This window comes from Erythrobacter sp. S43 (genome assembly GCF_057364955.1).
In genome coordinates this window covers 1,952,501-2,010,171 of the sequence record NZ_CP200285.1, presented here as the reverse complement: position 1 = coordinate 2,010,171, position 57,671 = coordinate 1,952,501, and the positions used below count along the sequence as shown (strand labels likewise).

Annotated in this window: 35 protein-coding genes, 3 tRNA genes and 3 rRNA genes (1 of these 41 cut by a window edge); 20 read left to right on the top strand and 21 right to left on the bottom strand. The window is 58.4% G+C overall.

Features of this window, described 5'->3' with window-relative positions:
• Positions 1–197: 197 nt before the first annotated feature.
• Together AC0V6K_RS09780 and AC0V6K_RS09775 are read left to right on the top strand one after the other, a co-directional pair.
• Positions 198–395: a YdcH family protein gene (locus AC0V6K_RS09780; protein ID WP_472621730.1), complete on the top strand. Its 198-nt coding sequence runs from the start codon at positions 198–200 to the stop codon at positions 393–395.
• Positions 396–516: 121 nt separating this feature from the next.
• Complete coding sequence (locus AC0V6K_RS09775) at positions 517–975, top strand: DUF1465 family protein (protein WP_472621728.1); 459 nt, start codon at positions 517–519, stop codon at positions 973–975.
• Here the strand turns inward: AC0V6K_RS09775 and glpK are convergent.
• The gene (gene glpK / locus AC0V6K_RS09770; RefSeq protein WP_472621726.1) at positions 961–2,430 is read right to left on the bottom strand and encodes a glycerol kinase GlpK; all 1,470 of its coding nucleotides are present in this window, start codon (positions 2,428–2,430) and stop codon (positions 961–963) included. The genes AC0V6K_RS09775 and glpK overlap by 15 nt on opposite strands.
• 59 nt (positions 2,431–2,489) lie before the next feature.
• Here glpK and AC0V6K_RS09765 point away from each other — a divergent pair, with 59 nt between their 5' ends.
• Together AC0V6K_RS09765 and AC0V6K_RS09760 are read left to right on the top strand one after the other, a co-directional pair.
• Positions 2,490–3,368, top strand: coding sequence for an MBL fold metallo-hydrolase (locus AC0V6K_RS09765; protein WP_472621724.1), 879 nt, complete (start codon positions 2,490–2,492; stop codon positions 3,366–3,368).
• On the top strand, positions 3,353–4,087 hold the full coding sequence (locus AC0V6K_RS09760; protein ID WP_472621722.1) for a DUF4230 domain-containing protein: 735 nt from the start codon (positions 3,353–3,355) through the stop codon (positions 4,085–4,087). The genes AC0V6K_RS09765 and AC0V6K_RS09760 overlap by 16 nt, the downstream gene beginning before the upstream one ends.
• 9 nt (positions 4,088–4,096) lie before the next feature.
• Here AC0V6K_RS09760 and AC0V6K_RS09755 read toward each other — a convergent pair whose 3' ends face one another.
• A complete protein-coding gene (locus AC0V6K_RS09755; RefSeq protein WP_472621720.1) occupies positions 4,097–4,540 on the bottom strand; it encodes a DUF1499 domain-containing protein in 444 nt (147 codons plus the stop codon).
• A gap of 31 nt (positions 4,541–4,571) precedes the next feature.
• The gene (locus tag AC0V6K_RS09750) at positions 4,572–6,176 is read right to left on the bottom strand and encodes a class I adenylate-forming enzyme family protein (RefSeq protein ID WP_472621718.1); all 1,605 of its coding nucleotides are present in this window, start codon (positions 6,174–6,176) and stop codon (positions 4,572–4,574) included.
• Positions 6,177–6,288: 112 nt separating this feature from the next.
• Between AC0V6K_RS09750 and nadA the strand changes: the two genes are divergently transcribed.
• Together nadA and AC0V6K_RS09740 are read left to right on the top strand one after the other, a co-directional pair.
• Positions 6,289–7,290, top strand: coding sequence for a quinolinate synthase NadA (gene nadA / locus AC0V6K_RS09745; RefSeq protein WP_472621716.1), 1,002 nt, complete (start codon positions 6,289–6,291; stop codon positions 7,288–7,290).
• Between the two features lie 10 nt (positions 7,291–7,300).
• Entirely contained in the window at positions 7,301–7,798 is a 498-nt protein-coding gene (locus AC0V6K_RS09740) for a hypothetical protein (RefSeq protein ID WP_472621714.1), read from the top strand.
• Here the strand turns inward: AC0V6K_RS09740 and AC0V6K_RS09735 are convergent.
• Entirely contained in the window at positions 7,795–8,730 is a 936-nt protein-coding gene (locus tag AC0V6K_RS09735; protein WP_472621712.1) for a DMT family transporter, read from the bottom strand. The two genes, AC0V6K_RS09740 and AC0V6K_RS09735, sit on opposite strands and share 4 nt — an antisense overlap.
• Before the next feature lie 79 nt (positions 8,731–8,809).
• On the opposite strand from AC0V6K_RS09735, the gene AC0V6K_RS09730 reads away from it, so the two are divergent.
• A complete protein-coding gene (locus tag AC0V6K_RS09730) occupies positions 8,810–9,922 on the top strand; it encodes an alkene reductase (protein WP_472621710.1) in 1,113 nt (370 codons plus the stop codon).
• A 20-nt stretch (positions 9,923–9,942) separates the two neighbouring features.
• On the opposite strand, the gene AC0V6K_RS09725 is transcribed toward AC0V6K_RS09730, so the two are convergent.
• Both AC0V6K_RS09725 and lipB read right to left on the bottom strand, forming a co-directional pair.
• Positions 9,943–10,173, bottom strand: coding sequence for a hypothetical protein (locus AC0V6K_RS09725; protein WP_472621708.1), 231 nt, complete (start codon positions 10,171–10,173; stop codon positions 9,943–9,945).
• Positions 10,170–10,859 (bottom strand): lipoyl(octanoyl) transferase LipB, encoded by a 690-nt coding sequence (gene lipB / locus AC0V6K_RS09720; RefSeq protein ID WP_472621706.1) that lies wholly within the window; start codon positions 10,857–10,859, stop codon positions 10,170–10,172. Before lipB ends, AC0V6K_RS09725 begins: the two co-directional genes overlap by 4 nt.
• A 74-nt stretch (positions 10,860–10,933) precedes the next feature.
• Here lipB and AC0V6K_RS09715 point away from each other — a divergent pair, with 74 nt between their 5' ends.
• A complete protein-coding gene (locus AC0V6K_RS09715; protein ID WP_472621704.1) occupies positions 10,934–11,752 on the top strand; it encodes a glycerophosphoryl diester phosphodiesterase membrane domain-containing protein in 819 nt (272 codons plus the stop codon).
• A 3-nt stretch (positions 11,753–11,755) separates the two neighbouring features.
• Here the strand turns inward: AC0V6K_RS09715 and AC0V6K_RS09710 are convergent, their stop codons facing one another.
• Positions 11,756–12,385 (bottom strand): class I SAM-dependent methyltransferase, encoded by a 630-nt coding sequence (locus AC0V6K_RS09710; protein ID WP_472621702.1) that lies wholly within the window; start codon positions 12,383–12,385, stop codon positions 11,756–11,758.
• Between the two features lie 103 nt (positions 12,386–12,488).
• Between AC0V6K_RS09710 and AC0V6K_RS09705 the strand changes: the two genes are divergently transcribed.
• Complete coding sequence (locus AC0V6K_RS09705; protein ID WP_472621700.1) at positions 12,489–13,814, top strand: MFS transporter; 1,326 nt, start codon at positions 12,489–12,491, stop codon at positions 13,812–13,814.
• A 4-nt stretch (positions 13,815–13,818) separates the two neighbouring features.
• Here the strand turns inward: AC0V6K_RS09705 and AC0V6K_RS09700 are convergent, their stop codons facing one another.
• Positions 13,819–14,163, bottom strand: a complete 345-nt coding sequence (locus AC0V6K_RS09700) for an arsenate reductase family protein (protein WP_472621698.1) — start codon at positions 14,161–14,163, stop codon at positions 13,819–13,821.
• Between the two features lie 177 nt (positions 14,164–14,340).
• Here AC0V6K_RS09700 and AC0V6K_RS09695 point away from each other — a divergent pair, with 177 nt between their 5' ends.
• Positions 14,341–16,515 carry a TonB-dependent receptor gene (locus tag AC0V6K_RS09695; protein WP_472621696.1) on the top strand — a complete coding sequence of 725 codons (2,175 nt, stop codon included), beginning with the start codon at positions 14,341–14,343 and terminating at the stop codon, positions 16,513–16,515.
• 3 nt (positions 16,516–16,518) lie between these two features.
• On the opposite strand, the gene AC0V6K_RS09690 is transcribed toward AC0V6K_RS09695, so the two are convergent.
• Positions 16,519–17,064 (bottom strand): (2Fe-2S)-binding protein, encoded by a 546-nt coding sequence (locus AC0V6K_RS09690; protein WP_472621694.1) that lies wholly within the window; start codon positions 17,062–17,064, stop codon positions 16,519–16,521.
• 86 nt (positions 17,065–17,150) lie between these two features.
• On the opposite strand from AC0V6K_RS09690, the gene AC0V6K_RS09685 reads away from it, so the two are divergent.
• The 9 genes from AC0V6K_RS09685 to AC0V6K_RS09645 all read left to right on the top strand — a co-directional run bounded on the left by AC0V6K_RS09685 (position 17,151) and on the right by AC0V6K_RS09645 (position 29,375).
• Complete coding sequence (locus tag AC0V6K_RS09685) at positions 17,151–18,578, top strand: MATE family efflux transporter (protein WP_486172620.1); 1,428 nt, start codon at positions 17,151–17,153, stop codon at positions 18,576–18,578.
• Between the two features lie 59 nt (positions 18,579–18,637).
• Positions 18,638–21,061, top strand: coding sequence for a chemotaxis protein CheA (locus AC0V6K_RS09680; protein WP_472621690.1), 2,424 nt, complete (start codon positions 18,638–18,640; stop codon positions 21,059–21,061).
• Entirely contained in the window at positions 21,058–21,510 is a 453-nt protein-coding gene (locus AC0V6K_RS09675; RefSeq protein ID WP_472621688.1) for a chemotaxis protein CheW, read from the top strand. The genes AC0V6K_RS09680 and AC0V6K_RS09675 overlap by 4 nt, the downstream gene beginning before the upstream one ends.
• A 54-nt stretch (positions 21,511–21,564) precedes the next feature.
• Entirely contained in the window at positions 21,565–21,930 is a 366-nt protein-coding gene (locus AC0V6K_RS09670; protein ID WP_472621686.1) for a response regulator, read from the top strand.
• Positions 21,931–21,995: 65 nt separating this feature from the next.
• Complete coding sequence (gene cheB, locus AC0V6K_RS09665) at positions 21,996–23,063, top strand: chemotaxis-specific protein-glutamate methyltransferase CheB (RefSeq protein ID WP_472621684.1); 1,068 nt, start codon at positions 21,996–21,998, stop codon at positions 23,061–23,063.
• A gap of 18 nt (positions 23,064–23,081) precedes the next feature.
• Positions 23,082–23,945 carry a CheR family methyltransferase gene (locus tag AC0V6K_RS09660; RefSeq protein ID WP_472621682.1) on the top strand — a complete coding sequence of 288 codons (864 nt, stop codon included), beginning with the start codon at positions 23,082–23,084 and terminating at the stop codon, positions 23,943–23,945.
• A 117-nt stretch (positions 23,946–24,062) separates the two neighbouring features.
• Positions 24,063–25,610: a putative bifunctional diguanylate cyclase/phosphodiesterase gene (locus tag AC0V6K_RS09655; RefSeq protein ID WP_472621680.1), complete on the top strand. Its 1,548-nt coding sequence runs from the start codon at positions 24,063–24,065 to the stop codon at positions 25,608–25,610.
• Positions 25,607–27,406, top strand: a complete 1,800-nt coding sequence (locus tag AC0V6K_RS09650; RefSeq protein WP_472621678.1) for a methyl-accepting chemotaxis protein — start codon at positions 25,607–25,609, stop codon at positions 27,404–27,406. Before AC0V6K_RS09655 ends, AC0V6K_RS09650 begins: the two co-directional genes overlap by 4 nt.
• Before the next feature lie 91 nt (positions 27,407–27,497).
• Positions 27,498–29,375 carry a methyl-accepting chemotaxis protein gene (locus tag AC0V6K_RS09645; protein WP_472621676.1) on the top strand — a complete coding sequence of 626 codons (1,878 nt, stop codon included), beginning with the start codon at positions 27,498–27,500 and terminating at the stop codon, positions 29,373–29,375.
• Here the strand turns inward: AC0V6K_RS09645 and AC0V6K_RS09640 are convergent.
• The 6 genes from AC0V6K_RS09640 to AC0V6K_RS09615 all read right to left on the bottom strand — a co-directional run bounded on the left by AC0V6K_RS09640 (position 29,372) and on the right by AC0V6K_RS09615 (position 51,782).
• Positions 29,372–31,444, bottom strand: coding sequence for a prolyl oligopeptidase family serine peptidase (locus AC0V6K_RS09640; RefSeq protein WP_472621674.1), 2,073 nt, complete (start codon positions 31,442–31,444; stop codon positions 29,372–29,374). The genes AC0V6K_RS09645 and AC0V6K_RS09640 overlap by 4 nt on opposite strands.
• A 158-nt stretch (positions 31,445–31,602) precedes the next feature.
• Positions 31,603–34,860 carry a PKD domain-containing protein gene (locus AC0V6K_RS09635; protein WP_486172619.1) on the bottom strand — a complete coding sequence of 1,086 codons (3,258 nt, stop codon included), beginning with the start codon at positions 34,858–34,860 and terminating at the stop codon, positions 31,603–31,605.
• A gap of 106 nt (positions 34,861–34,966) precedes the next feature.
• On the bottom strand, positions 34,967–35,638 hold the full coding sequence (locus AC0V6K_RS09630) for a response regulator (RefSeq protein ID WP_472621670.1): 672 nt from the start codon (positions 35,636–35,638) through the stop codon (positions 34,967–34,969).
• Positions 35,635–37,494 (bottom strand): sensor histidine kinase, encoded by a 1,860-nt coding sequence (locus AC0V6K_RS09625; protein ID WP_472621668.1) that lies wholly within the window; start codon positions 37,492–37,494, stop codon positions 35,635–35,637. The genes AC0V6K_RS09630 and AC0V6K_RS09625 overlap by 4 nt, the downstream gene beginning before the upstream one ends.
• 92 nt (positions 37,495–37,586) lie before the next feature.
• Positions 37,587–38,528, bottom strand: coding sequence for a hypothetical protein (locus AC0V6K_RS09620; protein WP_472621666.1), 942 nt, complete (start codon positions 38,526–38,528; stop codon positions 37,587–37,589).
• 375 nt (positions 38,529–38,903) lie between these two features.
• On the bottom strand, positions 38,904–51,782 hold the full coding sequence (locus AC0V6K_RS09615) for a hypothetical protein (RefSeq protein ID WP_472621664.1): 12,879 nt from the start codon (positions 51,780–51,782) through the stop codon (positions 38,904–38,906).
• 202 nt (positions 51,783–51,984) lie between these two features.
• On the opposite strand from AC0V6K_RS09615, the gene AC0V6K_RS09610 reads away from it, so the two are divergent.
• A complete protein-coding gene (locus AC0V6K_RS09610; RefSeq protein ID WP_472621662.1) occupies positions 51,985–53,562 on the top strand; it encodes a winged helix-turn-helix domain-containing protein in 1,578 nt (525 codons plus the stop codon).
• A gap of 227 nt (positions 53,563–53,789) precedes the next feature.
• Here the strand turns inward: AC0V6K_RS09610 and AC0V6K_RS09605 are convergent.
• The 6 genes from AC0V6K_RS09605 to AC0V6K_RS09580 all read right to left on the bottom strand — a co-directional run.
• Positions 53,790–53,866, bottom strand: a tRNA-Met gene (locus AC0V6K_RS09605).
• Positions 53,867–53,980: 114 nt separating this feature from the next.
• Positions 53,981–54,095, bottom strand: a 5S ribosomal RNA gene (gene rrf / locus AC0V6K_RS09600).
• A 136-nt stretch (positions 54,096–54,231) separates the two neighbouring features.
• A 23S ribosomal RNA gene (locus tag AC0V6K_RS09595) occupies positions 54,232–57,014 on the bottom strand.
• Between the two features lie 266 nt (positions 57,015–57,280).
• Positions 57,281–57,356 (bottom strand) — tRNA-Ala (locus tag AC0V6K_RS09590).
• Between the two features lie 18 nt (positions 57,357–57,374).
• A tRNA-Ile gene (locus AC0V6K_RS09585) sits at positions 57,375–57,451 on the bottom strand.
• Positions 57,452–57,641: 190 nt separating this feature from the next.
• Positions 57,642–57,671, bottom strand: a 16S ribosomal RNA gene (locus AC0V6K_RS09580) (it continues 1,459 nt past the right edge of the window).
• Together the 16S, 23S and 5S rRNA genes with 3 tRNA genes alongside form the textbook arrangement of a ribosomal RNA operon.

The following is a 57,671-nucleotide window of genomic DNA, read 5'->3' as shown; positions in this document are numbered from 1 at the left end:
GTCATGACGGCCGAGCCGCTGGGTCTGATAAAACCATAAGCACGCTAACTTGCAAAGCACTACCAATGCATGAATCGAGAGCTCCCGAGGAAGGCTTGCGGTGAATTGAGTTTCCAGGTGCCTTGAACAGGCGCGCAAATCGGGGGAAACACCCGTCCGCGACCTGCATTGGCAACTTAGGTGATTCGGAAACAGCCATGAATGAGCAAGAGCTGGAGAAGCGGCTGGCCCTGCTGAAATCCGAACACCGCGATCTCGACGCCGCGATCAGCGCGTTGACCGAAGCGGGATCAACCGATCAGCTGCAGATCGCACGCTTGAAGAAACGCAAATTGCGCTTGAAGGACCAGATCGCGATTATCGAAGATACCTTGTTGCCCGATATTATCGCGTAGATTTCCGGTCTTTTGACCCGCCAATTTGTACCACTGCGGGACACTTTGAACATTTAAAGCGGAAAGTAACCTTACCCTTCTGGCGGGGGCGGAATTGCGGGCGTAGCGGGGAAGAACTGCTATGTCCGACGCAACCAATCTCACTCGTCCGATTATCGAAGCGCTCTACAGCGAGGCACTGCTGCTCGCCGATGAAGTGCGTGCTGTATTTGCGCTGGGCACGAAAGAGCCAGCCGATGGTGACAGCACAATGGTACGACTGGCGCTCTCAACCGAAGGGCTGAAGACGACCACGCGCATGATGCATGTGCTGGCTTGGCTGTTGAACCAACGTGCTTATTTCTCGGGCGAGCTGTCAGAAAAGCAGGTGCGGCGCAGCAACACGCTTCCGGCTGATCGTCCGTCTGATCCGGAGCAGCTCGCACTGCTTGAGCCGCCGACATGCGACCTCATCTTCGAAACCGAGCGGATCCACAAACGGATCGCCCGTCTGGACGAAGCATGGCGTCAGCGTATTGAAGCAGAATCGCCCGTGCGCGCCTTCCAGGACCGTATCGGGCGCGAGCTAGGCGGCCGATAGAGCCTTGCGCCAGCGGGCCAAGCGGTCTTCGCGAACGGCATCATCCATTGAAGGCTCGAACCGAGCCAATTTGCCGCGCATGGCCTCGGCTGCTGCTTCAAGACTGTCGTAAAGCCCCGCGCCAGCAGCGGCCAGCATAGCCGTTCCGAGCGCGGTAGTTTCGATAAAGTCCGGGCGCTCCACAGCTACGCCAAGCACATCAGCCATGTCCTGCGCCATCCAATCATTCGCCGCCATACCGCCGTCAATGCGCAAGGTCTCCCAAGCCGTGCCATCTTTTGCGAAGGCTTCTGCAAGATCGTGAGTTTGGTGCGCCATGGCTTCCAGAGCGGCGCGGGCCAGCTGAGCTTTTCCGCTCGCGAAACTTAGGCCGGTGATCACACCGCGCGCATCGGCTCTCCAATGCGGCGCTCCCAAACCTGCGAGAGCCGGAACGATCGTCACACCGCCGCTATCGGGGATCGAGCGGGCCAGTTCCTCCGTCTGGCTTGCAACATCGACAATACCCAGAGAGTCGCGAAGCCATTGCACAAGGCTGCCCGCAACAAAAACCGAGCCCTCAATCGCATAGGTGCGCTTACCTCCAAGCTGCGTCAGCACGGTGCCGAGCAGACGGTTCTCCGATCGCGGAACTGTCGCGCCCTGATTGGTCAAAACAAATGCGCCGGTGCCGTATGTCGCTTTGGTCTCTCCCGGCGAAAGGCACGCCTGCCCGATGGTCGCTGACTGCTGATCACCCGCCAGACCGGTGATCGGGATGCGCCGACCGAACAAACCCTCGGCAGTTTGGCCGAGCTGACCCGACATATCGACGACTTCGGGCAAGGCAGCGTGCGGCACGCCGAACAAGTCGCACAGTCCCTCGTCAAACTGTGCGCCCGCCAATTCGAGCAACAATGTGCGGCTGGCATTGCTGGCGTCGGTCAGATGATCGCCGCCGGTCAGCTTGAACATCAGCCAGCTTTCAACCGTCCCAAAGGCCAGCGTACCGGCGTCCGCCGCGGCGCGGACTTCGGGCACATTGTCGAGCATCCAGCGCATTTTGGTGCCGGAAAAATAGGGGTCGAGCAACAGGCCGGTGCGGCTCTGTACCTCAGCCTCGTGTTCCGCAGCGCGCAGATCAGCGCAGAACGGCTCGGTCCGTCGATCCTGCCACACAATCGCTCGGGTCAGGGGTTCACCGGTTGTCTTGTCCCACGCCACCACTGTTTCACGCTGGTTGGTGATGCCGATTGCGGCAACCATAGCCGCGCCGCCTGCCTTCGGGATCACTTCGAGCGCGCATTCAAGCGTCTTGGCCCAGATTTCTGTCGCATCATGCTCAACCCAGCCGCTTTGCGGATAGTGTTGCGTCAGCTCTGCCTGCGCACTCGCCACCAGCACACCGTCGCTCGCAAACAACATAGCGCGGGTGGATGTAGTGCCTTCATCAAGAACAAGAATGTAGTCGCTCATGCAATCCCCCAATTCTCTTTGGCGTGACTTCTGCCGATCTCTCCACCATATGCAAGAGCATGGCAGGCATACCTCCCAAACCTTGGCCCACGGGCGAGGCCGAACAGCTTGAACCGCTGGTAAAGCGCGTACTCGCGCCCAATCCGTCGCCCTATACCTACACCGGTACGCAGACTTATGTGGTCGGACAGAGCGAAGGCCCCGACTGCGCAGTGATTGATCCCGGCCCTGATGATCCGGTACATATTGCGGCGATTATGGCGGCTGTCGGCGCTGCAAAAGTGATAGCGATCATGTGCACGCATACGCACCGCGATCACTCGCCCGCTGCCGCGCCGCTGGCACAACAAACGGGCGCCCCCATCGTCGGCTGCGCACCGCTCGTTCTGCAAGTGGATGGACCGCGTTCGGACGAGGCGTTTGATACGACATACGAACCCGACCGCGTGCTGGAAGATGGCGAGCAGATGCGCGGCACTGGCTGGACGCTGACCGCCGTGGCCACGCCAGGTCACACTTCAAACCACCTGTGTTTTGCGCTTGAGGAAAGCGGCGCGCTGTTCACGGGCGATCATGTCATGGGCTGGTCCACCAGCGTCGTCATCCCGCCCGATGGCGATATGGGAAACTACATGGCGAGCCTCGAGAAGCTGCAGGCGCGCGATGATGTGGTCTATCACTCGGCGCACGGAGCGGCGATCACCAAGCCAAAACAATTGGTGCGCGGGATGATCGGCCACCGTCGCCAGCGCGAGAACCAGATTGTCCGGTTGATGAACGAACGGGCGCGACCCGTGAGCGATTTCATACCGGATATGTACAAAGGCCTCGACGAGCGGCTGATAGGCGCAGCTGAAATGAGCGTGACCGCGCATTTGATCGATCTCGAGAAACGCGGAATGGCGATAGTGGAGGACGGTGTATGGCGAGTGATCTGAAACCGTCCGAGCGTCCTTTGCAGGTGGATGTGGCGCCCAAGGAAGCAGCACATGGTGACATCGCCGCCTCGGGCGAACGCGCCTTGCATGATGGTGGCATTCTCGGCTCTCGCGGGGAAAAGCTCCTGTTTGCGCTGCTCGTGGCGCTGCTTGCACTAGCTGCCTTCCTCGGCTGGCGCGCCTACGTCTATCAGGAAGAAGGCGATCCGGTTGCCAGCGCAATGCTGGCTTTTGAGAAGCAAAACTCGCTGATCGTGTTTTCCAGCCATTTCGAAGTCGTGGCCGAAAGCGAATACGAGCAATCGCTCGGCCCAGTCACACTCCGCAAGGTGAGGCAGGCCGCAATCATTCCTGCCGATGTAGACTACCGCCTCGATCTGTCGGCGATGGATGCCGAAGCCTTCGACTGGAACGATCAAACGCAGGTTCTCAGCGTTACTCTGCCCCAGCTGCAGACTTCGCGCCCCAACCTTGATGAAAGCAAGGCGCGGCTTTTCACCGAGGGGCTACTTAACACGGGCGGTTCGCAGCAGCTGCTGTCCGAACAAAACTCCGAAATCGCCGAGCGCAAGGCGCAGGAGTTTGCTAAAAACTCCGAAATCCTGAACCTCGCCCGCACTGCAGCAAAGGAAGCCGTGCGGCAAAATCTCGCAATCCCACTTCAGGTTGCTGGTTATGAGAATGCCAAGGTTTCGGTGACGTTTGAAAACGGCGAATAGCTAGCTGACCTATCCGCCCAAACCAGCGCGCAATTCCTCGACGCGTGCAGCGTTTACACCAGCGTCGGAATAGCCTGCGCGTGAAGCAGAACGGACGTGGACGCCGTCCTCTGCTTTCCGGAATTCGACATCATCGACGAAGCCAAAGATCGCCGACTGGAATTCTGAAGCGATGTATGTGTCATCTTGCTTGGTGACAGTGCCGCCCATTTTCTCGATTTGGGCAGCAAGTTTGTCCCAAGTTTCGGCAGACAGCATGGCAACCGTCTTTTCCGCATCGGTTCCATCTTCGCTGCTGACGCAATTGGGGGAACTGGGGCATGGAGCAAGCTGACCCTCTGCCAGCCCCAATGCCTCACCGCTCTGGGATGTCTTTCCGAGAATGAAGAAGAGCACAAAGCCTACCAACGCAAGAGCGACAACGCCCCGGAAAACCCATTTCACAATATTCATCAATTCGCCCTCTTAGGTGCCATTTGCAGTGTTAAAGCTCGCCCTTGGCAAAGCTCTCTGCCAGCTGGAACTTCTGGATTTTGCCCGATCCGGTAAGCGGGAACTCTTTCATCCAAACCCAATGCGCGGGCGTTTTCTGTGGTGACAGCCGCTCGCGCACAAATGCCTTGAGATCATCATCGGACGGGCGCGCAGCCCCTTCAGCCAGCCGCATGAAGCACGCGACGATCTCGCCCCATTTCTCATCAGGCACGCCGGCGACGGCGACCTCTGCAATGGATGGGTGTTCAAGCATCGCGGCCTCGATTTCTGCAGGGAAAAGGTTCTCTCCCCCTCGAATAATCATCTCTTTGACGCGACCCGTGATCTTCAGATAGCCGTTTGCCGCCATCGTGCCAAGATCACCTGTGTGCAGCCATCCTTCGGCATCGATGGTCTCGGCGGTGGCTTCGGGATTGTCGTTGTATCCCGCCATCTGGTTGTAGCCGCGCATGCAAATTTCGCCCTGCTCGCCCATTGCGCAAACCGAATTGTCACTTGGTGAGAGGATCGCGACCTCGATATGGGCGATGGGCTGGCCGATGGTTTCGATCAGCTCTTCGCCAGTATCATTCGGCCAGACGGCGGTGATACCCGGATAGGTCTCGGTCTGACCGTAAACGATCAGGATCGGCACGCCGAAGGCCGCCTGCGCGGCTTCATTGAGCGCAGGTGGCACCATTGCCCCACCTGCGACAACGTTCTCGACGCCAGAGACATCGGTGCCTGTGGCGTTCGCCGCCTCGATAATGGCGAAGATCATGGTCGGCACGCCGCCTAGGATTTCGGGCTTCTCGCGCTCGATCGCCTTGGCCACCGCGACTGGATCGAAAACTGAAACCAGCATCAAACACGCCCCGTGCGCCATCACGCCCAGAACGCAGACTGCGCTGCCCGCCGTGTGGAACAGCGGGAACGGGCACATCACTGTCTTGCCCGGCGCAAGGTTCCAGCGCACGAATACATCGCGGTTGCTCTGCACCAGGCCATGCTGATGGAGCAGCACGCCTTTGGGAAAGCCGGTCGTGCCAGAGGTGTACTGGATCATCACGATATCATCGGGCTTGGTCGGACGTAGCTCGCCATCGTGCTCACCCGCAAACAACTCGGCGTGGTCGGTGATGTCGATCACGTGGTCATGCGCAGGCAGGCCTGCCGCCGCTTCATCGACAATCGGGCGCAGCGCCGTACCACGCACATTGGGTTGGTAGTAGACTGCTCCCGAGCCCGATTGCTCGAGCACATAGCGCACCTCGCGCGCGATGAAGCTGGGATTGACCGTCACCAGCGTCAGGCCAGCCAGAGCCGCGCCATATTGGACCAGCACCCATTCCGGGCAATTGCCGCCCATGATCGCGATCCGCGTGCCCGCCGGATGCCGTGCCGCCAGCGCGCGCCCTGCGCGCTCTGCATCAGATAGTAGCTGAGCGTATGTCCATTCGCGGCCTATCGAACCATCGGCGAGCAGCTCTCGCAAAGCCATCGCATCGGGGCGCTCGGCGGCTTGCGCACGCAGTTCCGCTTCGATGGTGCGGTCCTTGTATTCGGTGTCGGTTTGGGCCGGAAAATGCGCTTGAGTCAGCTCTACCTGATACATCTGTCTCTCCCTCACCGCCTTGCTAGCACAATTGGCGCGAAAATCGCTCGAATTTTGGCGCATCAATCCCTATGTCATGCGCAACATAGTTAGCGTGATAAGGGGATCGCATATGAGCATCGAAACCAAAATCCCGACCGGCGACGACCTACTCGCGGAAATCAACCGCCTGCGCAAAGAGCGCAACGCCGTGATCCTCGCGCACTATTACCAAACGCCCGATATTCAGGACATTGCCGACTTTGTGGGCGACAGTCTGGAATTGTCACGCAAGGCGGCCGAGACCGACGCCGACGTGATCCTGTTCTGCGGCGTGAAATTTATGGCTGATACGGCGAAGATCCTCTCACCGGAAAAGACCGTAATTCTGCCCGATATGGATGCGGGTTGCAGCCTCGAAGACAGCTGCCCGCCGGAGAAGTTCAAGGCTTTCCGCGAAGCACACCCCGACCACATCGCGCTGACATACATCAACTGCTCGACCGAGGTGAAGGCGCTATCCGATGTGATCGTGACCTCATCGTCTGCCGAGACGATCCTCGCGCAGATCCCGCCCGAACAGAAGATCATCTTTGGCCCAGACCGTCACCTTGGCGGCTGGCTGTCGCGCAATTTTGACCGCGAGATGCTGCTGTGGCCCGGCGTGTGCATTGTGCACGAAGCGTTCAGTGAAACCGAATTGCTCAAGCTGAAAGAGCAGCACCCCGACGCGCCGGTGGCGGCGCACCCTGAATGCCCGCCCGCGATTATCGACCACGCCGATTATGTCGGCTCGACCAGCGGCATCCTGAAATTCGCCAAAGGCTTTGAAGGCGACACCCTGATCGTCGCAACCGAGCCGCACATCATGCACCAAATGGAAAAGGCGCTTCCCGAGAAGACCTTCATCGGCGCGCCGGGTGCAGACGGCAACTGCAACTGCAACATCTGCCCGTACATGGCGCTCAACACTATGGAAAAAATGTACACCGCCCTGCGCGACCTTGAACCACGCATCGAGATGGACGAAGAGCTACGCCTGAAAGCGAAAAAGAGCCTCGACCGTATGCTGGAAATGGCGAGCGGAACGGTTGGTATGGGTGATCTAGGACAGGTGCCGTTTTCGGCGGATTGAGAGCATACGAGTGGGCAGCTTTTGGACTGAAGGCTACACAGCCTCCGAGCTGGACGACGCCCAATCGAAGTATGACCTGACCTTCCCCCTTGATCTTATTGAACTGCTTCTCGACAGACGCCCGGCAGCAGCCCCGGACTGGCGATCGGATGACGCACAGATTGCCAAAGCCCTATCTTGGCCTCTTGAAGGCATCTTGTTTGATATAGAGCACAATTCGTTTTGGCTGCCCGAATGGGACGACAAGCCCGGAAGCGAGCTCGAACGAAAGGAAGTTGCCGAGCAAGCGATCACGTCGGCACCAGACCTGATCCCAGTCTTTTCGCACCGCTACCTACCCGCTGAACCGCAATTACCGGGCAACCCGATTTTCTCCGTCCACCAGACCGATATCATCTATTATGGCTGTAATCTTAGCGACTACTTCGCAAACGAAATAAGTGGCTGGACGTCACGACCTAGCGAAGAATACCGCAAGATCAAATTCTGGTCCGATCTTGCAGGCTAAACTTGCTTTTGCACCATTCCAGGCCCGGACTTGCGGGTTGTAACCCGCGCCACCACAAGCGCACTCCCCAACAATAGCATCCCCACCACGTCGAGCCCCGTCAGCACCTCGCCGAACACGCTGTAGCCGATCACCGCTGCCACTGCAGGTTGGGTTAACAGCGCGAGGCCGATGATCAGCGGCGGGAAGTGACCGAGCGAAAACACCAGCAATCCCTGCCCGATCAGTTGGCTGGTGACGAACAGGATCAGGATCGGCGTCCAGTCGGTCGGCCAGACCGGCTCGCCCAGCGCCAAGGCAAGCACCAGCAGAACGGGGCAAGCAAATACGCTCACCCACACCAGCAGGCTCCAAGAACCGAACTTGCCGCGCTCGCCTTGCAGAGTGAGCAGATACACGGCGTAAAGAAGCCCTGCTGTGATACAAAACAGGTCCCCCACAAAGGTCTCGGTCGAAATCTCAAGGCTGCGCCCGAGCAAAATCGCCGCCCCGCTCAGCGCGCAGACAATCGCCAGCCACTCAAGCCCGCGCGGCAGCATGCGCGCGATGATGAAGCCCCAGAACAGCAAGACAATCGATCCGGCATTGCCAAACAGGGTGGCGTTGCCCAGCCGCGTTTTCTCAATGCCGATATGCCAACTGGCAAGATCTCCGGCGAAGGCCAACGCACCGATCGCGACCAGAACCAGAGTCTTGCGCGGCATCCCGCCAATCCGTTGACCGGCAATGCGCGCAAAAAACATCAGGAACGGAAGCGCCAAAAACAGACGCCAGAACGCCGCGCTCACGGGGCCAGTATCGGCCTCGCGCACGAACCACGGGCCCAAAGCCAGTGCGAAATTTCCCGCAAGCAAAGCGGCGAGCAGCAGCCAGCCGCGCGGCGCAGCGATGCTCTTGGCAAGATTTCCTTCGTCGCCTTCCACCTTTTCCATGCTTGCGCACTAGCGCCGACATCTCCAAGTGGATAGCCAATTGAAACGTATTCCAGAGATCACAGAGAGGATTTCACACATGCACGACGTTTTGTTCCAGCCGCTGACTATGGGCGCGCTTGAGGCGAAGAACCGGATTTTCATGGCCCCGCTAACCCGTGGTCGCGCGGCAGAACCGATGTTCACGCCCAACGCGATGATGGGCACGTATTACCAGCAGCGCGCAGGAGCGGGCATGATCCTGACCGAAGCGACCGGTATCAGCGTCGAAGGGCTTGGTTGGCCGAGCGCACCCGGCATCTGGTCGGACGAACAAACCGAAGCATGGAAGCCGATTGTCAAAGGCGTGCATGATGCCGGCGGCATGATCGTGATGCAGCTTTGGCATATGGGGCGGATCGTTCACCCCTACTTCCTCGATGGTCAGCCGCCATTCTCGGCCAGCGCAACCAAAGCACCGGGCGCTGCACACACACCAGTCGGCAAGCAAGACTACGTCACCGCGCGCGAAATGACCAAAGAAGACATCGACCGCACCATCGGCGATTATCGCCGTGCTGCCGAGAATGCGAAGAAGGCTGGCTTTGACGGTGTGCAGCTCCATGGCGCGAATGGCTATCTGGTTGATCAATTCCTGCGCGACAAAACCAATCTGCGCACTGATGAATATGGCGGCTCGCCGGAAAACCGCACCCGCTTTATGCGCGAAGTGCTCGAGGCCATCATCGATGTGTGGGGCGCGGACCGCGTCGGCATCCGCCTTTCACCAAACGGCGACTCGCAGGGCACCGATGACAGCAATCCCGAAGCGACCTTCGGCGCGGCAGCCAAGGTCTGCGAAGAGCTTGGCCTCGCATTTGTCGAGCTACGCCAACCAGGTCCCGACGGCACATTCGGCCAGACCGACGTGCCCAAGCAAGATGCGATGATCCGCAGCCACTACACCGGCCCGCTGATCCTCAACTCGGACTATTCTGCACAGGAAGCGGACGACGATGTGTCGAGCGGTCGCTGCGAAGCTGTCAGCTTTGGCCGCCCCTATATCTCCAACCCCGATCTGGAAAAACGGATCGCGGCAGGCGCGCCGTTCAACCCGAACAAGGATGTGCCCAAGAGCTGGTACTTCCCGATTCCAGAGGGCTACATCGACTATCCAACTTTGGAAGAAGAACAGGCCGCCAGCGCAGCCTGATCAACAGAGAGCGGGCGGCGCTAGTCGTCGTCCGCTTCTGCAGCAGCGCGGGCGGCGGCTGCCTCTGCACCGCGGGCAGGCGGAGACTGCGACGTCAGTTCTTCGAGCGGCAGCATATCGTCGCTGATCGCGCCGCCCAGCACTTCGCCTTCGGCTTTGCCGCCTTGTTCCGCCTCTTCAGTTGAAGCGGTGTCTTCGCACGCGCTCACGAGCAGCGTGAAGGGAATAGCGGAAAGAGCGATACGGTTCATGCGCACGTCTTACGCCCCGATTTATCAAGCGCGTCAAGAAAATCATCGGCGCGCGCGATCAAAGCCTCATCCCATTGCGCTTGAGACACATCTTTGCCCAGCCGCGCTAAGCTAGTGACGCCAAATTCGTCTATCCCGCATGGCACAATCCCGGCAAAATGTGACAGGTCGGGATCAATATTGACCGAAAAGCCGTGCATCGTAACCCAGCGACGCACGCGTACGCCGATTGCACCGATCTTGGCCTCTCGCCCGTCAATATCCTTGGTCCAGATGCCCACGCGCCCTTCCGCGCGCCAGCTCTCAACACCGAAATCGGTCAGCGTGTCGATCACCCAGCCTTCAATCGCATGGACGAAGCAGCGCACATCCTTGCCACGCTTGTTGAGGTCCAGCATCAGATAGCCGACGCGCTGGCCGGGTCCGTGATAAGTGTATCGACCACCGCGCCCCGCCTCGACCACTTCGAAACGCGGATCGGTTAGTTCGGCGGGATCGGCGCTGGTTCCGGCAGTGTAAACCGGCGGATGTTCGAGCAGCCATATCTGTTCGCGCGCTTCGCCCGCCGCAATCGCGGCGTTGCGCACTTCCATCGCCTCCAGCGCCTGAGTGTAAGGCACGGGGCCGTCCGAGCGCAGCCATTCGGGCGCTTCGGGCAGGTGTAGATCAGGCGCAGTGCTTGCCATGACTTTCCCGTGGGGGCATTGAGCGCGCAGATCAAGGGGTGACGGTATCAATCCGCACCCGAGAAAGGGATCAAATGGCCGCCAGACTCGACACCGGAAAAGCATGGGCAGAAGCAACCCGGATGATGGGCGCTAACCGCGAACTGGTTTTGGCCGTCGCGGGCGTGTTCTTTTTCGTGCCTTTAATGATCATGCTGATGATGCTGTTTGGTGCCGATTTTGACTTCGGCCCAGCCGGATCGGAGCCCAATCCAGAGCAGATTTCCAAACAGGTCAACGCCCTGATCACGGACTACTGGTGGGCGATGCTGCTGGTCGCGCTTGGACAGATCGCAGGCGCGATTGCGATCCTTGCATTGCTAGGTGATCCGAAGAAGCCGACCGTTGGCGAGGTTATGAGCGTGGTTCCCAAGCTGATGCTGACCGCCATAGCCGCGCAGATCATCGCAACGCTGGCATCGCAGGCATTGCCTTCCTTGACCACGCTGCTCCCACCTTCAATTGGAGCGGCACTGAACTTGGTCGCGTTGGTAGTCTCGATCTATATTGCGGTTAAGTTCTCGCTGACTTCGGCGGTGATTGCGATCGAGAAACAGGCAAACCCGATCAAAGCGCTTTCCCGCTCATGGATGCTCACGCGCGGAAACAGCTTCCGAATTTTTGTCTTTTATTTCTTGCTGATAGTAACCGCGATTGTCGTGGGATTGGTCGTGGCGCTGCTCCTTGGCCTTGCCTTTTCGCTAATGGGTGAGCGGGTGCAAATGATTGGAACCGCAGTGATCCTTTCCGCGCTGATCGCCGGATTCTATGCGTTGGCCTATGCCGTTTCGGCAGCGATTTATCGCCAGCTTTCCGGGCCGACATCAGGCGAAGTCAGCGAGACGTTTGACTGACGCCTATTTGGCTTTCCAAGCCCAATAGAGTTTGCAGGGCAGGATATTCAGCCACTCGAACCCGGCATCAATCCGCTCGAAAAACGGCTTGGACACATCGCGCACCGCTGCGGTGAATTGATAAGCCAAGAAGCAGCCGCCCGGTTTCAGAACATTGTGTGTGCTTTCGGCGATGCTCTCCGCCACGCCCTCTGGCAGCGTTGAAAAAGGCAGGCCGGACAGCACGTAATCCGCGCCGCCTTCGATGCCGAGATCGGCAAGGATCTGCTCGACATTCTCGGCCGATCCCAAAACGGCAGTAAAGCGCTTATCGCGGATGGTTCGGTTGAGATGCTCGACATAAAGCGGGTTGGTGTCGATCGCGACAAACACCGCATCGCCGCGCATTTTGGAAAGGACCGGGCGGCAGAATGTCCCGATGCCTGGGCCATACTCCACGAACACTTCACACTTGCCCCAATTCACCGGTGCCAGCATCTGACGGATGGTGAAGCGTGAGGACGGGATGATCGAGCCAACCATGCGTGGGTGTTCGAGAAATCCACGGAAGAACACCGCCCAGTGAGCCGCGTAATCGCTCCAGCTTTCACGGGCGAAGGTGCGCTTTACGGCGGCGGAGATATTGCCTGTCATTGAATTGCTCCAGCATTGGGGACTGCATTAGAGAAGTAACACAGCTTAACGGGCAGGCGCTTGTGATTGCAAGAGCCCGCCGCCTGGCTTAGCGGGTTATCCCATGGCCACTTCCCCATCGCCTTCTTCCAGCAATGCAATCTCGCAAGGGCGCATGGCGTTGCTGTTCACCGTCATGCTAGTCACGGCGGCGGGCAACACGGCGATGCAATCGGTCATGCCTTCCATCGGCACTGCGCTGAAGGTCGATGATGTCTGGATCAGCCTTGCTTACAGTTGGTCGGCGCTGCTTTGGGTGATCTGCGCGCCAATCTGGGCGCGGCGATCAGACCGTCGCGGGCGCAAGGCGATGATGGCTTTGGGGCTGGTCGGCTTTGTAGTCTCGATGGCTTTATGCGGGCTGGTGCTGTGGGCGGGCCTTGCCGGATGGCTTGGCGCGGTGGCCACCCTGCTCACTTTCGCCGCCGCGCGCAGCCTCTATGGCTTATTCGGAAGCGCCGCGCCGCCCGCCGTGCAAGCCTATGTCGCCGCGCGAACGCCTCGGTCAGAGCGGACCAATGCGCTCTCTTTGATTGCCTCAAGCTTCGGACTTGGCACCGTCATCGGTCCGGTGCTCGCGCCGCTATTGGTCATTCCATATTTCGGGATTGGTTTGACGGGACCATTCCTTAGCTTCGCTTTGATCGGTCTGGTTGCTCTCGTCTTGCTGCGTCTGCGCCTGCCCGACGACGAGCCGCAATTTGCTGCACGCGGTCAGGCGGTGGCTTATTCTGGAGGTTCGGACGCGCCTGCAGACGATCCCGACGACGGCGACATTGCAGCCGAAGAACAGGCTCGTCTGCGCTGGTTCGAACCGCGCCTTCGCCCGTGGGTGATGGCGGGTCTGATCGGCGGTCACGCACAGGCGATGATTATGGGTATCACGGGCTTTCTGGTGCTCGACCGCTTGGGCCTGCGCAGCGATCCGGAACAAGGGGCTGTGTTGATCAGCCTAGTCCTCGTGTTCGGCGCGCTCGCTACGCTGCTGGCTCAGTGGGGATTGATCCCACGCTTTAATATCGGGCCACGCGCTGCGACCCTTTCCGGCGTGCTGGTCGCCGCTTTGGGCACATTGGTGCTCGGCGTCGCGGATGATATTTATCTGCTGTCGCTAGGCTTTGCGATTGCCTCGCTTGGCTTTGGCCTTTTTCGTCCGGGTACGACAGCTGGCACATCATTAGCCGTCTCGCGCGCGGAGCAAGGGCAGGCTTCAGGTATAGTCGCCTCGGTTGCTGGCGCGAGCTTCATTTACGCACCGGCGCTTGGCGTTTGGCTCTATAACCTTGATGACTGGCTCGGATTCGGCCTGATCATCGCGCTGTGCCTGACCGTGGCGCTGATCGGTTGGCGCGGACTGCAATCAGACCGTGCGCTCACCACCGACCGGTGATCCGTCAAAGGATATCGTGCACTTTGTCCTGCGGTCGGCACAGGGCGACGCCTTTGTCCGTTTCGACCAGCGGACGCTCGATAAGGATCGGTTCTGCCGCCATGGCGTCAAGCACCGCGTCTGCGCCTGCATCGGGTAAGCCGCGTTCCTTGGCATCGGTGCCGCGAATGCGCAGGCCGGCGTTCGGTGTGATGCACGCGTCGGCATAAAGCTGCGCTAACTTTTCACGCGACGGCGGTGATTTGAGGTATTCAACGACAGTCACCTCGACACCATCAGCCTCTTCAAGAATTGCCAACGTCTTGCGCGAGGTGCCGCATTTCGGGTTGTGCCAAATGGTCGCTTTCATCACCGAATCTCCGAATATCAATCGCACTATCCGCTAGCGAGTATGAGGCTCTTTAGCCACATTGAACGTTTATTGAGAATTTCTCGCAATTAAAGATTGCAGTTGCGAGTAAGTTGCAATAGCGACTCGTTCTAGCGACAGACTCGGACGATCCGATTGTCTTGAAAAGGAAACTCAATGAACATTCGCACCGCACGCACAGCGCTCCTCCTTGGCTGTGCTCTCATCACCACCCCTGCTCTGGCCGAAGAGGCAACGGAAGCCCCTCCGGGTGGTGGATTGGGAGGTGACGGTGAGATCGTGGTCACCGGCAAAGTGCTCTACAGCGATGAGTTGAACGCGGTGAAAACACCGACCCCTATTCTCGACGTTCCGCAGAGCCTGACAATTACGACGCAGGATGAGATCCTTCAGCGCGGGTTCGACAGCATCGCCCAAATCGTTGATTACACTCCGGGCGTGAACAACTCGCAAGGCGAAGGCCACCGAGATGCCGTAGTCTTCCGCGGCGTGCGCTCCACCGCCGATTTCTTCATTGATGGCGTGCGTGACGACGTTCAATATTATCGCGGGCTCTATAACCTTGAGCAGGTCGAAATCCTGCGCGGTCCCAACGCGCTCCTGTTCGGCCGTGGCGGCACGGGCGGTATCGTCAACCGCGTGACCAAAAAGGGTCAGGTTGGCGAGACATTCGGCGGCGGACAATTGGCGCTGGACACATTTGGCGCGTTCAGCATCCAAGGCGATCTAAACCTCGCCGCTGGCGACAATCTTGGCGTGCGTCTCAACGCCGCCTACGAAAGCCTCGACAATCATCGTGACTTTTATGACGGAGAGCGGATCGGCTTTAACCCGACCGTGCGGTTCGCGCTGAGCTCGGACACCATAGTCGATTTGTCTTATGAGTATGCCGATCACGAGCGGTTCATTGATCGCGGCATTCCAACCGGTGTCGATGGCCGACCCGTCGAAGCGTTTCAGGATATCACCTTCGGCGATGAACTGCTGAATTTCACTCAGCTCGAAGCGCACCTGCTGCGTGCAAACCTTCAGCAAAAGTTCTCGGACAACATCAAAGGCGTCTTCAGCGCGTTCTACGGCGACTATCACAAGGTCTATTCGAACTTCTACGCGTCAGGGTACAACCAGCTCGCGACGCCCGATGTTGTCACCACGGACGGTTACATCGACACCACGCAACGTCAGAACCTGATCCTCTCAGCCAGCCTGATCGGCGAGTTCCAGACCGGAAGCGTGGGGCACACGATCCTTGTCGGCGGCGAATACATCAACACAAACTCGGACCAGGATCGTTTCAATCCAGTCTGGGACCAGACCAATGACGACAACGAAATCTTTGCGATTGCGCGCCCGTTGAATTTCCGCGGCGGCGTGGGCATCAATGCGTCCGGTAACACCACCACCGTTGATCTGACGACTAACCTCAACGACTTCACGCAGGTCGGTATCGATGTGTTCTCGCTGTTTATTCAGGACGAGATTGAACTAACCGACTGGCTCAATGTCGTCATCGGCGCGCGCTATGACAGCTTCGATATCGAAGTGTTTAATGTGCCCGCAAGTGATTTGCGCACACGCCGCGATCAAGAATTCTCACCGCGCGGCGGCATCATCATCAAGCCGCAAGAGAATATCTCGATCTATGCGAGCTATTCGGAGAGCTTCCTGCCGCGTTCGGGAGAGCAGTTTGCCAATATCAACGGCAACAATGATGCGCTTGCGCCGAATACGTTCACAAATCTCGAAGCGGGCATTAAATGGGATTTCGATCAGGGCTTGAGCCTGACCGCAGCCGTGTTCGAAATCGAACAAAGCTCCCCCCAGCCCAACGACACCGATCCTGAAACCCTTGATGTGATCGACTCGCGCATTCGCGGGTTTGAGTTCCAGCTACAGGGCCAGATTGTCGAAAACTGGTTCATTTCGGCGGGCTACAGCTATCTTGATGGCGCGCAGGTGGATGCGCGTGGCAATGAAGGCTTGCGTCCACGCGAACTGCCGGAAAGCACATTCTCTGTCTGGAACAATGTCACGCTGACCGATCGCATCGGGCTTGGCCTTGGTCTGACCCATCAGGGCGAGACGTTCATCACCAACGGCCCGATCACCTATCAGGGCCTGAACGGTGATAGCGTGACGACCCGCGCCATCCTACCCGCTTACACCCGTGTCGATGCGGCGGCCTACTTTGACGTCAGCGACAATCTTCGCCTGCAGGTTAATATCGAGAACCTGACGGATACGCTGTATTTCCCCAATTCGCACAGCACACATCAGGCGACGGTTGGCGCGCCGATCAATGCACGTTTTGCGATTACGGGGCGGTTTTAGGGATTACTCGTCAGATGCCGGTTTGAGCGCGGGGACATTGTTCGCCGCGTCTTCCGGATCAATGCCGGGAGCGGGCGCGGCGCTTATGGCCTCGCGCCGCTGCGCCACGCGCCCTGCCCGCTCGATGGCACTGACTAGGCGCGGATAGACGCCGCAGCGGCACATATTTGTGACTGCCTCTTCGATGTCGGCGCGGCTCGGGGTCGGGTTGCGCTGGATCAGGGCCGAGGCGGCGATCACTATGCCGGGTGTGCAATATCCGCACTGGATCGCCTGCTCGGCCACCATCGCCTGCTGTACCGGGTGCGAGCGGTCTTTGCTGAGGCCCTCAATGGTGGTCACGATGCGTCCCTCGGCTTCGGCCAAGGTGATACGGCAGGACCGCAGAGCGGTGCCATCGACCAGCACCATGCAGGCGCCCACACAATCCCCGCCGCCGCAGCTTTTCGTGCCGGTCAGGTTTAACGCCTCACGCAGCGCATAGAGGAGCGGCATTTCAGGATCGAGGTCAAACTCGACGGGCCGATCATTGACTGTCATGCGCGGCATCAGCGCCCTTTCGTCTAAAACACGCAGTGGCACTACGCATGATGGCGCTCTGTCGCAAAAGCAATCCTGCGCGGGCGAAAAGATGTTTGACTTTGCCAAGCATTGCGGCGCGGGCTACTCGAAGCGCGAATGAGCGACACCCCTCCCCCACATCGGCGAAGCCTGCGGCTGCAAAGCTCGTCCAGGGCAGCATTGCCGGGCATCTGGTCGAGCAGACGCTGCCGATGATCATCGGTGTCGCAGCGATCATGTCTATCGGCCTTGTAGATGCCTACTTCATCGGCCAGTTGGGGCCAGAAGCGCTAGCAGCGATTTCATTTATCTTCCCGATCTCCGTCGCCCTGTCTTCGCTAGGCGTGGGAGTGATGGTCGGCATCAATTCAGTCGTCGCCCGCGCGTTGGGCGAAGGCGATGAGGAGAAAGCCGCACGCCGCTCAAATCTCGGCATTGTGTTTTCGGTTGTGTGCGGGATTGCGATGGGACTTGCGCTCTTCGCCCTGCTGGATCCCATCTTCGTGCTGATGAATGCGAGCGCGGAGACGCTGCCTTTGATCAAGCTCTATATGCAGCCCTTTGCGCTCGGATTTCCGCTCATCTTGACCATCATGGGACTAAACGGCGTGCTGCGCGGCCAAGGGGAAGCGCGGAAGACCAGCTATGTCTCGCTAACCTATGCGGCGGCCAACTGGGTGCTCGATCCGATCCTGATCACCGGCGCATTCGGGTTCGAAGGCTGGGGCATTACCGGCGCCGCTTACGCCACCATCATCGGCTGGATGTTCGGCGTGGTGGCGGCGGTGATCCTGGCCAAGAAATGCGCCATCCCACTCAACCTTTCGCTCATGTTCCGGGGCAAGATCATGGAGCCGATGATGGCAATCTTGCGGGTCGGATTGCCTGCCTCGGCCTCAAACGCAATTAATCCCATCGGGCTCTCCGTGCTGACTGCCGTTGTGGCTCTGGAAGGCGACGCAGCCGTTGCGGGGTTCGGCGCGGCCGGGCGGCTGCAGAGCTTTGCGGTTGTGCCTTTGCTCGCCCTGTCCGGGTCCATTGGGGCGATCGTTGGCCAGAATTGGGGAGCCAAAGAGTATAGCCGCGCCCGGCAGGCAGCCCTTTACGCTGGCGGCTTCTGCATAGTGTGGGGACTGGCTATCGCCGTCGCTATGATCGCAGGCGGGCAGCTGCTCGCTGGTTTCTTCACTGAAGACCCCGCCGTGATCGATGAGTTCAAACTCTATCTCAGTATTGCAGCTTGGGGATATGCCGGTTTCGGATTGCTGATCGTCGGCAACGGCATCATGAACGCGGTCGACCGGGCCAGCTTCGCCCTCGGCCAGTCGGTGCTTCGCGTCTTTGCTGTGATGCTGCCATTTGCGTGGTTGCTCCACGCCAGCTGGGGAAGTTCTGCCGTTTACGCCGCTGAGCTCGCTGCCAACCTTTTCGGCGCCATCACAGCAATTCTTCTGGTCCGCTACGTATTGTTCACGCGCGCACCGAAAGAAGGCCAGAGGTAAAAGTTCGTTAACCATCCTGCCGCATAGAAGCGCAAAGGTTTCTTTTGGGGTGACGCGATATGGATGACCTGCTGGCGGATTTCGTCGCAGAAACGCGGGAAATGCTGGAGGCAAGCGAGGGCGAGATTATCGCCTGGGAAGCCGATCCAAGCGACCGTACGCGCCTCGATTCCATCTTCCGCTTCGTGCACACGGTGAAGGGAAACTGCGGTTTCTTCGACTTCCCTCGCCTCGCAAACCTCAGCCACGTTGCCGAAGACGCGCTCGGTGATGTGCGCGCGGGACGCCGCAAAGCAGACCGCAATCTGGTCAACGCAGTTCTCGCTATTATCGACCGGATTGTGCAGATGGTCGATGCCATCGAAGCAGGCGAAGAATTCCCTGAGGGCGGTGACGAAGAACTGATCGCTGCGGTCAGCGCAGTTGCCGACGAAGCACTCCATGCCGAGCCAGCTCCAGCCATCGTACCAGCACACGAACCCGCCAGCGCACTGCTCGAAGGCGAACAAAACGAAACACAAACAACCAAGAAACCAGAGCCCAGCATGCAGGCCCAACGGAGCATTCGCCTGCCCGTTGACCTGCTTGACCGTGTGATGAGCGGCGTTTCAGACATGGTGCTGGCGCGGAATGATCTGGCTCACCGCCTGCGTGTCGCCGGCAACCAACCAACTATCGATGGTCCGTTTGAGCGTCTGACCTCCATTCTCACCGATGTCCGCGATGCAATTACGCGCATGCGGATGCAGCGGATCGAAACCGTGTTCAGCGTTCTTCCGCGCTTGACCCGAGACCTGTCTGCGGAGCTTGGCAAACAAGTGATGATCGATCTGGAAGGCGGCGACGTCGAGCTTGACCGCGAGATGATCGAAATGGTCCGCGATCCACTGACCCACATCATCCGCAACGCAATCGATCACGGGATGGAGACCCCATCGGAGCGACTTGCCGCGGGCAAGCGTGAAATTGGGTTGCTCTCGATCGCAGCACGCCAGTCAGGCAATACAATCTCGATAGTCGTCGGCGACGATGGTCGCGGGCTCGATGAAACCAAGATTGCCGAAAAGGCGATTGCCAGCGGTCTGATCACCTCGTCCGAACACGTTCAAGCGACCCGCGAACAATTGCTTGATCTGATTTTTGAGCCCGGCTTCTCAACCGCAGACGAAGTCAGCAGTGTTTCGGGACGCGGGGTGGGTCTTGATGTCGTTCGGGAAAACCTTGAGCGTGTCGGAGGGAAGATCAAGGTTTCCAGCGCTCCTGGCGCTGGCACGCTATTCACACTTCAGATCCCCCTCACGCTCAGCATCATTGCGGGCCTGACGGTTGAAGTGGGCAAGCAGCGTTTCGCAATCCCGCAAAGCTATGTCGAAGAGATCGTTCTCTCTTCGGCAAAATCGCTCGACTACGCGCAGGTTGGCGAAACCTCGCTGGTCACATTCCGTGGCAAGCGCACACCCTGTCTGATGCTCGGTCAAGTTCTTGCCCTTGATGATGCCACGTTAGCCACACGCGAACACACGCTGGTAATGCTACGTCTCGCAAGTGGCGACGTCTTTGCACTCGCGGTGGATAGCATCCACAATCACGGCGACATTGTCGTCAAACCCCTCGCGCCCGCGATCACAAGAAGCGGACACTATGCCGGTTCAACACTGCTGGACGACGGTCAGCCGATCCTATTGCTCGACGTCACAAATATCGCCGCCCAACATGATATCGTTTCCGAAACACGCAATCGACTGATTGGCGATGAAGAAGCTGGGTTGGACAAACAGCAGGGTGATGTCGCGCGCGTCATGCTGTTTACCGACTATGCTGACCGCAGATCTGCAGTGCGCATGGAATTGGTGCGCCGTATTGAGACCATTGCAGTCGATGCCATCGAAGAGACATCCGGCTCGGTGCGTGCTGTAATCGACGGGGCAATCCTGCCTCTTGTTGGTATGCCCGAGGGCGCTTGGCCAGCCGAGAAGCTACGCGTGCTGCGCCTAAGCGACAGCGAAAGCGAACTTCTCTTGGCCGTCCGCGAAATCGACGACGCCGCCGCATTGACCGACGCTCTCAAGCCGGTTTCCGAAGAACCCTTGCTAGAAGCCGTGACACTTATTGGCGGCCATCAGGTCGCGCTCATTGACGGACACGAGCTATTCGCCCGTCATGGTGAGGCGCCCCAACTGCTCGATCGTCCGCTTTGCCGCCTGCCGGACAGTGATTGGGCACGTACAATTCTTGGCCCGTTGGTGGAATCGGCGGGGTACAGCGTCGCTAGCGAAGAAAACGCAGGCGAAGATGCCATCTCGATTGTTTTCGAAGACATCTATGAGGTTGCAGAAGCTCTTGGCGAACCAATCCAAGGGCCAGTCATCCGCCTGCGCGACCACCCGGATGCGGGGGCGCAAGACAACACAATCTATCGTTATGATCGCGATGCGTTGGTGAACGCTCTGCGACAGGCCCGTTCGGGAGGATTCGGTCGATGAACGATCTCTTGGTCATGGCCCAGATCGCGGGTCGCCGTTGCGCGCTCAAGGCGCATGATGTTCAATCAGTGATTGAACTGGGCTCTATTACGCCGGTTCCACGCACACCGGATTTCATCGCCGGGATCACGGCTCTGCGCAGTCAGGCGCTCACCGTGATCGATTGTCGCTTGGCCTTGGGTTTTGATGCCGCGGGCTGGGAAACCGATCCACGGGCTGCCGCCATCTCTGTTGCCGGTCATTCTTACGCATTGATGGTTGATGCCATTGAAGACGTCACGACCAGTGCAGGCGAAGCAACTGATGTAACGGGCGGGTTTGGTGCGGAATGGTCGCGTGTTGCGACCGGAATGATAGAAACCGGTATTGGTCCGGCTCTTTTGCTCGATCTCGAAGCTTTAATCGCAGGACCGGAGGATGCTCGGGATGAGTTCAGAGCTGTCGCTTAATCCATTGGTTACCACCGTCGCCTATCACTCGACATCAAACGTACAGGGGTTTGCATGAAGACGTGTCTAATCGTCGATGATTCTCGCGTGATTCGCAGAGTGTCGCGGCACATTCTTGAAACGCTGGGTTTCGACGTCAGCGAAGCAGAGAACGGCCAAGAAGGGCTGGACGCGTGCGATGCCGCGATGCCTGACGTCGTGCTGCTCGATTGGAATATGCCTGTGATGACAGGCATCGAATTCATTGTGCAATTGCGCCAGCGTCCCGGTGGCGACAAACCAAAGGTTGTCTTCTGCACCACCGAAAACGACGTGGCTCACATTCGTGAAGCCATCCAAGCGGGTGCGGACGAATACGTTATGAAGCCGTTTGATCACGAAACTCTGCAGATCAAACTCCAACTCGTGGGCTTTGCGTGACAAAACCCCTTCGCCCTTCCGGTCAGCTTCTGCGGCGACGTCCAGTCACGGACGCGGCTGCTAAAATGGCAGCGGACGTAAAGAAGGTGCGCGTCATGATCGTCGATGATTCATTGACAGTCCGGACCATCTTCCGCCGCATGGTCGAAGGCGATCAGGTGATGGATGTAGCGGCCACCGCATCAAGTGCGGAACGCGCGATTGCGCAGCTCGCAACAATCGAAGTCGATGTGATTCTGCTGGACCTCGAAATGCCCGGAATGGGCGGACTAGAGGCTCTGCCAACGCTTCAAAAAGCAAGCGCCGGAGCGCAGATTCTTGTCGTCTCAACGTTGACCGACGACGGCGCAGAAGCGACCATGGCGGCCCTTTCGATGGGCGCCGCCGATACCATGCTGAAGCCTCGCCCAGGCGGCTTCAACGATGAGTATCGCAACCAGCTTCTCGACAAAATTCGCGCATTGGGCGGCTGCGACTTGGCGGAAGCCAAGGCGCGCGAAAGCGAAGCGAGCAAAGTACCGGTCGCTTCAGGTGAACCGGGACGCAAGCAACCGGAACTTGTCGCAATTGGGGCATCGACTGGCGGCATTCACTCCATCAATTTGATGCTGCGCAGTCTTCCGCCAGACTTTATGCAGCCGATCCTGATCACGCAGCACCTGCCGGCATCATTCGTCTCAGTATTTGCAAGACAGATTGAAATGGTCAGCGCCAAGCGGACTGTAATCGCGGAAGAAGGCACAGAGATCGAGCCTGGAACGATCGCCGTCGCTACCGGCCATGGCCATATGGTGATTACGCGGCAAGGTGGCAGGCTGATCGCTCGAAGTTCGGCAGAACCCGCACACAGCGGTTGTATGCCTTCGGTTGATCCAATGCTCAGCAGTGTCGCGGAGGCATGCAAAGGTCACGCGTTGGCCGTGATCCTTTCCGGTATGGGACGTGACGGCTTGCTCGGGGCACAAGACCTTGTCGCCGCAGGGGGAACCGTATTTGCGCAGGATGCTGAATCCAGTGCGGTGTGGGGAATGCCCGGTGCGGTCTCGAAGGCAGGATTGACCAGCATTGTCGCGCCACCCGAGGAACTAAGCACCGCAATCGCTGGCTTTGCAAAATTGCCGGCGAACGGCTGAACGGGTTGGTGAACACACGTGGAAACCAGCCAAGCCTCACACCAGATTATCGCTGACATTCTCACTGCTCATACCGGCCAACATCTGACCGAAAGCAGGCGCTGGCGAGTGGGTTCGGCGCTTTCTGGCGTGTTTCGGCGGCACGGTATCAGCAATGTTGATCAGCTTGTCTGCCTGCTCGCGCAGCCAGCGAATGAGCAAGGTAATGGCGATCTGACGCGCGAAGTTGTCGAAGCACTTCTCAACAACGAGACTTATTTCTATCGCGACAAGCCAACATTCGATCAACTGCCTGCAGATATTCTTCCCGAGCTGGCTAAGAGCCGTGCGAGTTCGCGGCGTCTGTCCATCTGGTGTGCGGGATGCTCAACAGGCCAGGAAGTCTACTCGTTGGCAATGATGTTCGCCGATCAGAAAGATCAGTGGAACGGCTGGACCATCGACATTCTGGGAACTGACGTTTCCGAAGGTGCGATCGAAACTGCGCAGCGGGGCCTTTACACTCAGTTCGAAGTGCAGCGTGGGCTTGGCGTTGCCCAGATGCTTCAGCACTTCGAAGAGACGCGACAAGGGTGGCAAATCGCCAGCTCCACGCGCGACCTTGTTCGTTTTCAGGTGCATAGCGTTCTATCTGAACCACCTGTACGGGGCGGGTTTGATCTCATTTTGTGCAGAAATGTACTGCTCTATTTTGAGCAGGCGACACGCCTTAACGTGTTCAGCCGCTTGCATTCAGCTTTGGCGCCGGACGGCTATTTGATGCTAGGCGCGGGAGAAACCGTTGTTGGTCAAACTGGCGCGTTCAAGCCATCGCTCGGCCGAACAAGCATATATCAGCCCGTCGCCCATGCATCTGTCCATCCGGTGAAAGTCTCGGCCTGACCGTTTGCGGGAGGTGCTACGTAGAATTCCTAGGTTTACCGTTAATTAGCCACTTATCTTTACGACCAGCCGACAGAAGACCGGCACAAAGTGCCGTCACGGAACAGGGGCGCATCGGTGAAGATTTTGGACGGTTCAATGCGCGTGACGCCAATTCGGCTGATCGTGCTCCCGCTTGCCCTTCTAACGCTTCTATCAGCTATCATTGTGGTGGTCGTCTATACCAGTGACCGTATCTCGCTGGTATCGCCCACGTCTCTCCTGATTGCCTGCCTCCTGATCTATGCCGGAACGCTGGTTCTGCTGGGCCGATATGGCTTTCTCAGCGTCCGCCAACTGGAATCGCTGGCCGCTACAGATACCCTGAGCACCCTTCCCAATCGCCGCGCCATGAACGTGGCCATCAACGATGCGGAAGAGCAGGGCCAAGAGGTAGCGATCGCCCTAATCGATCTCGACAGCTTCAAGCAGGTCAACGACCATTATGGCCATGCAACAGGCGATGATCTGATCCGCGAAAGCTCGAAAGTTCTCAGCGAGGTCTTCGAGCCGGAGGCATGCTGCTATCGTCTTGGCGGTGATGAGTTCGCCGCAGTCATGACTGGTCCCATTGCTGGCACCCTTCTCGAGGGGATGTGTCGATCCCTGCTCGAGCGCTTGAATGCACCGATTGAGGTCAACGGGCGGCATATCGGAGTGGGGGCGAGCATCGGTTTAGCCAGCTGCAAAGGTGGCGAGGCGCTTTCACCCTCTGAACTGCTGCGCCGCAGTGATGTTGCGATGTATATGTCCAAACGGGGCGGCAAAATGCGCTGCACTTGGTTTAACGAGACATTCGACCAACGCCGCGAAGCTGTCCGCGAGCTCGAAGATGAAATGCACCAGGCGCTCGAGCGAGAGGAATTCTCGGTCTCTTATCAACCGCTCGTCAGCACGGATTCTTCAGATATTGTCGCCGTTGAGGCGCTTGTTCGCTGGACTCGTAGCAATGGCGAGAGTGTTGGCCCGCACATCTTTATTCCAATTGCCGAGGAATCGGGGCTGATTAATCGGATCGGATTGTTCGTGCTTCGCCAAGCCGTGGAAGACGCCCTGCGTTGGCCGGGCATCACCCTATCCGTAAACATCTCCGCAGCTCAATTGCGCAATCCCGAATTTCCGATCCAATTGGGTGAAGTGCTAGAATCCAGCGGATTTCCGCCAGAGCGTCTTGAGCTCGAAATCACTGAAACCTGCCTTGTCCTTGATCCAGTCGTGGCTGAACGGACTCTAGACATTATCCGCGGATTTGGCGTCCGCGTGGCATTGGACGATTTCGGCACTGGCTACGCGTCAATCGGGTTCCTGCGTCAGTTCCGGTTTGAAAAGCTCAAACTGGATCGCTCACTGGTTGTCGACGCCGGTGAAGATGAAGGGAGCCGGGCGATGATGGCCTCCAGCATCACTGTCGCCCGTGCCCTAAAAATGGATGTGACAGCGGAGGGGGTCGAGACGGTTGAGCAAGCCGAACTCGTCCGAGCTGCGGGCTGCGACCAAATCCAGGGTTGGCTTTATTATCGCGCACTTCCCGCACCGGAAGTCGACGCACTCATCAAGGCTCAATTATCGGCTGCTGGGACCAACGGCACAGCTCCCAGTGAACAACGAAGTGGAACAGCGTCATGAGTGCGCTTCAGGATATCGCAATTGACCTCGCCGCCGAGCATGCCGCGCGCGACGGCGCAAACGAGCTTGTGGATGCGCAAGAGACCCCTTCACGGTTCGGCTGGTTCGAGCGGATGACAATCGGCGGAAAGATCCGCACTTTCTTCTTCGCGAACCTCGCATTTGCATTGGCCGCCGGAGTGTTCGTCATCTTTGGCTACCTCCAATTGGGTGACCGCGCAGACCGGATCGCCGTCAGCCACGATGTTTCAATTGCGGCAGAGCGACTTGTTACCGACTTGAGCGAAGCCCAACGTCACTCCGAAGCTTATTTCACGACCGAAGACGCAACCCGCTCCAGCGCGGCTTTGGCGCGTTTGCAAGCCGCATCAAACAAAGTCGATCCGCTTAAAGATGCCGTTGGGGGTACAAGCGAGGAGTTGGATGAAAGGCTTGTCGCTGTTGAGCAAGGTATCAACGCGATGCGTTTACGTATAACGGCATTCTCTTCCACCACTGATGCTGCCGATACACAGGTTGTGGTGGCTGAAGATGGTGCGGCTCTTTCAGCAAGTCTCGAAGTAGCCGGACTGTTGAGCCGTCAGGCCGATATTGACGCGAAATCGGGCTCGTCGCTGGTTTTCAGCTGGATGATCGCCTGGATCGCTTTGGCAACAATCCTGACCTCGATGACGTTGGTTTGGGAACGATACTTCGAACGCAATGTCAGCGGCACCCTTACTGACATGGCCCATCAAATGAGCAAGCTTGCCAGCGGGGACAAAGACGTCACCATTCCTGGCAAGACTCGCAGTGACGAGATTGGTAACATGGCTCGCGCGCTGGAAATCTTCTACCGCGCCGCACTGAGCCTAGAGCGGCTCAGCATCGAGCGCGCCGGTAGCGCGAAGGCAAGGCTCGAAGAGAACCAACGCAAGCAGAATGAGCAAGAGCTCGCCCGTGTGGAGCGCGAAGAGATGCTCAAGGGAGTCGCGGACGAATTTGAAAAGGCAGTTGGTGACATTGTCAGCGGCGTTGCAGCAGCGTCCAGCCAGCTTCAAAGCACCTCTGAGAAAATGGCTCAAACGGCGAAAGAGACCAGCAGCCGTACGGGAGACGTTGCCAATTCAATGACCACAGCTAACAGCGGTGCCGTTGCTGCCGCCGCGGCCAGCGATGAATTCGCCATGTCGATTGGCGAGATAAGCCGCCAGGCTTCTTCGTCTGCCGAGCTGGCCAGAACGGCCACGGAATCAGCTGAGGAAGCCGACACCACCATTTCGGCACTCGCTGCTTCCGCCGATGAGGTTGGCCAGATCGTTGAGCTTATTCAAACGATCGCACAGCGCACGAACCTGCTCGCTCTCAATGCCTCGATTGAGGCGGCCAGAGGCGGAGAAGCTGGACGAGGCTTCGCCGTCGTCGCAAGTGAGGTCAAAGAACTCGCTATGCAAACGAGCCGTGCGACAGAGCAGATCGCCGAACAGATCCGATCAATGCAGGACACCACCGGTGCAAGTGTGAGGGCGCTTCGGTCCATATCCGGACAGGTGCAGGCGCTCGAGACCACTGCAGTATCAATTGCCAGCGCGGTGGATCAACAATCCGTCGCAGGACAGGATCTGGCCCGTAGCATTGATCGAGCGGCGCGCGGCACCGAACAAGTGGCCGGCCATATTGATGATGTGCGAGAACTCTCGCTTTCGACGGGCGCAGCTGCTTCGCAGGTGTTGGCAAGTGCGACAGAGCTCGAATTGCAAGCATCATCTCTTCGCGGCCAAATGGACGGTCTTCTAGCCAAAGTTCGTGCCGGATAACCTGAATGTCGGCCACAAAGGCTGATCTGGAAAGGATTTGTAAAGGAAGTTCGTTCACGAATTCAGACCGTAGTCCCAGGGGGAGTCCGGTATGAACATGATGTCCGAACGCGAGCAGTTTGAGGAACGAGCCGTTCCTTCAGGCTCGGCTGTTCCTTTCAGCACCAATGCGGACCTTCCAGCGGGCGAAGATCATTTCGACGCGGCTCCGGCAAAAGCGCCTAAGAGCTCAGTTCTCGAACGGATTACCTGGTTCAGGAACAGCAAGCTTTCGGGCAAAATCCACGCGGTGTTCGGGACCTTTTTCGGCGCCGGGTTCGCGATGATGCTCGTCCTTGGGATAGGTTTCATCGAACTCTGGAGCCGATATCAAGATACTTCAGAGGTCAAAGGCGCAGTCTTGGTGTCCGCCGAGCTGAGCGGGACTGCGGGAGAGCTAAGGTACAACACGGCGCGCTTCTTGTTCGAACAAGAGCCTGCAGTGCTGGCAAATCAGAAGGCAAACTACGCCGCGGCGATCGCCCGGGTCGAAAAAATTGACGCGGTCATCACCCGACAGATGCCGGAGATGAAACCACAGATCGACGCCATGCGTGAAGATCTGACGCGCTACAATGCAACCTTCACAGAGACGATCGCAGTCATGCAGCGTGAAGGCAGATCGCCGAATTCAGAGAAACTGGCCTATGAGATCTCCGATCGTGGAGACAATCTGATCGAAAAATCGCGGGAATTTCTGGCCGAGTTCGACGCGGCCAGTCAGGCCAGAGACCAGACGGGCATCAGCTACTTTTTCAATATGGTGATGATCGTCATCGCGCTGGGAGTGTTCGCGGCAATCGTACTGATCACCGGGCTGACATACCTCTCACGTGATTTCTCCCGCCGCGTCAGCCAGGTGTCGCACAGCATGACCAGATTGGCTCACGGCGATGACAGGTTCGATCTCGATGGCAAAGATCGCCAAGACGAAGTGGGTGACATGGTACGCTCATTGGACATGTTCAAAGATGCGTATCGCCAGCTCGAAGTGTGGGCTCAGGAGCGGGGCGAAACCGCCGAGGCCGAGCTACGTATGCAGCAGGAGCGTGAGCAGGAGCGCAAGGAAGCTGGGCAGCGTCGCTCGAAGTTTGTTGCCAAACTGGCATCCGAGTTTGAAGGCACCGTCGCGCAAGTGGTTCAGACCGTTGCCGACGCATCGAGCGAGCTTCAAAGCACGGCGATGAAAATGTCGCAGGTGGCGGAGCAGACCAGCGAACGGACAGAGATGGTCTCAAAAGACATGAGCGAGGCCAATTCTGGTGCTGTTTCAGCGGCGGCCGCCAGTGATGAGTTTTCGCTCTCAATCAACGAAATCAGTCAGCAGGCCACGTCATCAAGCCAGCTTGCCCGCTTGGCCAATGATGCAACCACGGAAGCTGACACTACCATTTCAAAGCTGGCGCAATCCGCTGACCAAGTGGGTGAGATCGTGGAGCTGATTCAGACCATCGCGCAGCGTACCAACTTGCTTGCCCTCAACGCCTCAATCGAAGCGGCACGGGGCGGTGAAGCGGGGCGCGGATTCGCGGTTGTGGCAAGCGAGGTCAAAGAGCTCGCTATGCAAACCAGTCGTGCGACCGAACAGGTCGCCGAGCAGATCCGCGATATGCAAGACACCACTGGAGCAAGCGTCAGCGCCCTTCGTTCCATCGCCGGGCAGGTGAAAGAGCTAGAAGCGACGGCCGTTTCGATTGCAAGCGCAGTCGACCAACAGTCGGTTGCCGGACAGGACCTTGCACGCAGCATTGATCTGGCCGCGCGCGGAACGGAGAAAGTCGCCGGGCACATCAGCGAAGTTCGCGATCTGTCATTGTCGACTGGCGTCGCGGCCAGCCAAGTCTTGAGCAGCGCCGACGAGCTGGAGGTGCAAGCCAGCAACCTCAACGAGCAGGTTTCAGCGTTCCTGCGCCGGGTGCGGGAAGACTAGGGCGTGGCAATAGGCGGAGCGGATGGCTCCGTCGCATTGGTGTCCACCCGATACTTTTCAAACCACGCCAAAGTGTAGTCGGTCTTGGCATTCAACCGCGATGGGCGGCTGGCGATGCCATGATTGGCACCGGGAATACGAACCATCACACTCGGCACACGACGCAGTTGCAGCGCTTGGTAGAATTGCTCGGTCTCCGAGATCGGAGTGCGATAATCCACTTCACCCGTGATCAACATTGTTGGCGTGCTCACATTGCCGACAAGCGAGAGCGGTGAGCGCTTCCAGTAATGTTCGAAATGTTCCCAAGGCGGGCCTGGAAACTGGTTCGCGATCTGGCCGATATAGCTGTCTGCGGTCAGCACTTTTGAAACCCAATTTATCACAGGCTTGGCTGCAACCGCCGCGTTAAAGCGATCGGTGAGGCCGATTGCATAGGCCGTTGCGATCCCACCGGCAGATCCACCTGCGATGAAGAGGTTCTTTGGATCAGCAAAGCCGTTATCAATAGCCCAATCGACTGCGGACATGTGGTCGGCAAAATCATCCGGGCTGGAATATTTGTATTTGAGTAGGTTCGCGAACTCACTGCCATAGCCAATAGAGCCACGGTGATTGTCGTAAATCACGACATATCCCTCAGCCGCCATGCGTTGCAGCTCCGCGGAGAAATGCGGGCCATAGGCAAGATGGGGGCCACCATGGATTTCAATGATGAGCGGATAGCGTTTGCCCGGTTCATAGTCCGGCGGCGTAATCATCCACCCCTGCACTTCGAGCCCATCGAGCGAGGAATTGTAGGTGACGCTGCGAACCTCTCCCAGCCTGCGGTGAGCCAGCAGATCCTCGTTGAGCGCGGTCAGACGACGCTCTTTTCCCTTGGTCAAAGTGTAGATGTCCGCAGGCCGTTGCGCGGTGCCTTTGGTGTAAACAAGTGAGCCGCCCTGCCCGGCATCATAAGAACCGCTGACATAGGGGCGACCAATCGTGGTTCCGCCAATGCCTTCAACCAACGTGCGACGTTTCCCATTCAGATTGACCGCTCCGATATTGTTCTCGCCGCGATTCTGGAATGTGAAGGTTACCTCATTGTTGGAAAGCCAGTCGATCGAGCCCGCGCGCCGATCCAGTCCCTGGGTGAGATTGCGCGTATTGCTGCCGTCGCGGCCCATCACAAAGACATTTGTCGGAAGGAAAGGCTCACGCTCGTTACTGGTCGCCAGAAAGGCAATGTTCCTGCCATCAGGCGACACCGTTGGGCTGGTCTCCATACCCGGCGTCTCGGTTAGCTGGGTCAGCTCAGCGCTGCGCACGTTGACCGAGAATAGATCCGCCTCGCGCGATTGCAGTTCCCAGTCCTCTCCACGGTTGGCCGAAAAGAGGATTTCGGCACTGTCCGGTGTGAACGACAGAGAACCCCCGTGGTTGAAGTCACCGTTTGTCAGCTGCCGCGGTGTTCCACCTTCTGAGGGCACCACGAAGATATGATTATAGGCCAAATCGAGAAAGCCGCTGGCATTTGTGCGATAGCGCGCCCGGTCAATGACGACAGGAGCGTCAGCCCATTTGGCTCCTTTGGGCTTCTTCGCGGTCACCTTGACGCTTTCGCTCTTGGCTTTGACCGCCATAGAGAATGCCAGACGTTCGCTATCCGGCGACCAGGTCAAGTTGCTAGGAGACTCAGAAAATGAGCCAATACGGGCACTGCGGCCAGAAGAGAGGTAATGCACATTCAAAGTGGTCTGGCCCGCAGCGCTGCTAAGATAGGCGAGACGGGATCCATCAGGTGACCAACGCGGCGAGCGATAGGAACCTCCATCAGCCAGCAATGGCTCATGCGAAGAGCCGTCAAGATTGATCAGCCAGATCTGTGACAACGTGCGGTCGGTCATCACATCATTCGATCTGCGGATATAGAGCGCTTGCCTACCGTCCGGCGAGATTTGCGGCTGATCGGCCCATTCAAGCTCGAACACATCATCAGCCGAGAAAACTGGCTTCTCTTCCTCCGCCATAGCGGGCGTGGCGATTGCGAATATGGTCGTGGCAAACAGGCCGAATTTACGCATCAAGCACCTTTGGGTCTTCGGTTTAATGTCCGAGCCCGTTGTGCGAGATGACGTGCCGCTTGGCAATTGCTCGCAGCGATCTGGCAGTCCTTGAAACGCAAAAAGGCCCCACCGAAACCGGTGAGGCCTTCGTCGAACTGACTTACCTTGGACCCAATTCAGAAGCTCAAGGAAACCGAGGTCGTGATCCCTGTCGATCCAAATTCACTCTTGCCGATCCCATCATGGAAACCGCCGAGCGAAAATCTAAAGCCGCCAGTCGAGAAAGCGTCAAGGCCCACTTCAACACGCATCCTTAAGCCTTCGAGGTCGTTGGCCAATCCAGTTTGAGCAAAGGAGCCCGCCAAGATCAGCGGATCGACCCCAAACGCGAAGATGCCGCTCGCTTCGCCATACGGACGCAATGTCCACCCATTGCCCACATTCATCACATGGTTCACGCGAGGATTGAATGCGATATCACCCTGTGAAACGGTCTGCGATGGGACGGTCACTCCCAGACTGTCGACATAACTCTGCGTTTTCTCGTTGATGTGACGAACCGTCAATTCCGGCCGGATCGTGGTCCGCTGCGCGAGTGTGAACTGTCCGATAAGCGAGCCGGAGTAATAGCTTCGGTCTGTTTCAAAGCTGTCCGCAAAAGAGCCGAGAGGGGAGACCAAGTTGTTCGATGTTCCCCAAGCGGCCCTGGCCTCTGCATAGAATGATGGTGCTAGGCGTGCAGTGAAGTAAGGCCCAGCCATCCAGCCATCGCCCTCCGCTTCGCCAGCAGCAAGCACTCCGGCATCACGGAAATCATCGAACTGGACCAGCGCCCCCACAAGAATGTCGTCGCTCAAGCGGTGATCGGCCCCCAAATACACCACCGAGAAGCGGCCATCCTGCGAACCAAGTCTTACGTCGCTGAAGTAGGCTTGCGCCCAGATGTCGAGACCGCCGCTCCTCGTATCGCCGTTTGGTTTAAAGGTTGATTTCATCATCGTGAGGCTCGTCGAAAACTCGGACGAGCCTTTGTTGACGGACATGGCGACTGGCAATCTGGCCGTCCCCGGGATTGAAAGGCCGTGTATGCTCGCCTGCCCACTCGGTGGCACAACGGTCTCTGAAAGGCGGTCAAGGCGCCGCTGCAAATCGGGCTGGTGAGAAAGCAGCAAGGCGTTGCGTCCGGTCAGGAAGTTGTTGATCGCAATGGAGGCCGCATCACGGCTGTTCACGGCGCTGAATGTGCAAACCAAATCCTCATCAGGAGAGAGTTCAAGCGCAACAGAGCGATTGCTCAGATCAGTCACGCTGTCGCTGTCATTGCAGGTGATCGAGGTGAATGCATATCCACTGGCGCTCAAATCGGCTGCGTTGATAGTGTATGATCCTGCGGGCACATTTGCCGCACTGATCTGGCCTGATCCGCCACTGGTCGCAATGGACCCAGCGAGCGCTGGTAGGCTCGAATTGAAAACGACATTCGTGTCAGCACCAGTGATCTGCTGGATTATTGTTATCGACCCGATGGCTCGAACAGCAATACTGACACTGTCGCTCGAAGACACCTGACCGTCGCTCACCGTCAGAGAGAATTCGAGCGTGTCGTTCCCGGCGACTGGAGGCGCCGTAAAGGTTGGCTGTGCCGCGTTCGCATCGCTTAGCGTGACCGCCGGACCCGATGTCTGCGTCCAGGTATAGGTTAGCGGATCGCCATCGGGGTCGTTTGACCCCGTACCGTCAAGGGTAACCAGATCGCCGCTGTTGATCGGCCCTTGATTGGCGCCAGCATCCGCTTGTGGTGGCTGGTTCGCGGCAATTGTGATCTGAACGCTATCCGTCTGCGGCGTAAGGCCAGAAGCCTGTCCAGTTGCGTCGATTACACTTAGCTCGAACTCAATAACCTGGGTGCTCGCAATCGCTGACGGGGCGACAAAAGTTGGCTGTGCAGCGTTGGGATCGCTCAAGTTCACGACCGGACCAGAATTCTGGACCCAGCTGTATTGAATGGCGTCCCCTTCGGGATCTGTGGAACCAGTCGCATCCAGTGTGATTGTGGCGCCGCCAGTGACCGTCTGATCGGCACCCGCATCAGGCGTCGGCAGTGCATTCGCAGCAACGTTGACCGTTTGCTGCGCGGTGTTGCCAGCCTGTCCTTGCGCATCAATGGCCGTAACATCAAATGTCAGAGTCTGTTGCGCGCCAGTTGTACTGGGGGCCGTGAATGACGGGGTCGCGCTGCTTACATTGGTAAGCATCACACTTGGGCCGCTCGTTTGAACCCAATTGAATGTTAGCGGGTCACCATCTGGATCAGTCGATTGGGTCGCATCCAGGGTTACGCTTGTGCCACCACCAACACTCAATGTGCTGCCGGCAATCGTTTGCGGTGGATTGTTGGCTGCAATCGTCGCGATAACGTTGGCAGTGCCTGTTTCGTCGAACGTGTCAGTCGCGCGAAGCTGGAATTCGAGTTGCTGCTGGGCTGCAATCCCTGCCGGAACATCAACGGTGGTAGTCACCGCAGATGGATCGGCAATAGTGGCACTCGGACCAGAGATCTGCACCCACTGATAGACTATCGCATCGCCCTCTGGATCAGTGGTCGCGCTGCCATCCAATGTAAGCGTTGAAAGGCCAGAAGTGCTCGCGGGATTGATATTGGCCAAGGCAATAGGTGCTTCATTCCCGCGCACCGTGACGGTTATGTCATCCGTACTGCTCGCCCTCCCATCATTACCTTCGATCCGGAACTCAAGCAACTGATCACTGGCCGCACGGGCTGGGGCGGTAAACTGGGGCGAAAGGGACGTTGGGCCGATCAAGGAAACAGAGGGCCCGCTGGTCTGAGACCATTGGATGCTCACTGGGTCACCGTCATTGTCGCTCGCTTGGCCCGAGAAGCTAACCGTGTCTCCACCATCGACAGTTTGGTCAGCCCCTGCGTCAACCGTGGGCGGCGAATTGACGAGGTTCGCGCATGCTCCACCCGCAGCGATCAAGACAGAGCTGGGAATGAGAGCAGACGCAACCACATTGGTCGGGTTCCCGCTCGCATCTCGGTCACGGATCACGAGTTCAATCTGGTCACCCGTGTAGCCTGCGCTAAAGGGAACCTGGATAAAGTTCACCCCGTTGACCGTCCCAACGGCAACCGACTCATTTCGAAAATCGACTATGGCGCCGTTCACGCGGAGCTCTGAGCGGAACAAGTCAGCGGTGCCGGATTCTGCGTCAACGCCCTCCTCAGATGCGTTGTAGTTTATGCGGCATTGCTGGGCTGAAAACGGCACGTTGAAAGTCTGTGCAGTGATGTTCGTAGGAGTGACTGCATTAATCGCATGAGCCGGCGCAGTTGCGGCTAGAGCGCCAACACCTACACCACTTAGTGCGACCACGCGAGGCGAACCAAACCCTCGAAACTTACACAGCGACATCTCAAATTCTCCCGATCTAGTTTTGGGAGATTGTTAGATGCTCATGTCACATGGGGGCATGCCACGGGCGTGGTGCCATGATCATGGCACGCAAAGGCCAGACCGTTCAGACTTTGAGCTGTCCTGTCTTCATCGCTTCGTAAACCGCCTCTCCGCGGCTGTGCACGGCAAGTTTGCGGTAGATCGACTTAACATGATTGCCGACCGTCAGAGGAGAAATGTCGAGGGACCGAGCGGCATCTTTGTAGCTTTCGCCCTTGGCAAACAGTTCTAGCAGTTCGATTTCTCGCGGCGTTAGCCCTGAGTCTTCGCGCTCGACCTGCTCCACCGCTGGAGTGTCGTCTGCCCTCAATCGATCCAGAAGATAGACCGCCGCGCTTGAGCTGATCGGCGCACCTCCAGCCAATGTGGCCTCAATACCATCTATGATTTGCGAAGGGTTGGAATCCTTCAGCAGGTACCCGTCCGCCCCGGCGCGCAATGCAGTAACGACTGTCTTGCGATCCCCGAAACTCGTAACAATCAGGACCTTCGCATCGCATCGCTCTCGGATCACCGGCACGAATTCGAGTCCGCTGCCGTCAGGCAATCCGATATCGAGCAAGATCAGATCGGGATTTTGGTCAAGCAAATCAGCCGCGTGACCTAGATTTGGGGCGATCCCAGCAAGGTCCAACCCCTTTCTATTGCTGACGATCTCAATGAAGTGCTCGCGCACAACAGGATCATCCTCAACAATCAGGATACGGGCATGGGCGGATGATGATGTTGACGTCAAAGCGTGTCTCCGGATGGGACCATAATCTTCACTGTTCCCCCTCCGGCTGGGGTCGTGGGTCCATACTCCACTTGGCCACCAATCTGTTTGGCACGGGCGTTCATGTTCTCCAGCCCATGCCCACCCGCGCGTGGCGAAAACTGTCCCGAACCATCATCCTCGATGATCATGCACAGCCAATCTGGCAGCACCTCTTCATGCATCAGGCGGATAGTTATCGCCGTGCCTCCCGAGTGCTTCAGAGCATTTGCCACGGCTTCCTGCACAATCCGGAAAAGCTGAAGCGTCTTTCTTGGCGGGAAGGACGGCAGTTCATTGCCAAGCTGGTCGTCCCAGTGAAACGCAAAGCCCGCGTCCTCGATCCGCGGCTGCAATCGGTTGCGAAGCGCCGACAGGGCTACGCCCAGGCTGTCGCCAACGCTATCAAGCGAGTCGATCATCAAGCGCATCTCGTCGATCACTTGCTGCAAACCATCGGCGACCTTCGGGGGTTCGATCGCACCGCGCTTTGCGGCGAGCAACATGCCCATCAGTTGGCTTCCCAATCCATCGTGCATATCGCGCATAATGCGCTGCCTTTCCTCTTCAAAGGCCTGCTCGCGCACCCATTGCTTTTCACGCTGATGCACCTCGGCAAGCTCGGCTTCCCGCGCATCCAATTGCGTGCGCAGCGTTCGATTAATGTCATCGGCGGACCGGAAAAGCGTGAAATTCCGTGACACAAAGCCAAGGCCCAACGCGAGAAGGAATATTGGTTGGCTCGCCGGCAGGTGCGGCACGTTCTTGTCATAGACCAGCGTATTGAACAGGAAGAATGCCACTAGCGAGGCCAGCAAGATCAGAATTGCCGCTTCCCAATATCGGTTCTCCTCCGGCTGAGTGGCAAAGTGCCAAAGCAAACGGCCCAAGGTTGCCGCTGCGAGGATCAAACCTGCATACTCGATCAGCGCCTCAACCCGAGTGAACGCCAAATCGCTCCTATCCCATGCCAGCCAGTAGAGAATATAAAGTGCACCAGCGGCGAAAGCCGCCATCATCGCGGATCGGAAGTGCTTTATCGGTTTCTCGGTCCAGGCATCTACAAAGGCCGGCCAACACGCTGTCATAAACAGCATCGGGATCGCATAGAACAGCCCCCGCTCCTCTCCACTCATCGGCATTGTGGCCCAACGGTAAAATAACCCGTGCAAGGCCCAGCTGGCGGAGAGCAAGAACAGCCAGAATGGCACAGTCTTGTCGTTTGCTTTCCATGTTACCAAAGCGGAAAGAAGCGCCGTGATGACCGCGAAAACGACTGTGATTGTACGCCAGTCATTGAATAGAAAATCGGTCCAGCCAAAGGCGGCTTCGGTCGCCTCAAACTCCGCAAGCATGGGTGGGAAAAGTGGCGCCTCGCGCGACATATCTATGGTCGAAATGACCTCAATCGTATTGTCGCCCGAATTGAGTAACCCCTTTGAGATTGGGACAATCTTCTTGTGCAAGCCATGGTAGGTTGGATTGGGCAGGCTTGCCTCTCCAGTTCCTCGCAATAGATCGCCATTGACGTAGAAGCGGACATGATCGCCCGCTGCTGTGTCGAGAAGCGCAAGGCCCTCTTCGCCGATCTCATCTAGCGTGAAGCTCACCCGCACCGCATAGTAGCCCGATTTCCGCAAACTGGGCTTTGGGTCCAATGGCACGAATTCAGCTTGATCGAGCCCGGCCCGACCCGGAGTTGCGATAACCGCCTGCTCGACATTCGAGGGAGCGATGAAATCGGGGCGTTGTTCCGGCTTATACGTCACGAAATTCGGGACAAATGCCAGCCAGTAAGTCAGCTGCAACAGCAACGCAGCTCCGGCTAATTTCGCCAAGTTTCGGAGCGGCAACTTCGACATTAATTCCGACATACATCCCCCTTCCTTTGCGGCTTAAACCGAGCGCGCTTGAGAGGGCAAATGTATCCCTACTTTATGTTCTCGCAGGCAATACGAGTGGTGGTGTGGCCTTTGCGACGGGGACTTCCACCATTCTCTACCAGTATAGTGAAGCGATAGAGGTTGCACTTGTCCGAGCCAGGGTCTTTCGCGGCAATATACGCGTCGCGAGTCCGACCCACGAGGCGACCGTATTCGCGGTATGGCTCCCAAGGGCCAGCAATATTGACCTTCAAAATCTGGTAGGGGAAGCCAGCGGAGCCATAGGCGCTTCGGAACATCCGTTCGACCTTCGGATCGCGAATGGTTGGACCGGGGATATGGACCTTCCGCGCCGCTGCCAGCTCGGCTGCATCTTCAGCGGCAGCGGCACCGGCCCTGCTGCTATACTTCGCCGTCTCACGAGTGACTTTCGCCCGCGCAGCTGAATAGTTGACGTTGTTCGGAAACAACTTCTCCGCACCATATAGCTTCGCGTCGATGGTCAGCAGGTAGTTATAACCCGCCTCTGCTACGCCGTGACCCTTGACCATATTAGACGCGAATTGCACTTCGCGATCAATCCGTTTCGAAAGGCTGTCATAATTGCGTTTGAGCCGATTCAACGAGTTCGGACGCTCACCCATCAAACGATCGAAAGAGCCGTCCGATAGTCTGTCGGCACTAGCCTTATAGGCCTGCACATCACGATCCACCCTTTCACCATCGGCCTTCAACGTCCGGACCGTCGTGTTTGGATTGATGGTGGTCTCGAGCTTCCGAATAAGATTGTTGAACTCTCGTTTCGACGTTGGAGATTGTGAAGATGACGTCGGCCCGGCGCTATCTTCCGACTTGATCTTCGCGCCGGTCGGGAGCTCAATCTTTGGCTTCTTGGGAAGTTTGAATTGGGCCTGCGCGGCGGGCGCAATCGCAACGGATGCTGCCGCAATTGAAGTCCAAAGGCCTATCAAGGCCGTCCGTCCAAGCATAACTCACTCTCCGACTAGTTGATCTGTGAGAGAGATTTATTGGGAGAAGTGGTTGTTACTCGCCATGCCATGTATGTGGCAGGTGTGTCAGGCTCGGCGTGCATTGGTCACGCGAGAGCAGAAATTCCGCTTACACACCCAATCTCGGCCATTTAGCTCTGGCTTGAAGTGGGTCGAAAGCGGAATGTCTGCTTGTCACCGATGTTGTCAAAAAATCTGACATTCCGCTTACGACCCATTTGCGGACTCGAGAGCTTAGAAAGCAGCGTTTCCAAAGTATCCGGCAGTTGCTGTAGATCTCGTTGAAAAAAGCGAAACTAAATGCTTTCCGGTCATCTTCAATTGCACCGATCCAGCCAACCAGTTGAGCACCCATCAGAACTGGAACGATGCTCCGACCTGGATCTCGTCGAACTGTGCATGACCGCCAATGCTGCTGTTCCATTCTGCTTGCAGAGTGACATCGCCAAGTTCCAGCGAGAGACCTGCGCCCAGCTCTCCGCGCAATTGGTCGGTAAAGCGCCATTGTGCAAAGTCCCCGGCACCGGCAACATCGGCAAAGCGCAAGACAGCGGATTGATTATCTGTACTGTCAAATGTCACGCGCGTTTGCAGATGCGAGCGCAAAGTCGTCTTGCTGCCCAGTGAAACCGAGGAACCAAGTCGAGCGCTTGCCGCTGCACGCAAGAACGAGCGGCCTGCATCGCTTTGTGCCAGACGCAAGCCGCTGTCGCCGCTCTCTGCGCCGGTGCTCCCATCGATCGAAACATAGGCAACTTGCACCGCTGGTCGCAAATACACATCGCCATCTTCAATCAAAGTGCTCACACGGCCGCCCAGTTCGAATGAGCGAAGATCCTGCCGCCCGCTCGCCGTAGCGATCGAGCCAGGATAGGCAATAACACGCGAAATATCGTTTTGCGCTTCGCCATAAGCGGCGAAGACTTGCGTTATCACCCCGCCTGCTTGACCGCCAATATGCGCGCCGACGAATGTTCGCTCGCCATTGCTGGACGCAGTTGCTCCGGCAAGATTGGTCCAGTCTCGGGCGCCCGAAAAGCCAAGTTTCCACCCGTCGCCCACACCCAGTTCAAATCCACCGGCCACACGTTCGCTGCTTGCATCGGCGCGTAGGTTTTGCGTCGTGGCATCGAACTGTGTGTCACGGTTGGCAAATACGCCCCAAGCACAGCCATCGCCCTCTCTTGTATTGGAAAGATGGCGACAGTCGAACATGTCGTCTGAGAAGCTTTCTGCAGCGAGAGCCATGTCAGCGACATTATCTGCGTAGATAGTTCCGCCGATACTGTCGTAGCTTGCAGCGATCTGTGTGACTTCTGGGACGAACAGCAACGTGCTTGCCAAGTCCTGAACGTCGCTGCTTCCGCCTTCATTCACAGCACGGTTGAGGTAGTCACCGAAGCTCGTCTGATTGATGTTAAAGCCACCATCTAAACCAGCAAAATCAATCGTGTGGTCGAAAGTCATCTGGGTGGCGCTAAAACCCAGATTGAAACGTGCAACGGCATTCGATTGAACCCCGCGCAAGGTCACGCCATTGTCGGTTACGCCTCCTGCGGCATCGACCAGCACTGACGAGAACGAGCCGGTTCTCAGCTGGCTGATGTTGCTTAGCTGCAAGACCACCTCGCCAGACAGGTCCGCACTGCCGCTGACGATCAAGCTGTCACTTTGCTGGCCGGTCTGAGCGAAATCGAGATCAGCGAGGAAGATGCCTGTTTGCCCTTGCACCAGGGAGCCCGTGAGTGCGACATCGCGCCTCTCATTCAATTCACCGAATGCGAGCATGCCGAGGTTGTTCAAGACACCCGCTTCACCAAGATCGATGAAGTCGAACGCGACCAACACGCCGTCTTCCAAATTGTTGTAAATGTTGACTTCGCTGGTGTGAGTTGAGGCCGTGGTGCGCACCCCTGCCGTTCGGCGCAGCGTCGATGTGGTTTGAGTGTCTGCGCCGCCAAACAGATCGATATTGCCAAACACCATTGAGTGGCTGTTGATCGTATCATTGCCCGACGTTGCTTCGATCGCGAGGTCGCTTTCTGCAGCAACACTGCCGAACAGGGTCAGCAGATTATTCTCGCCGCCCTCGATCATGATGCCTTTGCCAAAGATAGAACCGCCGCGAATATCGCCATCAAGCTCTGCGATAATGTCGTCCTGGCCGTCTGTGCCCTGGCTCTGGAACAAGGCCGCGATGCCATTGATATCGGTCGCGACAAGATCGCCTGTGTGCGACCAGCTTACTTTGCCAGCTTCCCCTTTGAGACCAAGTGAGCCAGCTGTTCCAAGGATACCTTGACCATTCCAGAGGCCGCCGCCGCCACCAACTGACTGTGCGAAAATCGCAACCGCCCCGACGCCAGAGACATGGATATTGCCTGTCGAAGTGACTGTGACATCGCCGCCATCGCCACCTTGCGCGCCAATCGGCAGGGGAATAGCCGGGGTAGCAAAATCGCCAAGACCGAAGGACAGGTCACCGGCATAGCCGCCACCTCCGCCAACTGACTGAGCTAAGATGCCAATCGCCCCGAATCCTTCGGTGACGATATCGCCGGTGTGGATCACAGTGACGTCGCCTCCATCACCGCCGCGACCGCCTGACATCGGGATCGCAATTTCAGATGGGGTCAGCGAACCTGCGCCGCCCATGCCTCCGCCACCACCGACGGACTGCGCGAAGATGCCAAAGGCTAGCGTGCCTTTGGTGAAGATTGAGCCGTTGTTGGTAATGGTGATATTGCCGCCATTACCTGCTGCGCCGCCTTCACCGGCGACGGACACAGACTGAATTTGATAAGGCGCGCCGACCGTTGCCAACTGCCCTGCGACCGACGGTAAAGAATTGCCCGCGGCGAGCCCAGCTGCGACTTGCTCGCGCGTTCCACCGCTACCAAGCGCTGGTAGCTTATCAGACTCAATGCCTACCGAACCGCCAATGCCGCCGCCGCCGCCAACCGACTGCGCATATATACCGGTCGCCATTTTGCCCTCGGTGGCGATCTGACCGTTGTTGACGATATCAATGTCACCGCCATCACCCGCCGCGCCGCCTTGACCGCCTACGTTCAGACTGCCTCCGCCTGCATTGCCGCCGATGCCGCCACCGCCGCCAACCGATTGGACAAGCATACCCATAGACCCGTCGCCCGTGGTCCAAATATTGCCGTCGTTCACGGCGCTGATCGCGCCGCCATTGCCTGATGAGCCGCCTTGGCCGCCGATGCCGACGGACATGTTGGGGCCAGCCGGTGGCTCTTGTGCAGCTTGGACGAAGTCTCCGGGGAGCGTGACCAAGCCACCGGCGGATTCGATGATTTCCTCATCATCGGGATCGGTTTCTTCTGGTCCTCCGTTCGCGCCGCCAGTGCCGCCGCCGCCGCCGATTGATTGCAGGAATACTCCGTGGCTGACGAAGCCTTCCGTCACGATCGTACCTGTGTTTGTGAAGGTGATCGAACCGCCATCACCTGATGAGCCGCCATTGCCGGCCCAGCCGCCGCCGATGGAGACATCAGCATCGCCGCCTTCCCCGCCAGCGCCACCTCCGCCGCCAACGCTTTGTGCAAAGACGCCGTGTGAGAGGTCGCCGCGAGCAACAAGCACTCCGGTGTTCGACACCAGCACATCGCCGCCAGAGCCGCTGGCTCCGCCACCGCCGCCAACACCGACGGAGAATTCGCGCGCCGCGCCTTTGTTGCTGGCATCCAGCAGGTCAAGCGTGTCATCAACCGGGCCAGAGACAGAGCCGCCATTGCCGCCACCGCCGCCGATCGACTGAGCAAAAACGGCGTGGCTGCCGCTGCCGAGCGTTTCGATTGTGCCTGCATTCGTGACCGTTACAGTGTTGCCATCGCCCGCTGCGCCGCCTTCACCGCCAATGGCGACCGAGACGGTCGTGTTCTTCTTCTCAAGCCGCTTTTCTTGTTTTTTGGTAACCTTGCGGTTGTAGACCGTCGCAAGACCGCTGGCGTCACCGCCGGTGCCGCCACCGCCGCCGATAGACTGCGCTAGAATGCCGTGTGCGCTGTCAGCAAGAGTTAGCAGGATCGCTTCGTTGACAACGGTGACCGTACCCGCATCACCAGCAGCCGCGCCTTTGCCGCCAACCGCAATTGCGAGCTGTTTGGTCTTGTTGTTTGCTGCGCCTGCTCCGCCGGTTATGGCAAGGGACGCCGCAACAGACTGAGCAAGGCCAGCCTGTCCACCGCCGCCGCCAATGGATTGTGCGAAAATGGCGTTGGCTTGCAGGCCGCGGGTAACGATATCGCCCCGGTTGGTGACCGTAACTGAGCCGCCATCCAAGCCAACCCCGCCGTCAGCGCCAAGCGCGACGGAGATATTGGTTGCGTTGTTACCTGTCGACAGAGAGCCATTGGGAATGCCGCCTTCGACATAACCGTCGAACAATTCGAAATCGACGCCAGTCGCGCCGCCCGAACCGCCACCGCCACCAATACTCTCAGCAAAGATACCGTGGCTGAGCTCACCGAGTGTATCGATCGTGCCTTCGTTCAACACGGTGACTGTGCCGCCAATGTTGCCATCGCCGCTAGCACCGCCAAGCTCCATAGTGAGGTTGGTGGTTGTGCCAGTCGCATTCGGACGCGTGACAGACATGGCCAGCGAGCCGACCGAACCGCCAGCTCCGCCGCCGCCACCAATCGATTGCGCGAGGATACCAACCGCATTGTCGCCTTGCGTGACGATTGCATTGCGGGAGGCGACATCGACTGTTCCGCCGAAATTGCCCATTCCGCCGACACCGCCAAAGCTGAGCGCAAGATTGGTTGCTGTGCTGTCAGAGATCGACCCGGCAAAGGCCATGCCGCCAGCACCGCCGCTACCGCCAATGGACTGAGCGAGAATGCCGTGCGAGCCTTCGCCCATAGTGAGAATCTGCGCGAGGTTATCGATAGTCACACTGGCACCAACGCCGCCAATGCCAGCACCTCCGCCCAAGGCCATCGAGATGTTGATCGGTTTCTTGTTGGAGCCGGGCGTGGCTGCGCTGTTGAATGCAAGCGCGCCAGCCATGCCGCCATCGCCGCCTCCACCGCCAATCGATTGAGCAAGGATACCGTAGGAATTCTCGCCTTCAGTGCTGATCAGTCCATCGACATTGACAATTACATCATCAGCATCGCCAGCCGCTCCACCTTGACCGCCAAGCGCGAAGGCAATCGAGGTTGCCCCGGTTGAGCGAGACAGGTCAGCCGAGATCGACGCCCCGCCAGAGCCGCCACCGCCGCCAATCGATTGCGCCGTAATCGCGTGGGCAAATTCACCTTGTGTTTGGGCCGCGACCAGACTGGTTACGCTTACGCTGCTGGCATCGCCGCCTACACCGCCGCTGCCGCCGATGGACAGGGAGGCGGTCTTGCTGGCGCCCTGCGTGCCAGCACCAAGCTCCAGCCCACCAACAATAGAGGCCGAGAAGCCGCCGCTTCCACCGCCGCCGCCGATGGATTGCGCCAGAATTGCACCCGAGCGCGCTCCGGTCGCTGCAACGCCTTCCTCAATCCTCACGGTAACAGAGCCAGCGTCACCGCCGCCGCCACCTGCGCCGCCAAGGCCCAACGCGGCCCCGGTCAGCGGTGCATTCACTGCGGCCTGGCCTGCGATGGCAAAGCCGCCATTGCCTCCGCCACCACCGATGGACTGCGCGACAATTGCGTAGCTGTCTTCGCCGTTGGTCAGAACGGAATTGAGGCTGGTCAGATCAACGCGCGCTGCATCACCGGCAACCCCGCCAGTGCCACCAATCGCGACAGATGCGGCATAACCTTTGCCAGAACCGCCGGTGCCAATGTCCAAGCCAGCGGCAACCGATCCACCGCCATTGCCACCGCCGCCGCCAATCGATTGCGCCACGAGCGCAGCCGCGCGGTCTCCCTGCGTCCAGATTTGTCCGCCGCTGGTGAGCGAGACTGCGCTTGCATCACCGCCAGCTCCGCCGCCGCCGCCGATTGCGACATTGGCGCTCTTCAAATTCTGTCCGGCATTGACCGTTCCGGCGAGGGAGAAGCCGCCATTGCCGCCGCCTCCACCGATGGATTGTGCAAGGATGCCAGTTGCATCCAAGCCTTCGGTTGTAACATCGCCTGTTACATCAATTGTGACCGCGCTCGCACTGCCGCCCGCACCGGCAAAGCCGCCAACAGAAACCGCTGCCCCGGTTGCTTCTGAGCTGCTTGAGGCTGCTGCGGCGATGGCCGAAGACCAGCCGCCATTGCCGCCGCCGCCGCCGATGGACTGCGCAACGATGCCGCGCGCACGGTCGCCCAAGGTCGCAATATTGGCATTGCCGGTTATTGTCACTTCACGGCCATTGGATGCTGATCCTCCGGCGCCACCAATCGCAACACCAGCCGCTCGGCCAGCGCCACCGGTCGTAAAGGCCGCCGCACCTGTCAGCGAGAAGCCGCCATTACCGCCGCCGCCGCCAATCGATTGCGCCAGAATTCCGTCGGATTCGTCGCCTTGCGTGGTGATCGAGCCATCGGCCGAGACGGTTACGATATTGCCGTCCCCGCCGCCTGCACCTGTGCCGCCAATCCCGACTGCCGCGAGCATCGCAGTGTCTTGCGCCAACCCGCCAGCCAACGCCGCGCTGAAGCCGCCATTGCCGCCTCCGCCGCCAATCGACTGTGCGACTATCCCGCGGCTGCGTTCCTGAACTGAGAGAATGTTACCGGAATGGATGACCGAAACTTCGCCAGCAGGACCGCCGGAATCTCCTGAACCGCCAATGCCAACAGATGCAGACAGTGACGACATGCCGATACCAAGGCCCATGGAGAAGACAGAGCCGCCTGAGCCGCCTCCGCCGCCAATCGATTGAGCCAGCAGGACATCGGAGTCCACGCCGAGCGTGGTCAGGTCGCCGGTGCTATCAATCGCGACATTTCGGCTCGCGCCGCCACCCGCACCAGAGCCGCCAATGCCAACGCCAAGGCTCAAGACTTTGCCGGTCGCTGCCGCTGCTGCAAGCGTGCCAGAAAAGCCGCCATTGCCGCCTCCGCCGCCGAGCGATTGGGCGAGCACAGCGTGCGAACGATTGCCCGCAATAATCATGTCACCGACATTGCTGACCGACACATCGCGCGCGCTCGCAGCCGTCCCGCCAGAACCGCCAATCGCAACACCTACCGAAGCTGCATTCTGTCCTGAGAAACTGATCGAACCGGCAAGGCTAAACCCGCCAGCACCGCCACTGCCGCCGATGGATTGCGCGTGGATGCCGCTGCTGTCGTCGCCTGCGAGCTGAGTGAATCCCTCACGGCGCACCGAAACGTCACCCGCGAGGCCGCCGCCACCGCCGCTATTGCCAACCGCAACACCAATCGCCGCGCTGTTCTGACCGCCGATGGATAGCGCACCTGAGACGGCAAAGCCGCCTGTGCCGCCGCTGCCACCGATAGATTGAGCGATTACGCCATGGCTGCGTTGGCCCTGAGTGATAGTCTGACCAATGCTTGCGACCGAGACATCGCCCGCTCTCGCCCCGGCACCGCCCGTGCCGCCGACCGTGATCGCGCCAGACACTTGGGCTTGACCCGCAGCACCAATGGCAACGCCGACACTGCCACCACCGGCACCGCCGTCACCACCAACCGATTGCGCGATGATACCGTGGGAATCGTGACCGAACGTCGCGACATCGCCGGTTTGCGTAACCGCAACACCGCTCGAACGGCCACCATCGCCGCCCGCACCGCCAATGGAGACTGCAATGCTCGCTGCGTTTGATGTCGCGGCGTTGACCGCAACCCCAACGCTCGTTCCGCCAGAGCCGCCGCTGCCGCCGATGGATTGCGCGACAATGCCGCTTGAACGATCACCAGCAGTGATGATGTTGCCAAGATTGGCGATATCGACCACGACCCCGTCTGGATCGACAATGTGTCCGCGGGGATTGTTGAAATCGCGGAAGACATAGAGCGCCGATGTTCCACCCGCGCCGCCTGATCCGCCAACAGTCACGCTAGCGGCCGCTGCATTCTGACCAGCGGTCAAAGCGCCCGCTACCGAGAATCCGCCAGCACCGCCATTGCCACCAATCGATTGCCCGACAATGCCGCCTGCATCTGCGCCAATTGTCAGAATGTCCCCGACATGATCGATATCGACCAGCGTTGCCGAGCCACCCGCGCCGCCGGAGCCGCCAATGCTGACCGCAGCGCCTGCTCCAACATTGCCACTTGCTCCCGCACCTGCTGCAAAGGAGAAACCGCCTGCGCCGCCATTGCCGCCAATCGATTGCGCCAGAATGCCGCTTGATCCGGCACCTTCGGTTGCAATGTCACCAATGGCGCTGACCCGCGCAACGCCGCTATCCGCGCCATTGCCGCCCGCACCGCCGAGCGTGACCGCTGCGCCAACGCCAGCCTTGCCGCCAATGCCAACGCTTGCCCCCAGCGCGAAGCCGCCAGCGCCGCCGCCGCCGCCAATGGATTGCGCAAGCAAGCCTTGAGCATAAGCTCCCAAAGTCGTGACATCACCGGTGTTGGCAATCGTAACGTCCTTGGAGATGCCACCATCACCGCCCACGCCGCCAATGCCGACACTTACGCCAATTCCGGCCACGCCGCCGCCAGCGAGTGCAAAGGCACCCGACCAACCGCCAACACCGCCATCGCCGCCAATGGATTGGGCCGCCACGCCGCGCGCGCGGTCTCCAGCGGTCGCAATGTCTCCTTCGCTTGTGACGGTGACGAGGTCCGCTTCGCCGCCCAGACCTCCGCTACCTGCGATTGAGATCGAGGCCGCTATGCCAGCGGTCGCTCCAATTCCACCTGATCCTGTAAGCGCAAAGCCACCGGCTCCGCCGCTGCCACCGATAGACTGCGCCAAAATACCGTTGGCGTCGGTTCCGAGTGTCAGCAAGTCACCTTCATTGTTGACGCTGACAGCAGCAGACGTGCCGCCATCACCGCCATTGCCGCCAATGCCCACCGAAACGCCGCCCGCGGCTTTGCCGCCAGCCAAGGACATGGCAACGCTGAAGCCCCCTGCGCCGCCGCTGCCGCCAATTGACTGCGCCAAAATTGCATGGCTGCGTGCGCCAACGGTCTGCACGCCGTCGCGCGCAAGAACTGACGCTGCGTCCGATGTACCGCCGGCGCCGCCATTACCACCAAGCGCGACATTCACCGCCGCTGCGCCAGCGCCTACGGCTGCTCCAAGCGAAATGGAATTGCCGCCAGCACCGCCGCTGCCACCGATTGATTGCGCACCAACTCCGATGGCGTCAGAGCCTTGCGTACTCACCGCGCCAATCTGCTGAGCGACAGCAATGGCAGAATCTCCGCCAGAGCCACCCGCTCCTCCAAGCGTCACGCCGAGACCGACGCCTGCCGCGCCTGCACCAATTGAGAGCGAACCAGAAAAACCGCCGGCCCCGCCGCTTCCGCCAATTGATTGGGCGAGCACGCCGGACGAACGATCACCTGCTGTCGTCACGAGGCCCGTGTGGACGATTTCAGCATTGCCTGAGGTCGCGCCATTCCCGCCATCCGCGCCAATCGCCACTGCCGGGGCTATGCCTGCGCCCGTTCCGCCAGCCAATGATCCCGCGAAAGTAAAGCCGGCTGCGCCGCCCGCTCCACCAATCGACTGCGCCAAAATGCCCGCTGCGTCATCGCCGCCGGTGATGATGTCTCCATCAGACTCGACCCTGACACGCTGCGCTACGCCGCCATCCGCACCCGCTCCGCCAAGCGCAACTGTGGCTGCAACGCCTGCGCCTTGAAGGCCAACACCTACGCCAACCGCAACGCTTGAGCCGCCAGCACCGCCACTGCCACCAATTGACTGCGCCAAGATACCTTTGCTGCGGTCGCCACTGGTCGCAATGAAGCCTTCGTGATCGACCAGCACCCGGCCACCTGTGCCCCCGCTGCCGCCGAGCCCGCCAAGCGCGACATTGACGCTCACGCCAGCTCCAAGCGAGCCCGCTGCACCTATGGACACAGCCGTTCCACCAATGCCTCCGCCGCCTGCGATGGATTGCGCTGCTATACCGCTGCTGTCGTTCCCGGCGGTGCGGATTTCGCCGGTCTGTATCGTGGTGACATTGCCGCCGCGACCGCCAGCGCCTCCTGTGCCGCCAAGGTTTACTCCGGCAGCAACGGATGCACCGCCAGACAAGGTCGCCGTAACCGATGTGGAAGAGCCGCCATTGCCGCCGCCACCGCCAATCGATTGCGCGACGATTGCGCCCGAGCGGTCACCAACAGTTTGAAGCGTAGAATTGCTGTTCACAAAAACTGCACCGCCTATGCCGCCTAGGGCTGCATCACCGCCAATGCCCACGCCAGCGCCAACGCTGCCTCCGCCCCCCGCACTGCCGGTCAGGCTGAGAGTAGAGCCGCCATTACCGCCGCCTCCGCCAATGGATTGCGCGAGCAGCGCGGCTGAATCGTTGCCTGCGGTGAATAGCAAGCCGCTGCCACCGACATTGCTTTCAACGGTGACGTTTTCTCCGTCACCGCCGCCAGCTCCGCTGCCGCCGATATTGACCGTTGCAGCAACCGATCCGCCGCCAGCCAAAGCGAGGCTCAGACCGCCTGAAAAACCGCCGCTTCCGCCGCCACCGCCAATCGACTGCGCAGCAATCGCCGCTGACCGATTGCCCAGTGTTGCGGCATCGCCTGCGTAGCGGACGGTAACCGCTCCTGCATCGCCGCCAACGGCTCCATCACCGCCAATCCCTACGTTGGCAGATACCGTGCCGGCGCCTGCAAGTGATGCGTTCAATCCAAATGAGGCGCCGCCATTGCCGCCTCCGCCACCGATGGATTGCGCCAAGAGAGCTGCGGAATCCTCACCAAACGTAACCAGCTCAAGACCGCCGCGTGCATCGACATTGACTGTGTTTCCGACACCGCCACTACCACCCGAACCGCCAATTCCGACATTGACCGATCCGGCTGCAAGCGTGCTGCCAGCGAGGGCTGCTGTGACACTGAGGCCGCCATTGCCGCCGCCGCCGCCGATGGATTGGGCGGTGACACCGTTCGAACGATCGCCTTGCGTGCGGATCAAGCCGCTAATGGTGGAATTCACAACTCCGCCATTGCCGCCGCTCCCACCTTTGCCACCGATTGCAACTGCCACAGCCGGACCGGGAGCGGCCGATGCGACAGCTGCGATACCTACCGAAGCGCCCCCGTTTCCGCCGCCGCCACCAACCGATTGTGCCACGATGCCGCGAGAATCATTGCCATTCGTCAAGATCGTCAAGTTGTTGCCATTGGCGGTAACCACACCACCAGTTCCGCCATTGCCACCAGCGCCGCCCAGCGCAACAGAAATGCCTGCAAGCGAGCTGACAGATGTTGCGACGGCAAGTCCGCCATTGCCACCGCCACCGCCAATTGCTTGGACGACCAAGCCGTCTGAGGCCTCACCAGATGTCTCGATCAAGCCGCTATAGACAGCAGAAGCTTCCCCGGCATTGCCGCCGCTTCCACCTGCACCGCCAATATTCACATTGACACTGCCGCCCGTGCTAAGCGAGCCGCCGCCATTGCCGCCGCCGCCGCCAATGCTCTGGACGATGATACCAGAGGCAGAATTACCGCGGGTACGGACAATAGCTGTCCCATCTAGCGCGCCAAGGGCTGCTCGGGCTGAGCTGCCTCCAGAAGCACCGCGCCCACCGATGGCAATATTGCCCACAGACGTGCCGCCTTGGCCGCCGCCGCCGCCAATCGATTGCGCAAGGATCCCGACCGAACGGTCTCCGCTGGTGTCGATCGTGCCATTGTGCACGACTGTTACGGTTCCGCCATTGCCAGCAGCACCGCCATTGCCGCCGATCGCGACAGAGCCTGCCGTAACACCGGCTGCCCCGCCGCCGCCGCCAATGGATTGAGCGAGGATACCTCGGCTGTCATTACCGCCAGTGGTGATCGAGCCAGTCTGTCCTACCGTGACAAGAACAGGATGCGCTGCACCGGCTGTCCCGCCGCTGCCGCCAATCGCGACAATTCCGGCGCTTGAGCCGCCTACACCGCCGCCGCCGCCAATGCTCTGCGCAATAACGCCATCTGACGTGCTGCCACGTGTCTCAATCGAGCCATTGATATTGACTTCAACTTCGCCGCCAGTGTTGCCTTTGCCAGCATTGCCGCCGACGCCAACCAGACCCCAACCGCCAGCAGAGGCACCGCCGCCGCCGCCAATGGATTGCGCCACAATGCCGTGAGAGAAATAACCGTTAGTGAGAATGGAACTGCCCGGCTCAAGCGTGACAGTGACTTTGCCAGAAGTGCCGCCGGAATCGCCAGCACCACCGCGGCCATAAAACAGGCCCGAGCCGCCACTGCCATCGCCGCTGCTGCCGCCGATGCTTTGTGCGACGAGACCGCTGCTGAAATTGGGAAGGGTGGTAATTGTGCCGAACAGGCGAACGGTTACGTTCTTGCCGTCCCCGCCGCGATTTCCAGCCCCGCCTGATCCATCGATGATCCCCGCTGCCTCACCGCCCTCACCGCCTGTGCCACCAATGGATTGAACCAGCACACCTGGAGCTCTGACGGTTAGATTGGGATCAGTTGGCCGACGAACGAGAACTTCGCTGAAGACATTGAGGAAGACATTGTTGCCAAACCCGCCTTTGCCGCCTCTGCCGCCTTTGATGTCCGCAACCCCAAAATCGCCGTCGCCGCCATTTCCGCCATCGCCGCCGCGCGAAACGACAAAAATCCCAGCCAAAGGGCTAAAGGCATTGGCGGCATTGGTAATTCTGAAGTTATCGAAAATTGGCGGAATTGCACCCGGTGTATAGAGATCTGTGCCGCAGGCTTCATAAGCGATGACATTGCCATTGCCGCCATTGCCGCCGCGTCCAGCCGTGCCAGTGACGGCGATGTCCTCACCATCGCCGCCCCTGCCACCAATCGAGCGCACGACGGTGGGCTGGGTCGGGCCGCTATTGTAGAAATGCGTGCCACTGGCATTGACACTGCCAGCAGTGCTGCCGAACCCGCCGTTGCGGGTAGAACTGCGATTCTTGCCGTTTGCGCCGCTAGCGCCCTGGGAATTGATGACAATATTGCTGTTCGGATTGACTGTAATCGCAGGCAGGCTGCACGTCTGCGCCAAGGCTGGCTCCGCGGTTACCATCACGCCCAAAGCCGCGCCGCAAAGCAGGCCGCCTTTACGCAACTGCATCTGCTTGCGCGACAGATCTACGCTACGGCTTGGATTTGAACGCGGCATACTGATTTCCCCGGGGACTCGCACCTGATCCGCGTTCACTCAGGATGAATCAGAGAGGCATTCAAGTTTGCCCCCAAAAAAACCCGTTTTGCGCGGAGTGGCTAAAGTCCGCGCCGATAGTGCGTAGACAAACGGTCAATGTTTGACATCTACGGTCTATCAAGCACACAAGTCAGACTGATTTTGGCAAAGGTATCCATTCGTGATTTATCGCTTTGGGGTCTTCACATTTGATAGTGACCGCTACGAGCTGACCGATGCCACTGGCGAAGCCGTGCATCTTCAGCCCAGAACCAAAGAACTGCTCCACCTGTTTCTGCGTACAGGCACTGGCCGATTGCTGAGCAAGGCTGAAATCATCGACACATTGTGGGATGGTCGACACGTTTCCAATTCTGCCCTGCTCAGCCAGATCAAGTCTTTGCGCAACGCCTTGGGCGATTCAGACAAAGCGCGCGCGGTCATTGAAACTGTCCATGCCAAGGGCTGGCGGTTGATCCCAGAGATCGTCAGCTCAATGCGATTGCCAGCTGCTCAGGTTGCGATGGTTGATGCCGCCGAGCTCGCGACCGAACCGGGCAAGATAGGTGACCGTCCGGTGATCGCCGTGCTGCCCTTTCGGCTACAGGGATCAAGCCAATCGCCCAATGCTGGCATCACCCAGGCCCTGCCCGACGATATCATTACCGCCCTGTCGCGTTTGCATTTGCTTGGCGTGATAGCACGCGGGACGAGTTTTCAGTTCGGAGGAGAGCTGACGTCACCTTCGACCATTCGTGCGGCCTTGGGAGCAGACTACGTCTTGGCAGGCGTTGTTGGAGCCGTGGGCGAGAAAGTCACCCTTTCAGTCGACCTGTCCGACGCGCATAGCAACCGCATTGTTTGGTCAGAACAGTTTGAGATTGATCCGCGCGGCATTCACGAAATCCGCGCGCATATCACCGGGCGCATCGTGCATGAGATTGAGCGACAAATTCCGCGCAATGAGGCCGAGCGGCTGCGCCTTTCCGCTCCGCGCGATTTGACCGCATGGCAGGCGTTTCATCTGGGCAGCTCGCTGCTCTATCGTCGCGGCATTGCCAATATTGAGCGCGCGCAGGGCTATTTCCAAAGAGCGGTTGCGATTGATCCTGACTTTGCCCGCGCGCATGCAGGCCTTTCTCACACCTATTGGTGGTTGCTTCTGCAACGCACATTGCATGATCCCGGTGATGCACCGCAATTGATGCGGATGTCAGCCGAAGCCGCGATTGATGCAGATCCAGATGACCCGGCTGCAAACCTTGCGATGGGCAAAGCGCTTTCACTCAGTTCTCAGCGCGAACAAGCACCCGAATGGCTGGAGCGCTCAGTTGAACTGTCGCCAAGCTATGCCATGGGGCACACGCAAATGGCGGCCTTTCACGCTTTCGCCGGGCCTTATGAAGATGCGATGAAACACGGTGAAAAAGCGCTTTCGCTCAGCCCGCGTGATCCGATGCGCTATTCGACCTATGCGGCGCAGGCAATCGCGCAGTTTAATCTTGGCGATATACAAGCCTCCGCCCATTGGGGGCGCATGGCACAAAGTGTGCCCCATGAAGACCTGATGATCATGGTGACCGCTCTTTGCGCGATCTTTGTCTCGGGCGAGAAAGAGGAAGCGGCAGAAATTGCGGACCACATCCGACATGTGTTTCCGACAGTGACGATTGCGGGGATCGAACGCGCCAATCCCTATATGGGCGAACGCGTCCGTCCCGTGGTGCAGGCAATCCTGACCGCGAACGGATTTGCTTGATGGTCATTCTTTGGGCCAAACCTTGCTGTGCCCAGTTCATTCACAGCAAATGCAGACATTCCGCTTTCACCCCCAATTCCAGTTATCGGCGCCACCCAACACAAACCCAAAAGCAGACACCGTGACCGGTAACGATACCGCGTGCTTCCTATTTGCTTCCAGTTCAAAACAGAAAAGGCCTCACTGGAAACAGCGAGGCCTTTTCTTCAATATTTTCAATGCTTTGCTGGTTGCGGGAGTTGGATTTGAACCAACGACCTTCAGGTTATGAGCCTGACGAGCTACCGGACTGCTCCATCCCGCGTCACCTAGCTGTGGTGTCTTTGGACATAATCCAGAGACGCCAAAAGGGCCAACCTGGAAGGCTAGCCCTTTGACTTATGAATGGGTTTCTGCCCGCGCTTCCACAAGCTGCAATGCCTGGCGGCGACCTACTCTTCCATGCCTTAAGACATAGTACCATCGGCGCTATCTGGTTTCACGGCCGAGTTCGAGATGGGATCGGGTGGGTCACAGACGCTATGACCACCAAGCAATGAAGCTTGTGGATGCGGGCTTAAATCGACGCACACTTCAAGGAGAAGTGGTTTGCTTTGCAAAGGGCGTATCTGGCCGGAAAATTCTTCCTGCCGACTGGCCAATTCAGGCCTGTCATTGACAGTGCAGACTCTCAAGCGCGAACAGAACTATTAGGACTGGTTAGCTCCACGCATTACTGCGCTTCCACACCCAGCCTATCAACGTAGTGGTCTACTACGGTTCGATGATACCTTATCTTAAGGGAGGCTTCCCGCTTAGATGCTTTCAGCGGTTATCCCGTCCATACATAGCTACCCAGCGGCACGCCTGGCGGCATGACTGGTACACCAGAGGTATGTTCACCCCGGTCCTCTCGTACTAGGGGCAACTCCTTTCAAGTATCGACGCCCACGGCAGATAGGGACCAAACTGTCTCGCGACGTTCTGAACCCAGCTCACGTACCACTTTAATTGGCGAACAGCCAAACCCTTGGGACCTGCTCCAGCCCCAGGATGTGATGAGCCGACATCGAGGTGCCAAACGATTCCGTCGATATGAGCTCTTGGGAATCATCAGCCTGTTATCCCCGGCGTACCTTTTATCCGTTGAGCGATGGCCCTTCCACGAGGGACCACCGGATCACTATGACCGACTTTCGTCTCTGCTCGACTCGTCAGTCTCGCAGTCAGGCAGGCTTATGCCATTGCACTCTCGCAGCCGGTTTCCAACCGGCCTGAGCCTACCATCGCGCGCCTCCGTTACTCTTTAGGAGGCGACCGCCCCAGTCAAACTACCCGCCACAGAGGGTCCCACTACCGGATAACGGTAGTTGGTTAGACATCAGAAAACAGCAGGGTGGTATTTCACCTATGGCTCCACTTGGACTGGCGCCCAAGTTTCAAAGCCTCCCACCTATGCTACACAACTCTTTCCTAATGCCACTCTGAAGCTGCAGTAAAGGTGCACGGGGTCTTTCCGTCTAACCGCGGGTACTCCGCATCTTCACGGAGAATTCAATTTCGCTGAGCATATCCTGGAGACAGTGGGGAAGTCGTTACGCCATTCGTGCAGGTCGGAACTTACCCGACAAGGAATTTCGCTACCTTAGGACCGTTATAGTTACGGCCGCCGTTTACTTGGGCTTCAATTCGGAGCTTGCACTCCTCCTCTTAACCTTCAAGCACCGGGCAGGCGTCAGACCCTATACGTCGTCTTGAAGCCGACTTAGCAGAGTCCTGTGTTTTTGATAAACAGTCGCTACCCCCTGGCCTGTGCCCCCTGAAAAGAGTTGCCTCGATCCAGGGCCTCCTTCTTCCGAAGGTACGGAGGCAATTTGCCGAGTTCCTTCAGGATACTTCTCTCAAGCGCCTTGGTATACTCTACCTGACCACCTGTGTCGGTTTCGGGTACGGTTTATACGGAGAGGCTATTTCCAGGAACAACTTGGCAGCATGCCCAATCCAATAAGGACACACTACTTCCGCCATCCGTCACACATCTCCAAGCCCACGAATATTTACGTGGTTCCCATCGACTACCCCCTTCGGGCTCGTCTTAGGGGCCGGCTAACCCTGCTCCGATTAGCGTTGAGCAGGAACCCTTGGTCTTTCGGCGAGAGGGCATCTCACCCTCTTTATCGCTACTCATGTCAGCATTCGCACTTCCGATATGTCCACCGTCGGTTACCCTTCGGCTTCAACCACTTACGGAACGCTCCGCTACCGCTGCAGTAAACTGCAACCCTAAGCTTCGGTGCATATCTTTAGCCCCGTTACATCTTCGCCGCAGGAACCCTTATTTAGACCAGTGAGCTGTTACGCTTTCTTTAAAGGATGGCTGCTTCTAAGCCAACCTCCTGGTTGTTTTGGGATTCCCACATGCTTTCCCACTTAGATATGACTTGGGGACCTTAGCTGTAGGTTAGGGCTGTTTCCCTTTTGACGACGGACCTTAGCACCCGCCGTCTGTCTGCCAGACAAGACTCGATGGTATTCGGAGTTTGGTTAGGTTTGGTACCGCTCGCGCAGCCCTAGCCCATCCAGTGCTCTACCCCCATCGGCATACATCTGACGCTCTACCTCAATAGATTTCGCGGAGAACCAGCTATTTCCCGGCTTGATTGGCCTTTCACCCCTAAACACAAGTCATCCGAGCATTTTTCAACATGCAACGGTTCGGTCCTCCAGTGCGTGTTACCGCACCTTCAACCTGCTCATGCCTAGATCGCCGGGGTTCGGGTCTAATCCAACATACTCAGTCGCCCTATTCAGACTCGCTTTCGCTTCGCCTACACCTAACGGCTTAAGCTTGCATGCTAGATTAAGTCACTGACCCATTATGCAAGAGGTACGCTGTCACCCCCTATGGGGCTCCAACTGCTTGTAAGCATCCGGTTTCAGGTACTGTTTCACTCCCCTAATCGGGGTGCTTTTCACCTTTCCCTCACGGTACTGTGTTCGCTATCGGTCATGTACGAGTATTTAGGCTTGGAGGGTGGTCCCCCCATATTCAGACAGGATTTCACGTGTCCCGCCCTACTTAATATGTCAGTATTCGCTACCAGTACGGGGCTGTCACCCACTATGGCCAAGCTTTCCAGCTTGTTCCTGTTCACTAGCACTGTTCGCCTGGTCCCGTTTCGCTCGCCACTACTACGGGAATCTCGGTTGATTTCTTTTCCTCCGGGTACTGAGATGTTTCAGTTCCCCGGGTTCGCTTCACCAAAGCTATATATTCACTAAGGTGATACCTTATCCACCTCTCTCAGCCTCTCCGAAGAGAAGATGAAAGAAATGGTGAAGGTGGGTTTCCCCATTCGGACATCGTCGGATCAAAGTTTGCTCACAACTCCCCGACGCTTATCGCAGCGTGCCACGTCCTTCTTCGCCTGTACATGCCAAGGCATCCACCAAATGCTCTTACCTCACGCTTGAGAATCTACACCATCAACGACAGGCCTGCATAAGAACCCGTGCGTCTTCGCGATGATGCAGAAGAATTATCTCAGCCAGATAATCAATTTGATTGATTTGTGATGCATAGACTTAACGTTACGCGGGTCGGCTAGACCATCATAACAATCTATGCGCCACGGCATCGATTTAAAAACCCATTCACAATGTCAAATGTTCGGCGGTAAAACCGCCTGACCGGTTGAAACCGGATCTCTTTCTTTTCATCCTGGAAAATCATATTGTCTGGTGGAGCCTATCGGGATCGAACCGATGACCCCCTGCTTGCAAAGCAGGTGCTCTCCCAGCTGAGCTAAGGCCCCTAAAGACCAGACAAAAACTGGTAGGTCCGAGTGGATTTGAACCACCGACCTCACCCTTATCAGGGGTGCGCTCTAACCAACTGAGCTACGGACCTACACTACCTCGAGCGACCTTATGACCGCGAGGGGCGTGAGCCGGCTCAGGGATTTGCACACATACAGCTGTGACCAGCTGCCTGCGGGCAATTTCCAGTGATGAAAGGACATGAGGACGACGGCAATGTTCTTTGGAGATCACGAAGCTCTTCCAGCGGCTTGCGCCGGCGCTTTCGTGAAAGTCCTTAGAAAGGAGGTGATCCAGCCGCAGGTTCCCCT

Bases quoted from the DNA above. Each gene is read 5' to 3' on its own strand.
- AC0V6K_RS09780 (WP_472621730.1), top strand. From the start codon at position 198: ATGAATGAGCAAGAGCTGGAGAAGCGGCTGGCCCTGCTGAAATCCGAA.
- AC0V6K_RS09775 (WP_472621728.1), top strand. From the start codon at position 517: ATGTCCGACGCAACCAATCTCACTCGTCCGATTATCGAAGCGCTCTAC.
- glpK (WP_472621726.1), bottom strand. From the start codon at position 2,430: ATGAGCGACTACATTCTTGTTCTTGATGAAGGCACTACATCCACCCGC.
- AC0V6K_RS09765 (WP_472621724.1), top strand. From the start codon at position 2,490: ATGGCAGGCATACCTCCCAAACCTTGGCCCACGGGCGAGGCCGAACAG.
- AC0V6K_RS09760 (WP_472621722.1), top strand. From the start codon at position 3,353: ATGGCGAGTGATCTGAAACCGTCCGAGCGTCCTTTGCAGGTGGATGTG.
- AC0V6K_RS09755 (WP_472621720.1), bottom strand. From the start codon at position 4,540: ATGAATATTGTGAAATGGGTTTTCCGGGGCGTTGTCGCTCTTGCGTTG.
- AC0V6K_RS09750 (WP_472621718.1), bottom strand. From the start codon at position 6,176: ATGTATCAGGTAGAGCTGACTCAAGCGCATTTTCCGGCCCAAACCGAC.
- nadA (WP_472621716.1), top strand. From the start codon at position 6,289: ATGAGCATCGAAACCAAAATCCCGACCGGCGACGACCTACTCGCGGAA.
- AC0V6K_RS09735 (WP_472621712.1), bottom strand. From the start codon at position 8,730: ATGGAAAAGGTGGAAGGCGACGAAGGAAATCTTGCCAAGAGCATCGCT.
- AC0V6K_RS09730 (WP_472621710.1), top strand. From the start codon at position 8,810: ATGCACGACGTTTTGTTCCAGCCGCTGACTATGGGCGCGCTTGAGGCG.
- AC0V6K_RS09725 (WP_472621708.1), bottom strand. From the start codon at position 10,173: ATGAACCGTATCGCTCTTTCCGCTATTCCCTTCACGCTGCTCGTGAGC.
- lipB (WP_472621706.1), bottom strand. From the start codon at position 10,859: ATGGCAAGCACTGCGCCTGATCTACACCTGCCCGAAGCGCCCGAATGG.
- AC0V6K_RS09715 (WP_472621704.1), top strand. From the start codon at position 10,934: ATGGCCGCCAGACTCGACACCGGAAAAGCATGGGCAGAAGCAACCCGG.
- AC0V6K_RS09710 (WP_472621702.1), bottom strand. From the start codon at position 12,385: ATGACAGGCAATATCTCCGCCGCCGTAAAGCGCACCTTCGCCCGTGAA.
- AC0V6K_RS09705 (WP_472621700.1), top strand. From the start codon at position 12,489: ATGGCCACTTCCCCATCGCCTTCTTCCAGCAATGCAATCTCGCAAGGG.
- AC0V6K_RS09700 (WP_472621698.1), bottom strand. From the start codon at position 14,163: ATGAAAGCGACCATTTGGCACAACCCGAAATGCGGCACCTCGCGCAAG.
- AC0V6K_RS09695 (WP_472621696.1), top strand. From the start codon at position 14,341: ATGAACATTCGCACCGCACGCACAGCGCTCCTCCTTGGCTGTGCTCTC.
- AC0V6K_RS09690 (WP_472621694.1), bottom strand. From the start codon at position 17,064: ATGCCGCGCATGACAGTCAATGATCGGCCCGTCGAGTTTGACCTCGAT.
- AC0V6K_RS09680 (WP_472621690.1), top strand. From the start codon at position 18,638: ATGGATGACCTGCTGGCGGATTTCGTCGCAGAAACGCGGGAAATGCTG.
- AC0V6K_RS09675 (WP_472621688.1), top strand. From the start codon at position 21,058: ATGAACGATCTCTTGGTCATGGCCCAGATCGCGGGTCGCCGTTGCGCG.
- AC0V6K_RS09670 (WP_472621686.1), top strand. From the start codon at position 21,565: ATGAAGACGTGTCTAATCGTCGATGATTCTCGCGTGATTCGCAGAGTG.
- cheB (WP_472621684.1), top strand. From the start codon at position 21,996: ATGGCAGCGGACGTAAAGAAGGTGCGCGTCATGATCGTCGATGATTCA.
- AC0V6K_RS09650 (WP_472621678.1), top strand. From the start codon at position 25,607: ATGAGTGCGCTTCAGGATATCGCAATTGACCTCGCCGCCGAGCATGCC.
- AC0V6K_RS09645 (WP_472621676.1), top strand. From the start codon at position 27,498: ATGAACATGATGTCCGAACGCGAGCAGTTTGAGGAACGAGCCGTTCCT.
- AC0V6K_RS09640 (WP_472621674.1), bottom strand. From the start codon at position 31,444: ATGCGTAAATTCGGCCTGTTTGCCACGACCATATTCGCAATCGCCACG.
- AC0V6K_RS09635 (WP_486172619.1), bottom strand. From the start codon at position 34,860: ATGTCGCTGTGTAAGTTTCGAGGGTTTGGTTCGCCTCGCGTGGTCGCA.
- AC0V6K_RS09620 (WP_472621666.1), bottom strand. From the start codon at position 38,528: ATGCTTGGACGGACGGCCTTGATAGGCCTTTGGACTTCAATTGCGGCA.
- AC0V6K_RS09615 (WP_472621664.1), bottom strand. From the start codon at position 51,782: ATGCCGCGTTCAAATCCAAGCCGTAGCGTAGATCTGTCGCGCAAGCAG.